At 62.8% G+C, this 55,434-nt stretch carries 55 protein-coding genes (2 of these 55 only partly in view); 28 read left to right on the top strand and 27 right to left on the bottom strand.

All coding sequences use genetic code 11. The features are described 5' to 3' along the window. A protein-coding gene (locus tag Q1A89_RS10645) for an alpha/beta hydrolase (RefSeq protein ID WP_299727398.1) crosses the window boundary here: on the top strand, nt 1-702 show its 3' portion. 216 nt of this gene lie to the left of the window's left edge; 702 of the gene's 918 nt are visible here — the last part of the coding sequence; its start codon lies beyond the left edge, outside the window; the stop codon is at nt 700-702. Here Q1A89_RS10645 and Q1A89_RS10640 read toward each other — a convergent pair. The 4 genes from Q1A89_RS10640 to cobU all read right to left on the bottom strand — a co-directional run bounded on the left by Q1A89_RS10640 (nt 672) and on the right by cobU (nt 4,114). Further along, the gene (locus Q1A89_RS10640; RefSeq protein ID WP_299727395.1) at nt 672-2,183 is read right to left on the bottom strand and encodes a YifB family Mg chelatase-like AAA ATPase; all 1,512 of its coding nucleotides are present in this window, start codon (nt 2,181-2,183) and stop codon (nt 672-674) included. The two genes, Q1A89_RS10645 and Q1A89_RS10640, sit on opposite strands and share 31 nt — an antisense overlap. Nucleotides 2,184-2,285: 102 nt before the next feature. After that, nucleotides 2,286-2,963, bottom strand: a complete 678-nt coding sequence (locus Q1A89_RS10635; RefSeq protein ID WP_299727392.1) for a glutathione S-transferase — start codon at nt 2,961-2,963, stop codon at nt 2,286-2,288. Nucleotides 2,964-3,023: 60 nt separating this feature from the next. Further along, the gene (locus Q1A89_RS10630; protein ID WP_299727390.1) at nt 3,024-3,596 is read right to left on the bottom strand and encodes a histidine phosphatase family protein; all 573 of its coding nucleotides are present in this window, start codon (nt 3,594-3,596) and stop codon (nt 3,024-3,026) included. Then, nucleotides 3,593-4,114 carry a bifunctional adenosylcobinamide kinase/adenosylcobinamide-phosphate guanylyltransferase gene (gene cobU / locus Q1A89_RS10625; protein WP_299727387.1) on the bottom strand — a complete coding sequence of 174 codons (522 nt, stop codon included), beginning with the start codon at nt 4,112-4,114 and terminating at the stop codon, nt 3,593-3,595. The genes Q1A89_RS10630 and cobU overlap by 4 nt, the downstream gene beginning before the upstream one ends. A 92-nt stretch (nt 4,115-4,206) precedes the next feature. Between cobU and Q1A89_RS10620 the strand changes: the two genes are divergently transcribed. The 6 genes from Q1A89_RS10620 to Q1A89_RS10595 all read left to right on the top strand — a co-directional run bounded on the left by Q1A89_RS10620 (nt 4,207) and on the right by Q1A89_RS10595 (nt 10,834). Further along, on the top strand, nt 4,207-5,085 hold the full coding sequence (locus Q1A89_RS10620; RefSeq protein ID WP_299727385.1) for an RNA polymerase factor sigma-32: 879 nt from the start codon (nt 4,207-4,209) through the stop codon (nt 5,083-5,085). Beyond that, on the top strand, nt 5,082-5,885 hold the full coding sequence (locus tag Q1A89_RS10615) for a ChaN family lipoprotein (protein WP_299727383.1): 804 nt from the start codon (nt 5,082-5,084) through the stop codon (nt 5,883-5,885). Before Q1A89_RS10620 ends, Q1A89_RS10615 begins: the two co-directional genes overlap by 4 nt. A 142-nt stretch (nt 5,886-6,027) precedes the next feature. Beyond that, nucleotides 6,028-7,221 (top strand): bifunctional phosphopantothenoylcysteine decarboxylase/phosphopantothenate--cysteine ligase CoaBC, encoded by a 1,194-nt coding sequence (coaBC, locus tag Q1A89_RS10610; protein WP_299727381.1) that lies wholly within the window; start codon nt 6,028-6,030, stop codon nt 7,219-7,221. A 46-nt stretch (nt 7,222-7,267) separates the two neighbouring features. Further along, nucleotides 7,268-7,729 (top strand): dUTP diphosphatase, encoded by a 462-nt coding sequence (gene dut / locus Q1A89_RS10605; RefSeq protein WP_299727379.1) that lies wholly within the window; start codon nt 7,268-7,270, stop codon nt 7,727-7,729. Beyond that, the gene (moeB, locus tag Q1A89_RS10600) at nt 7,729-8,784 is read left to right on the top strand and encodes a molybdopterin-synthase adenylyltransferase MoeB (protein WP_299727378.1); all 1,056 of its coding nucleotides are present in this window, start codon (nt 7,729-7,731) and stop codon (nt 8,782-8,784) included. The genes dut and moeB overlap by 1 nt, the downstream gene beginning before the upstream one ends. Nucleotides 8,785-8,821: 37 nt before the next feature. Continuing rightward, complete coding sequence (locus tag Q1A89_RS10595) at nt 8,822-10,834, top strand: M3 family metallopeptidase (RefSeq protein ID WP_299727377.1); 2,013 nt, start codon at nt 8,822-8,824, stop codon at nt 10,832-10,834. Between the two features lie 17 nt (nt 10,835-10,851). On the opposite strand, the gene Q1A89_RS10590 is transcribed toward Q1A89_RS10595, so the two are convergent. The 10 genes from Q1A89_RS10590 to Q1A89_RS10545 all read right to left on the bottom strand — a co-directional run bounded on the left by Q1A89_RS10590 (nt 10,852) and on the right by Q1A89_RS10545 (nt 22,424). Beyond that, nucleotides 10,852-11,196, bottom strand: a complete 345-nt coding sequence (locus Q1A89_RS10590; protein WP_299727375.1) for a hypothetical protein — start codon at nt 11,194-11,196, stop codon at nt 10,852-10,854. 134 nt (nt 11,197-11,330) lie between these two features. Next, nucleotides 11,331-12,263: a glyoxylate/hydroxypyruvate reductase A gene (locus Q1A89_RS10585; protein ID WP_299727373.1), complete on the bottom strand. Its 933-nt coding sequence runs from the start codon at nt 12,261-12,263 to the stop codon at nt 11,331-11,333. A 39-nt stretch (nt 12,264-12,302) separates the two neighbouring features. After that, on the bottom strand, nt 12,303-13,442 hold the full coding sequence (gene rodA, locus Q1A89_RS10580) for a rod shape-determining protein RodA (RefSeq protein ID WP_299727371.1): 1,140 nt from the start codon (nt 13,440-13,442) through the stop codon (nt 12,303-12,305). After that, nucleotides 13,439-15,382, bottom strand: a complete 1,944-nt coding sequence (mrdA, locus tag Q1A89_RS10575) for a penicillin-binding protein 2 (protein WP_299727369.1) — start codon at nt 15,380-15,382, stop codon at nt 13,439-13,441. Before mrdA ends, rodA begins: the two co-directional genes overlap by 4 nt. After that, nucleotides 15,382-15,918, bottom strand: coding sequence for a rod shape-determining protein MreD (locus Q1A89_RS10570; RefSeq protein WP_299727367.1), 537 nt, complete (start codon nt 15,916-15,918; stop codon nt 15,382-15,384). The genes mrdA and Q1A89_RS10570 overlap by 1 nt, the downstream gene beginning before the upstream one ends. Beyond that, entirely contained in the window at nt 15,915-16,814 is a 900-nt protein-coding gene (gene mreC, locus Q1A89_RS10565) for a rod shape-determining protein MreC (protein ID WP_299727365.1), read from the bottom strand. The genes Q1A89_RS10570 and mreC overlap by 4 nt, the downstream gene beginning before the upstream one ends. Before the next feature lie 144 nt (nt 16,815-16,958). Continuing rightward, complete coding sequence (locus Q1A89_RS10560) at nt 16,959-18,005, bottom strand: rod shape-determining protein (RefSeq protein WP_299727363.1); 1,047 nt, start codon at nt 18,003-18,005, stop codon at nt 16,959-16,961. A 257-nt stretch (nt 18,006-18,262) separates the two neighbouring features. Next, nucleotides 18,263-18,874 (bottom strand): VPLPA-CTERM sorting domain-containing protein, encoded by a 612-nt coding sequence (locus tag Q1A89_RS10555; RefSeq protein ID WP_299727361.1) that lies wholly within the window; start codon nt 18,872-18,874, stop codon nt 18,263-18,265. Nucleotides 18,875-18,964: 90 nt separating this feature from the next. Continuing rightward, nucleotides 18,965-20,764 (bottom strand): FAD-dependent monooxygenase, encoded by a 1,800-nt coding sequence (locus Q1A89_RS10550; protein ID WP_299727359.1) that lies wholly within the window; start codon nt 20,762-20,764, stop codon nt 18,965-18,967. Nucleotides 20,765-20,852: 88 nt separating this feature from the next. Then, nucleotides 20,853-22,424, bottom strand: a complete 1,572-nt coding sequence (locus tag Q1A89_RS10545) for a 2-isopropylmalate synthase (RefSeq protein ID WP_299727357.1) — start codon at nt 22,422-22,424, stop codon at nt 20,853-20,855. 306 nt (nt 22,425-22,730) lie between these two features. Between Q1A89_RS10545 and Q1A89_RS10540 the strand changes: the two genes are divergently transcribed. The 3 genes from Q1A89_RS10540 to Q1A89_RS10530 all read left to right on the top strand — a co-directional run bounded on the left by Q1A89_RS10540 (nt 22,731) and on the right by Q1A89_RS10530 (nt 25,706). Next, nucleotides 22,731-23,393 carry an SDR family NAD(P)-dependent oxidoreductase gene (locus Q1A89_RS10540; protein ID WP_299727355.1) on the top strand — a complete coding sequence of 221 codons (663 nt, stop codon included), beginning with the start codon at nt 22,731-22,733 and terminating at the stop codon, nt 23,391-23,393. Then, the gene (locus tag Q1A89_RS10535) at nt 23,387-24,916 is read left to right on the top strand and encodes a cryptochrome/photolyase family protein (RefSeq protein ID WP_299727353.1); all 1,530 of its coding nucleotides are present in this window, start codon (nt 23,387-23,389) and stop codon (nt 24,914-24,916) included. Before Q1A89_RS10540 ends, Q1A89_RS10535 begins: the two co-directional genes overlap by 7 nt. 127 nt (nt 24,917-25,043) lie before the next feature. Beyond that, entirely contained in the window at nt 25,044-25,706 is a 663-nt protein-coding gene (locus Q1A89_RS10530; protein WP_299727351.1) for a peptidoglycan-binding domain-containing protein, read from the top strand. 60 nt (nt 25,707-25,766) lie between these two features. Here Q1A89_RS10530 and Q1A89_RS10525 read toward each other — a convergent pair whose 3' ends face one another. Further along, nucleotides 25,767-26,963, bottom strand: coding sequence for a biotin/lipoyl-binding protein (locus Q1A89_RS10525; protein WP_299727349.1), 1,197 nt, complete (start codon nt 26,961-26,963; stop codon nt 25,767-25,769). After that, complete coding sequence (locus tag Q1A89_RS10520) at nt 26,956-27,318, bottom strand: hypothetical protein (RefSeq protein WP_299727347.1); 363 nt, start codon at nt 27,316-27,318, stop codon at nt 26,956-26,958. The genes Q1A89_RS10525 and Q1A89_RS10520 overlap by 8 nt, the downstream gene beginning before the upstream one ends. Nucleotides 27,319-27,668: 350 nt before the next feature. On the opposite strand from Q1A89_RS10520, the gene Q1A89_RS10515 reads away from it, so the two are divergent. Continuing rightward, entirely contained in the window at nt 27,669-28,640 is a 972-nt protein-coding gene (locus Q1A89_RS10515; RefSeq protein ID WP_299727345.1) for a hypothetical protein, read from the top strand. Between the two features lie 15 nt (nt 28,641-28,655). Here Q1A89_RS10515 and Q1A89_RS10510 read toward each other — a convergent pair whose 3' ends face one another. Further along, the gene (locus Q1A89_RS10510; protein ID WP_299727343.1) at nt 28,656-29,360 is read right to left on the bottom strand and encodes a hypothetical protein; all 705 of its coding nucleotides are present in this window, start codon (nt 29,358-29,360) and stop codon (nt 28,656-28,658) included. Continuing rightward, nucleotides 29,360-30,802 (bottom strand): 2-isopropylmalate synthase, encoded by a 1,443-nt coding sequence (locus tag Q1A89_RS10505; RefSeq protein WP_299727341.1) that lies wholly within the window; start codon nt 30,800-30,802, stop codon nt 29,360-29,362. The genes Q1A89_RS10510 and Q1A89_RS10505 overlap by 1 nt, the downstream gene beginning before the upstream one ends. 271 nt (nt 30,803-31,073) lie before the next feature. Between Q1A89_RS10505 and Q1A89_RS10500 the strand changes: the two genes are divergently transcribed. Both Q1A89_RS10500 and Q1A89_RS10495 read left to right on the top strand, forming a co-directional pair. Then, nucleotides 31,074-32,732, top strand: coding sequence for an NAD+ synthase (locus Q1A89_RS10500; RefSeq protein ID WP_299727339.1), 1,659 nt, complete (start codon nt 31,074-31,076; stop codon nt 32,730-32,732). Between the two features lie 90 nt (nt 32,733-32,822). Then, on the top strand, nt 32,823-33,617 hold the full coding sequence (locus Q1A89_RS10495; RefSeq protein WP_299727337.1) for a prolyl oligopeptidase family serine peptidase: 795 nt from the start codon (nt 32,823-32,825) through the stop codon (nt 33,615-33,617). A gap of 10 nt (nt 33,618-33,627) precedes the next feature. Here Q1A89_RS10495 and Q1A89_RS10490 read toward each other — a convergent pair whose 3' ends face one another. Both Q1A89_RS10490 and Q1A89_RS10485 read right to left on the bottom strand, forming a co-directional pair. Beyond that, nucleotides 33,628-34,014 (bottom strand): metallopeptidase family protein, encoded by a 387-nt coding sequence (locus tag Q1A89_RS10490; RefSeq protein WP_299727335.1) that lies wholly within the window; start codon nt 34,012-34,014, stop codon nt 33,628-33,630. Nucleotides 34,015-34,024: 10 nt separating this feature from the next. Then, nucleotides 34,025-34,954, bottom strand: coding sequence for an MBL fold metallo-hydrolase (locus Q1A89_RS10485; RefSeq protein WP_299727333.1), 930 nt, complete (start codon nt 34,952-34,954; stop codon nt 34,025-34,027). A 99-nt stretch (nt 34,955-35,053) separates the two neighbouring features. Here Q1A89_RS10485 and Q1A89_RS10480 point away from each other — a divergent pair, with 99 nt between their 5' ends. From Q1A89_RS10480 to Q1A89_RS10470, 3 genes are all read left to right on the top strand, one after another. Beyond that, on the top strand, nt 35,054-35,482 hold the full coding sequence (locus Q1A89_RS10480; RefSeq protein WP_299727331.1) for a DUF1801 domain-containing protein: 429 nt from the start codon (nt 35,054-35,056) through the stop codon (nt 35,480-35,482). Nucleotides 35,483-35,548: 66 nt separating this feature from the next. Further along, complete coding sequence (gene gltX, locus Q1A89_RS10475; protein WP_299727329.1) at nt 35,549-36,871, top strand: glutamate--tRNA ligase; 1,323 nt, start codon at nt 35,549-35,551, stop codon at nt 36,869-36,871. 75 nt (nt 36,872-36,946) lie between these two features. Further along, the gene (locus tag Q1A89_RS10470; RefSeq protein WP_299727327.1) at nt 36,947-38,341 is read left to right on the top strand and encodes an MATE family efflux transporter; all 1,395 of its coding nucleotides are present in this window, start codon (nt 36,947-36,949) and stop codon (nt 38,339-38,341) included. On the opposite strand, the gene Q1A89_RS10465 is transcribed toward Q1A89_RS10470, so the two are convergent. The 4 genes from Q1A89_RS10465 to Q1A89_RS10450 all read right to left on the bottom strand — a co-directional run bounded on the left by Q1A89_RS10465 (nt 38,312) and on the right by Q1A89_RS10450 (nt 43,014). Then, a complete protein-coding gene (locus Q1A89_RS10465; protein ID WP_299727325.1) occupies nt 38,312-38,860 on the bottom strand; it encodes a gamma-glutamylcyclotransferase family protein in 549 nt (182 codons plus the stop codon). The two genes, Q1A89_RS10470 and Q1A89_RS10465, sit on opposite strands and share 30 nt — an antisense overlap. Beyond that, complete coding sequence (locus Q1A89_RS10460; protein WP_299727323.1) at nt 38,857-39,726, bottom strand: inositol monophosphatase; 870 nt, start codon at nt 39,724-39,726, stop codon at nt 38,857-38,859. The genes Q1A89_RS10465 and Q1A89_RS10460 overlap by 4 nt, the downstream gene beginning before the upstream one ends. Before the next feature lie 70 nt (nt 39,727-39,796). Further along, the gene (locus Q1A89_RS10455; RefSeq protein WP_299727321.1) at nt 39,797-42,325 is read right to left on the bottom strand and encodes an FtsX-like permease family protein; all 2,529 of its coding nucleotides are present in this window, start codon (nt 42,323-42,325) and stop codon (nt 39,797-39,799) included. Further along, on the bottom strand, nt 42,322-43,014 hold the full coding sequence (locus tag Q1A89_RS10450; RefSeq protein ID WP_299727319.1) for an ABC transporter ATP-binding protein: 693 nt from the start codon (nt 43,012-43,014) through the stop codon (nt 42,322-42,324). Before Q1A89_RS10450 ends, Q1A89_RS10455 begins: the two co-directional genes overlap by 4 nt. Before the next feature lie 51 nt (nt 43,015-43,065). Between Q1A89_RS10450 and Q1A89_RS10445 the strand changes: the two genes are divergently transcribed. Together Q1A89_RS10445 and Q1A89_RS10440 are read left to right on the top strand one after the other, a co-directional pair. Beyond that, on the top strand, nt 43,066-43,701 hold the full coding sequence (locus Q1A89_RS10445) for an arylesterase (RefSeq protein WP_299727317.1): 636 nt from the start codon (nt 43,066-43,068) through the stop codon (nt 43,699-43,701). Nucleotide 43,702: 1 nt separating this feature from the next. After that, nucleotides 43,703-44,317: an SOS response-associated peptidase gene (locus tag Q1A89_RS10440; RefSeq protein WP_299727315.1), complete on the top strand. Its 615-nt coding sequence runs from the start codon at nt 43,703-43,705 to the stop codon at nt 44,315-44,317. 148 nt (nt 44,318-44,465) lie between these two features. Here the strand turns inward: Q1A89_RS10440 and Q1A89_RS10435 are convergent, their stop codons facing one another. Then, a complete protein-coding gene (locus Q1A89_RS10435) occupies nt 44,466-44,672 on the bottom strand; it encodes a cold-shock protein (RefSeq protein WP_299727313.1) in 207 nt (68 codons plus the stop codon). 288 nt (nt 44,673-44,960) lie between these two features. Here Q1A89_RS10435 and Q1A89_RS10430 point away from each other — a divergent pair, with 288 nt between their 5' ends. Together Q1A89_RS10430 and preA are read left to right on the top strand one after the other, a co-directional pair. Further along, nucleotides 44,961-46,292, top strand: a complete 1,332-nt coding sequence (locus Q1A89_RS10430; protein WP_299727311.1) for an NAD(P)-dependent oxidoreductase — start codon at nt 44,961-44,963, stop codon at nt 46,290-46,292. Nucleotides 46,293-46,316: 24 nt separating this feature from the next. Then, entirely contained in the window at nt 46,317-47,621 is a 1,305-nt protein-coding gene (gene preA / locus Q1A89_RS10425; protein WP_299727309.1) for an NAD-dependent dihydropyrimidine dehydrogenase subunit PreA, read from the top strand. A gap of 19 nt (nt 47,622-47,640) precedes the next feature. Here preA and Q1A89_RS10420 read toward each other — a convergent pair whose 3' ends face one another. Further along, entirely contained in the window at nt 47,641-48,525 is an 885-nt protein-coding gene (locus Q1A89_RS10420) for a sulfotransferase domain-containing protein (RefSeq protein ID WP_299727307.1), read from the bottom strand. A 67-nt stretch (nt 48,526-48,592) separates the two neighbouring features. Then, nucleotides 48,593-49,204, bottom strand: coding sequence for a TetR family transcriptional regulator C-terminal domain-containing protein (locus tag Q1A89_RS10415; RefSeq protein WP_299727305.1), 612 nt, complete (start codon nt 49,202-49,204; stop codon nt 48,593-48,595). A gap of 158 nt (nt 49,205-49,362) precedes the next feature. Here Q1A89_RS10415 and Q1A89_RS10410 point away from each other — a divergent pair, with 158 nt between their 5' ends. The 8 genes from Q1A89_RS10410 to Q1A89_RS10375 all read left to right on the top strand — a co-directional run. Then, nucleotides 49,363-50,613 (top strand): Zn-dependent hydrolase, encoded by a 1,251-nt coding sequence (locus tag Q1A89_RS10410; protein WP_299727304.1) that lies wholly within the window; start codon nt 49,363-49,365, stop codon nt 50,611-50,613. Nucleotides 50,614-50,677: 64 nt separating this feature from the next. Then, nucleotides 50,678-51,001: a hypothetical protein gene (locus Q1A89_RS10405; RefSeq protein WP_299727302.1), complete on the top strand. Its 324-nt coding sequence runs from the start codon at nt 50,678-50,680 to the stop codon at nt 50,999-51,001. A gap of 83 nt (nt 51,002-51,084) precedes the next feature. After that, nucleotides 51,085-52,545 carry a dihydropyrimidinase gene (hydA, locus tag Q1A89_RS10400; RefSeq protein WP_299727300.1) on the top strand — a complete coding sequence of 487 codons (1,461 nt, stop codon included), beginning with the start codon at nt 51,085-51,087 and terminating at the stop codon, nt 52,543-52,545. Between the two features lie 67 nt (nt 52,546-52,612). After that, nucleotides 52,613-53,389 carry an ABC transporter ATP-binding protein gene (locus tag Q1A89_RS10395; protein ID WP_299727297.1) on the top strand — a complete coding sequence of 259 codons (777 nt, stop codon included), beginning with the start codon at nt 52,613-52,615 and terminating at the stop codon, nt 53,387-53,389. Next, on the top strand, nt 53,376-53,636 hold the full coding sequence (locus tag Q1A89_RS10390) for a hypothetical protein (RefSeq protein ID WP_299727293.1): 261 nt from the start codon (nt 53,376-53,378) through the stop codon (nt 53,634-53,636). The genes Q1A89_RS10395 and Q1A89_RS10390 overlap by 14 nt, the downstream gene beginning before the upstream one ends. Further along, nucleotides 53,629-54,489, top strand: a complete 861-nt coding sequence (locus Q1A89_RS10385) for an ABC transporter permease (protein WP_299727290.1) — start codon at nt 53,629-53,631, stop codon at nt 54,487-54,489. The genes Q1A89_RS10390 and Q1A89_RS10385 overlap by 8 nt, the downstream gene beginning before the upstream one ends. Then, nucleotides 54,489-55,334 carry an ABC transporter permease gene (locus Q1A89_RS10380; RefSeq protein WP_299729113.1) on the top strand — a complete coding sequence of 282 codons (846 nt, stop codon included), beginning with the start codon at nt 54,489-54,491 and terminating at the stop codon, nt 55,332-55,334. The genes Q1A89_RS10385 and Q1A89_RS10380 overlap by 1 nt, the downstream gene beginning before the upstream one ends. A 40-nt stretch (nt 55,335-55,374) precedes the next feature. Further along, a protein-coding gene (locus tag Q1A89_RS10375; protein WP_299727287.1) for an ABC transporter substrate-binding protein crosses the window boundary here: on the top strand, nt 55,375-55,434 show its beginning. The gene runs 930 nt beyond the window's last position; only the first 60 of its 990 coding nucleotides appear in the window; its start codon is at nt 55,375-55,377; its stop codon lies beyond the right edge, outside the window.

Raw genomic sequence — 55,434 nt, 5'->3', positions numbered from 1 at the left:
ATCCTGTATCTGCACGGCGGCGGGCATGTGTTTGGCAGTCCGCGCACGCATGCCGCGATGCTGGCCACGCTGGCCAAGCGTGTGGGCGCCACCGCCGTTCTGCCCCGTTATCCTCTGTCGCCCGAGGCGGTGTTTCCGCAATCACTGGACCACAGTGTTGCCGCCTATCTTGCCCTGCTGGATGAGGGCGTGGCGCCCGGTGACGTGGTGATCGGTGGGGACAGCGCGGGGGGAAACCTTGCCTTGGCGGTGTTGGCCGACGTGCTGGAGCGGGGCCTGCCCAAGCCTGCAGGTGTGTTTTGTCTGTCGCCGTTGACCGATTTGACCGCATCGGGGGACAGCTTTGTCACCAATGCAGATGCGGACGTGGTGTTGCCCGCCTCGCGCATGAGCGAGATGAAAGAGATGTATTTGCGCGGCCATCCGGCGGACGATCCGCGTGCCAGCCCGCTGTTTGCGGCCTATGCGGGTGCGCCGCCCGTGTGGCTTGCGGTTGGTGACACGGAAATCCTGTTAGATGACACGCGCCGCCTTGCCGAGCGCTTGACGGCGCATGGTGTGGCTGTTGATCTGAGTGTCGAGCGTGACCTGCCCCATGTCTGGCCGCTGTTTCACAACCTGATCCCAGAGGCCAAGGCGACGCTGGATCAGCTTGCGGCCTGGATCGCGGCTCAGACCGCGGCCAATGTGCCGACGCGGTAGCTGACTGCCTCTGCCACGTGGGATTTGCGCACTCCGTCTGAACCGTCGAGATCGGCGATGGTGCGCGCCACCCGCAGGACCCGGTGATACCCGCGCGCGGAGAGGCCGAACCGGTCGGCCACGCGGGTGAGCAGGGTGCGTCCTTCCTCATCCGGTGCCGCCATTTCGTCCAGGGCACCGCCTGTGAGGTCGGCATTGCAGCGCAGGGCCGAGCCGTCAAACCTTGCGATCTGGACTTGGCGCGCCGTTGCGACGCGGGCGGCAACCTCGGCTGAGCTGTCGCCGGAACTGGGCAGATCGAGGTCGGTATAGCTGACGGGTGGGACATCTACGCGCAGATCGAAGCGGTCCATCAGCGGCCCAGAAATCCGTCCCATGTAGTCGTCTCCGCAAGCCGGGGCCCGTCCGCAGGCCCGAGCGGGTTCGGAGAGGTATCCGCATTTGCAGGGGTTGGCCGCCGCCACCAGCATGAAGCGGCAGGGGTATTTCACATGGTTGTTGGCGCGTGCGATCATCACTTCGCCTGTTTCGATGGGCTGGCGCAGGGTTTCGAGCACGGTGCGCGGGAATTCGGGGAACTCGTCCATGAACAGCACGCCGTTGTGAGCGAGGGAGACTTCGCCCGGTTTCGCGCCGCGCCCGCCGCCGATGATCGCGGCCATCGAGGCCGTGTGGTGGGGTTCGCGAAAGGGGCGGTCCATGGAAATTCCGCCCGCATCGAGCAGTCCGGCGAGTGAGTGGATCATCGAGGTTTCCAGCGCTTCCATCGCGGAAAGCGGCGGCAGGATGCCGGGCAGGCGTGCGGCCAGCATGGATTTGCCCGAGCCTGGCGTGCCGACCATCAGGAGGTGATGGCGCCCGGCGGCGGCCACTTCGAGCGCACGTTTGGCGCGTTCCTGTCCCTTGACGTCGCGCAGGTCAGGCAGGCCGGTGCCGTTGGCGATGTGCCCGGCCTTGGCTGGTTCGAGCGGGACCTGACCGGTGTAGTGGCGCACGACATCCGCCAGTGTGGCTGCCGCGATGACGCGGGTGGCATCGACCCAAGCGGCCTCTGATCCCGACCCGGCGGGGCAGAGCAAGCCGCGATCCTGTTCTGCGGCCGCCATGGCGGCGGGCAGTGCGCCGAGCACGGGCACAAGCGTGCCGTCCAGGGACAATTCGCCCAAGGCCACCGTCCCTTCGACCGCATCGGCGGGCAGGATGCCGAGGCTGGCGAGCAGAGACAGCGCGATGGGCAGGTCGAAATGGGAGCCTTCCTTGGGCAGGTCTGCCGGCGAGAGGTTGATCGTGATCCGCTTGGACGGCAGAGCAATGGACATGGCCGTGAGGGCTGCGCGCACCCGCTCGCGGGCTTCGGATACGGCCTTGTCCGGCAGGCCGACGATGGAAAAGGCAGGCAGGCCGGGCGTCATGGCGCATTGCACCTCGACCTCGCGGGCCTCGACCCCCTGAAATGCCACTGAATAGGCCCGCGTCACCATGGATTACCCCCGTTCGAACAGGGTTAATGGCTAGTCGGGCTTGGTTTATGATTGGTTAACGCGTGTGGAAAGGGCGCATGCATATTTGTGGAACAATGAAGGTCAAGTTGGCCAATCTGCTGTTGGCACGCCCATGTCGTAAGGAAAGGGGTCGTAGGTGATCTTTTGTCCTTCGGCCCGCCAAGCCTTGAAGGCGCGATCGTTGATCGTGGTTGCGCAATAGGCCCGCGCCGCGTCGCTGACCGGCAGGTCATAGCCGATGATCCGGGCGCAGACCGGGGCATAGAACGTGTCAGCGAGGGAGTGTGCTCCGAACAGCCACGGGCCGTCTGATTTGAATGCTGCTGCGTGGGTCCAGAGCGTTTCGATCCGTGCAAGATCCGCGCGGACGGCGTCGGAGGCTGGAAAGCCCACATTGATGTGCTGCAACTGCATCGGGCACTCGCCTCTGAGGGCTGAGAAACCGCTGGCCATTTCAGCGCAGATCCACCGCGCTGTGGCCCGCGCGCCTGCATCCGTTGGCCACATGCCGCGATCCGGGAACGCCTCTGCCAGTGTTTCGGCCATGGCCATGGATTCGCCCACCACGGTGCCCTCCGGGGTCCTCATCGCCGGGACCAGCCGTGCGGGTGCCAGCGGGGCGAGGTCATCGGCCATGGTGCCGGAATAGAGCCCGACCAGATGGGTGCGGTGGGGGATGTTGAATTTCTCCATCATCAGCCAGCCGCGCAGGGACCAGCTCGAGAAGGTGCGATCGCCGATATAGAGGTCATATGTCATGGGTCGGACGCTATGCGTTGCAGAGCCGTTTTGACCAACGCTGATTTGTGGCACGGGCCATCACGGACAGTGATTGATATGTGTTGCCTTGCCCTTGCCGGGCAGCAGAGTGGTCACGGACAGGTTGTCGATCTTTTGCGCCAGCACGTCCTTGGCTGATATGCCTAGCACCGCCTGCACCTGTGTCAGGATAACGCCGAAATGGGCAACGGCGATGATATGCGCCTTTGGATAGGCCGCCTCGACCCGGCGCACGGCCGTGGCCACGCGGGCGGCCGAGGCGTTCCAGCTTTCACCGCCGGGCGGGGTGTGATCGCCGGGGTCCTCCCAATAGGCGCGGCTGAGGTCGGGGTGCCAGTCGGAGACGGTGGCAAATCCGACCCCGTCCCAGGTGCCGAAGTGGAATTCGCGCAGGGCCGGATCATGGGGCAGGCGGGTGCGGTTGCCCTGGATGGCCGATGCAGTGTCGACCGATCGTGTGAGGTCCGATGAGATGACAAGTGCGGTATGCGGCAAGTGCGCGCTGAGACGCTCCAGCGCCGCGTTGTCGGACAGATCGGCAGGGGCGTCGCGCCAGCCGGTAAAGCTTTTTTGATGGGTGGGGCCGTGGCGTACCCAGTGCCAGGTTGTCATAGCGGGTCGCCCTTGAGCGTGCGCGAGAGCCCGGCGACCACGTGCAGGACACGGTCGGCCTGTGCTGCGAGCGCGATGTTGAGCCGCCCTTGCGCCTCCCGAAATTGACGGGTGAGTGCGTTGTCCGGCACGATGCCTTGCCCGACCTCGTTTGAGACGACGACCAAAGGGGCAGTGCAGGCGGCAAGCGCTGTGAGCAGCGTGTTTTGCGCGGCCCCGAGATCGCGCTCGTCCAGCATGGTGTTGGTCAGCCACATGGTTGCACAATCCAAGAGCACCGCCTGATCGGGTGTTGCCTGAGCCAGCGGCGTGGCAATGTCGGTTTCGGCATTGATCGTGATCCAGTCGGGCCCGCGCCGGGCGCGGTGCGCGTCGACCTTGGTTTGAATCTCATCATCCCAAATGCGCGCTGTTGCCAGATACACAGGTGTTAACCCGCTGTTAATTATTATATTTTCTGCTATTTGCGATTTTCCGGACGCGGCACCGCCTAGCACGAAGGTCAGGGAAGGCAACATTTTTGACCTCATGAGTGAACCAATAGGCGATCACGTGCGTAATCATATCAAGTGCGCAAAACAAGCATAACATCCACAGGGGGATGATTGAGATGCCATTGGACACTGCCAGAGACTTTTCGTTGTCGCGAACAGCGATGAAAGCCGAACTGCTGGATGCCGAAACCGAATTGCGCCTTGCCTATGCCTGGCGTGACGACCGGGACGAAGCCGCCCTGCACCGCCTGATCACTGCCTATATGCGTCTGGCCATTTCGATGGCATCGAAATTCAAACGCTATGGCGCGCCCATGAACGACCTGATTCAGGAAGCAGGTCTGGGGCTGATGAAGGCAGCAGACAAGTTCGACCCCGACCGGGGCGTGCGTTTTTCCACATATGCCGTCTGGTGGATCAAGGCGTCCATCCAGGACTATGTGATGCGCAACTGGTCGATGGTGCGGACCGGGTCGACCTCGTCCCAAAAGTCCCTGTTTTTCAACATGCGCCGGGTGCAGGCCCGCCTTGAGCGTGAAAGTGCCGCCGCTGGCGAGGTGCTGGACAAGCACCAGATGCGCCAGATGATCTCGACCGAGATTGGCGTGCCCCTGCACGATGTCGAGATGATGGAGGGGCGCCTTTCGGGCTCTGACTATTCGCTCAACGCAACCCAATCGGTCGAAGATGAGGGCCGCGAGTGGATCGATGCCCTGGTCGATGAAAGCGCGCAGGCCGAAGAGATGGTGGAGCACAGCCACGACACCGAACAGCTGCGTGCGTGGTTGTTGTCAGCGCTCAATTCCCTGAACGAGCGTGAACGCTTCATCGTGCGCGAGCGCAAGCTGCGTGATCAGCCCCGCACTCTGGAAAGCCTCGGCGAAGAGTTGAACCTGTCCAAGGAGCGCGTCCGCCAATTGGAGGCCGCCGCATTTGGCAAGATGCGCAAGTCGCTGGAAAACCAGAGCCGAGAGGTGCATCACTTCCTCGTATGAGCAGGTTGTTTCACAGCGGAATTTTGAGCGCGGGTGCCCTGATTGCATCCGCGTTTGTCGTTTATGCCTCTGTACTGTGGTCGGAGATTGACGGGGATGTGGTGATCATTGGGGAGTTTCACGACAACCCGCGCCATCATCACGTGCAGGCGGACGCTCTTGAGCAGATCGCGCCAAAGGCTGTCGTCTTTGAAATGCTGACGCCCGACGAGGCGACACAGCTTGCAAATGTGTCGCGCGATCCTGCCGCGATGGAGGCTGCGAGTGCGGGCTTTCACTGGACCAACATCGCCGACTATGCGGGTGTTCTGTCGCGCAGTACGATGATCATCGGCGCGGCCCTGCCCCGTGCGGACATGCGCGGCGCGTTTGGCGAGGGAGCGGCGGCGGTCTTTGGCCCTGATGCCGCGCGCTATGGCCTGACCGAACCTGTGCCGGAGGCGCAGCAGACGGCGCGCGAAGCGTTGCAATTCGAGGCTCATTGCGCCGCCATGCCGCTCGAGATGATGGGCGGGATGGTGGAGGCGCAACGCCTGCGCGACGCCGCCTTTGCCCGCACTGTGATCGTAGCCGTCGATACCTATGGCACCCCGGTTGTTCTCATCACCGGCAACGGTCATGCGCGCACCGATTGGGGTGTGCCGACCTATCTGGCCCGCGTGCGCCCCGACCTTGATGTGGTGGCGATCGGACAGGGCGAGGCAGGGGCCGCGCCTGCGGGTCAATTCGATATCCAGATCAATGACGCCCCGCGCCCCGACCGGGCAGACCCTTGCACGGCCTTGCAGACTGCAGACTGACCCGTCCCCTTCTCTGTTTTGAAAAAATCCCGGGGGAGCGCGCGTCAGCGCGTGGGGGCTGGCCCCGGATGCGGATGGGCTGGCCCTTGGCGGTGCATCGCCGTAAGGTCGCAGCGATAAAGCTTGGCGGGACATGAAAACCATGCTGCAAGACAAACGCATATTGCTGATCCTGACGGGGGGGATCGCGGCCTATAAGGGGCTCGACCTGATCCGGCGTTTGCGCGAACGCGGTGCGGCGGTGACCCCCGTTCTGACCCGCGCCGCCGAACAGTTTGTGACGCCCCTGTCGGTGTCGGCGCTTGCCGGGGAAAAGGTCTATCGCGACCTGTTTGATCTGACGGATGAGGCCGAGATGGGTCATATCCAGCTGTCCCGCTCAGCCGATCTGATCCTTGTGGCTCCGGCCACGGCGGACATCATGGCCAAGATGGCGCAAGGGCGCGCGGATGATCTGGCCTCGACCCTATTGCTGGCCACCGATACGCCGGTGATGGTGGCGCCAGCGATGAATGTCCGTATGTGGGATCATCCCGCGACCCAGCGCAATCTGGCGCAGATCGTGGCCGATGGCGTCAGCATCGTCGGCCCCAACAAGGGCGACATGGCCTGCGGAGAATATGGGCCCGGGCGCATGTCCGAACCACTTGAAATCATCGCCGCTGTCGAGGCGCATTTTGGCCCCCGCCCCTTGTCGGGCAAGCGGGTACTGGTGACCTCGGGACCCACGCATGAACCTATCGATCCGGTCCGCTATATCGCCAACCGCTCGTCCGGGGCGCAAGGCGCGGCACTGGGGCGGGCCTTGCTGGATCTGGGGGCCGAGGTGATCTTTGTCACGGGCCCTGCGGATGTGGCGCCGCCTGTGGGCGCGCAGGTCGTGGCCGTTGAGACCGCACAAGGGATGAAAGAGGCCGTGAGCGCGGCGCTGCCGGTGGATGCCGCTGTCTTTGCCGCCGCCGTGGCCGATTGGCGGGTCGAGGGCGCAAGCGATAAAAAGCTCAAGAAAGTGGCGGGCAACATGCCCGCCTTACAGTTCGCGGAAAACCCCGACATTCTGGCCGAGGTCGCGCAGATGGGCACGGGCCGCCCGGGCCTTGTGGTCGGATTTGCCGCTGAAACCAATGATGTCGTGGACAACGCAACGGCCAAGCGGGCGCGCAAGGGCTGTGACTGGATCGTGGCCAATGATGTGTCCCCCGAAACGGGCATCATGGGCGGGTCGGAAAACGCGGTGATCCTGATTTCGGATGCGGGGGCCGAGACTTGGCCGCGCATGTCCAAACAGGACGTCGCCACGAAACTGGCGCAGCGCATCGCGGACGCGCTGGCCTGATCATCTCTCGTCGCGGCGGGATTTGAGGGTATTTGGCAGGGTGAAAATGGATTCGGTTGCTTTGAAACTGATGCGGGTTGCGGGGTCGGATGCGTCGATCCCCCTGCCTGCCTATGAAACCCCCGGTGCTGCGGGGGCGGATATGCGTGCGAATTTCCCCGATGGCCGGGCCGTTGTGATTGCGCCGGGCGCGCGAGCGCTGATCCCGACGGGGCTCGCCATGGCCATTCCGCATGGGTTCGAGGTGCAGGTGCGCCCGCGTTCTGGCCTTGCGCTGAAACACGGGATCGCGCTGGTCAACAGCCCCGGCACCATTGACAGCGACTATCGCGGCGAGGTGGGGGTGATCGTGCTGAACACTTCTGACGCAGCCTTCGAAGTCACCCATGGCATGCGCATCGCGCAGATGGTGCTGGCCCCGGTCGTGCAGGCCTCCTTTGTCGAGGTGGACGGCCTTGAAGACACCGACCGCGGCACGGGCGGGTTCGGCTCGACGGGGCGCGGCTGATGGTTCTGGTTCTTGGTCTGGCGGCTGTACTTTGGGGCGCGGGGGCGATAATGAAGGTGCCCACCCGCGCGCGCTGGAACATGATCGGCCTTTTGTATGTGGTTGTCCTTGCCCTGCAGGTGGCTTTGCCGGATGCGCATCCGGTGCGTCTGGCCACCGGGGAAAGCCCGGATTTCTGGCTGATTTTGGGAGGCTTTGCCGTTCTGGTCTACGCATATCGCCTGGTCCTGCGCCGCTTGCGCGCGCGCGTCGAGGCCGCAGAGGCCAAGGCTGAACCCAAACAGACAGGCGCGTTCACCGATACCGAATTGAACCGCTATGCCCGCCATATCGTGCTGCGTGAAGTGGGCGGAACGGGCCAGAAGGCACTCAAGGCCGCGCGCGTGCTTGTGGTCGGTGCCGGGGGGCTTGGCGCACCGGTGCTGCAATATCTGGCGGCAGCAGGTGTCGGGACCATTGGCGTGATCGACGATGATCTGGTTGAAAACGCAAACCTGCAGCGGCAGGTCATTCACACGGATGTGCAAATCGGCACGCCCAAGGTGTTTTCCGCGCATGCCGCCATGCAGGCCCAAAACCCCTTTGTCAAAGTGCGCCCCTATCACCGCTGCCTGACCCCGGACATCGTGGACGAGCTGTTTGCTGATTTCGATCTGGTGATCGACGGGACAGATAATTTCGACACCCGCTATCTGGTGAACGCGGCGGCGGTAAGGGCCGGGTTGCCGCTGATCTCCGGGGCACTCACGCAATGGGAAGGGCAAGTGAGCGTCTTTGATCCCGCCCGCGATGCGCCCTGTTATGCTTGCGTGTTCCCTGAGGCCCCGGCCCCCGAATTGGCCCCGTCCTGCGCCGAGGCGGGAGTGATTGGCCCGCTGCCCGGCGTGGTCGGGTCGATGATGGCGGTCGAGGCGATCAAATTAATCACCGGGGCGGGTGCACCTTTGCGCGGCGAGATGGTGATTTACGATGCACTTTACGGCGAAAGCCGCAAAATTGCGCTGAAGCGCCGACCCGATTGCACAACCTGTGGATCGGCGGTAGCGGCGGGCTGAACAGCGCCCTACATTGGGGTCAAAGGAGTTCGCCCACATGACAAACGTGCTTTTGCAGGACTGGGACACGCCGTTCCAGATCGCCCCCTTCGATGCCATTTCAGATGAGGATTTCGCCCCCGCGCTCGATATCGCACTGGAGCGGCACCGCGCAGAAATCGACGCGATAGCCGGGGCTGAAGAACCTGCCACTTTCGCCAACACGATCGAAGCTCTGGAGGCTGTGGGCCGTGATCTCGATAAGGTGCTGGGCACATTTTACACAGTCGCGGGCGCGGACAGCAATCCAGAGCGCGAGGCGCTGCAGCGCGACTTTTCGCCCAAGCTGGCGGCGCATTTTGCCGAGATTTCGGGTAACAAGGCGCTCTTTGCCCGCGTGGCTGCGGTCAATGCCGCCCGCGACCAGCTTGACCTGACGGATGAACAGGCGCGCGTGTTGATGCTGACCCATCGCGGCTTTGTCCGCTCTGGCGCGGCGCTGGAAGGGGCGGACGAGGCACGGATGAAGGAGATCAAGGGGCGCTTGGCCGAATTGGGCACCTCCTTTACCCAGAATCTGCTGGCGGACGAGCGGGACTGGTTCATGGAACTGGGCGAGGGCGATCTGGCCGGGCTGCCTGATTTTGTCGTGAGTACCGCCCGCGCAGCCGGTGAGGAAAAAGGCGTCGATGGCCCCGTCGTGACCCTGTCGCGGTCCCTGATCGTGCCGTTCCTGCAATTCTCGACCCGGCGCGATCTGCGCGAAAAAGCCTACAAGGCGTGGACTGCGCGCGGGGCCAATGGCGGGGCGACGGACAACCGCGCGATTGCCGCCGAAATCCTCACCTTGCGCGAAGAGCGAGCCAAGCTGCTCGGCTATGAGAACTTTGCCGCTTACAAGCTGGAAACCGAGATGGCCAAGACGCCCGAAGCCGTGCGCGCGCTGCTGATGCAGGTGTGGGAACCGGCCAAGGCACAGGCCGAGGCGGATGCCTGGGCGCTGGAACAGATGATGGTGCAGGACGGGGTCAACGGCCCGCTGGCACCCTGGGACTGGCGGTTTTATTCGGAACGTCGCCGCAAGGATTTGCACGATCTGGATGAGGCAGAGGTCAAGCCGTATTTCCAGCTCGAAAAGATGATCGAGGCGTCGTTTTCCTGTGCAAGCCGCCTGTTCGGGTTGGAGTTTAAGCCGCTGGATATCCCGCTTTACCACCCAGATTGCCGGGCGTGGGAGGTGACGCGGCGCGGCGCGCATGTGGCAGTGTTTATTGGCGACTATTTCGCCCGCGGCTCAAAACGGTCCGGCGCGTGGTGCTCGGCGATGCGTGCGCAGGCGAAATTCCCTGAGGCGCAGGCCCCGGTTGTCATCAACGTCTGCAACTTTGCCAAGGGTGATCCGGCGCTGCTCTCTTATGACGATGCGCGCACGCTGTTTCACGAATTTGGCCATGCACTGCACCAGATGCTGTCGGATGTGACCTATGAATCCGTCAGCGGCACTTCGGTGGCGCGTGATTTCGTGGAGCTGCCCAGCCAGCTTTATGAACACTGGCTGGAGGTGCCCGAGGTGCTGCGTGATTTTGCGGTACATGCGGACACGGGCGAGGCGATGCCAGCCGAATTGCTCGAGAATGTGCTGGCCGCAGCGACTTATGACATGGGGTTCCAGACCGTGGAATATGTCGCCTCGGCCCTCGTCGATCTGGCGTTTCATGATGGGGCGGCCCCTGCCGATCCGATGGCGAAACAGGCCGAGGTTCTGGAGGCACTGGGCATGCCTGCCGCGATCACGATGCGCCACGCGACGCCGCATTTTGCCCATGTGTTTGCGGGCGACGGCTATTCCTCGGGCTATTACAGCTACATGTGGTCCGAGGTGATGGATGCGGATGCGTTTGCCGCCTTTGAAGAGGCGGGCGGTCCATTTGATCCCGAACAGGCGCAGGCCCTTGAGGCGCATATTCTGAGCACGGGGGGATCAGTGGATGCAGGCGAACTTTACACCGCGTTTCGCGGGCGCCTGCCGGGGGTCGAGGCCCTTTTGAAAGGGCGCGGACTGGCGGCATAAGCCGCCAGCCATGTGCGTTACTCGGCGGCGACGGCGGCCTCGTCGGCCTTGTGTGCGCCGACCACGACCAGAACGGTTGCGCCCAGAACCCAGTAGTAGGCGGCGTCAAATCCGGTGAAGCCGAACAGGAATGGTGCGGCAACAAATGTTGCACCAACAAGACCGTCAACGATTAGGTGCAGTTTGTAGGGCAGCACACGGATAATCCCGGTTTCGTGATCCGTCAGCGCGGTCAGCGCCAGCGCGGCAAACCCTGTCACGATCGACAGAGCAAAGGCCACCTGGTTTGTCGCCCCGATATTCAGCAGGAACGGCATTGCGATCAGTCCAAGGGCCACGGGATAGTCGATATAGGCGTGCATTTTTTGAGTGAAAAAGCGGTGCATGGTGGTCTCCAAAATGGTGTGTCAGGTCGACCACTCTGCTGGTCGACACCCATAAGGTAGAGTTCGGAACCGATTGGTACAATACACCTGTGCGTGAGGTGGTTGTGATGTCAGTAACCCGCTGTGCGGTCCACCGCATGCACGAACGGCAAACCGGCTTCGCCCCGCCGAATGTTCTCCGCGATGGTCTTGGCCGAATAGGCCGCACGGGTCTCAGAGGCGACATGCGGGGTCACGGTGACTTTGGGATGCGTCCAGAATGGATGATCCGCAGGCAGCGGTTCGATCCGGAACACATCCAGCGTGGCATGGTCGATCTGGTCCGTGTCCAGAGCGGCCAAAAGGGCATCGTCATCGATCAGCGGTCCGCGCCCCGGGTTCAGGATGCGCGCACCTTTCGGCATCAGCGCCAGCGTGCGGGCATCCAGCGTGTTTTCCGTCGCCGCTGTGCTGGGCAGCAGCAACACGCAATATTCCGCTCGTCCGAGACTGTCGTCGAGCCCATCAGGGCCGGAAAAACAGGTGACACCGTCGATCTGCTTTGGCGATCGGCTCCAACCGGCCATGTCAAACCCAAGGGCGCTGAGTGCCGTGGCACAGGCCGCTCCAAGCTCGCCCATACCCAGAACGGTGACGCGGGTGTCAAAGGCCAGCGGTGGCGCCTTGGGCTTCCACGTGCCGGGCGCGGCGTTGATATGTGCGTCCATTCCCAGATGCAGGCGCAGTATGTGGCCCGTAACCCATTCGATCATCCCTTGGGTCAGGGCCGGGTCCACCATCCGGCACAGGGGCAGGTGCAGCGTCGGGTTGCCGACGATGGCCTCGACCCCCGCCCAAAGGTTCAGCACCGCCTTGGCGCGGGTGTAAGGCGTGAAATCCTGCAATTCGGAGTTGGGCGCGTAGACGATGTAGTCGACGTCTGCGGGCGCCATGCCGGTGGCGATCTGAGCGTCCACACCCACGGCGGCGATGGCCGCGCGCAGGGGGGCTTCGTATTCATCCCAGCGGGCTTGGGTGGCGGCGAACAGGACGTTGACGCTCATGGCGCGAACGCGAGGTGGAACAGGGCCATGGGCATTTCCTTAGCGGGGGCGGTGGACATGCGCGCTTTGGGCCAGACCAAAGGCGAGCATCAGAACCAGCATGGCCGACCCGCCATAGCTGACCAGCGGCAGGGGCACACCGACAACAGGGGCCAACCCCATGACCATCGACATGTTCACCGCAAAGAACAGGAAGAAGTTGAGCGCGATCCCCAGCGTCAGAAGGGATGAAAACCGATCCTTGTTCGCCAGCGCAGAGACCACACAGAAAAGGATGATCAGCGCATATAGCGTGAGCAAAGAGAACGCCCCGATGAACCCGAATTCCTCGGCCAGCGTGGTAAAGATGAAGTCGGTGTGCTTTTCCGGCAGAAAGTTCAAACGGCTTTGCGTGCCTTGCATAAAGCCTCGCCCCGTCCAGCCGCCAGACCCCAGCGCGATCTTGGATTGGGTGATGTGATAGCCCGCGCCCAGCGGATCAGAGCTGGGGTCGAGAAAGGTGTCGATCCGGCGAAACTGATAGTCCTGCAGCAACTGCCAGGTGGTGCCCCGCGATTGCAGAACGGCAGTGATCAGCCCAACCCCGGCGGCAATGACGGCAGCGAAATAGGCCCAGTGCACACCGGCCAGAAACATCAGCCCGCCACCGGCAGCCATCAGCAGGATCGAGGTGCCAAGGTCGGGCTGGCGCAGCACCAGAGCCGTCGGAATCAGGATCAGGATCACCGGCAAGATCACCCAGAGGGGGCGCGATTTGCGCGCCGCGGGCAGCCAGTCGTAATAGGCGGCCAGCACCAGCACCAGCGTCACTTTCATCAACTCGGACGGTTGCAGGCGAATGAATCCAAGGTCGATCCAGCGCTGCGCGCCCATGCCGATCGAGCCAAAAAACTCGACACCCAGCAGCAACAAAAGCGTGCCCAGATAGGCTACCGACGCCATATTGCGCCAGAACCAAGCGGGCACCATGGCCACCATCACCATCAGCACAAACCCAACGGCAAAGCGTTTCATCTGCGGTTCGGCCCAGGGGGTAAACGACCCACCCGCCACGGAATAAAGCATCAGAATACCGACCCCGGCCACCGCCGCCAGCAACAGGGCCAGCGGCCAGTTCAGGTACAGGATCTTGCGCGGCCCGGTAGGGACGTATTTGGCATTGTACTCAAGATAACTCATGCCTGATCCTTGCCGTTGATATTGGCCAGCGGCTGGATCGCGCGCAGATCGCTTTGCTGTTTGCGGATGCGGTCACGGTCCTTGGTCGGATAGGCCTCAAGCGGGGGATCGCCGCCATAAAGCGCCTGCAGGGTCACATCGCGCGCGATGGGGGCGGCAGCGCGCGACCCACCACCACCATGCTCAACCACCACCGCCACGGCGTATTTGGGATTGTCGTATGGCGCGTAATTCACGAACAGCGCGTGATCGCGCCGCTCCCACGGCAGGTCCTCGTTGCGGGTGACGCCGCGCGCGCGTTCGGCGGCGGTGATGTTGCGGACCTGGCTGGTGCCGGTCTTGCCCGCCATGCGCATTCCGTCCTCGATGATCCGGCTGCCATAACCTGTGCCGCGCCGATCATTGACCACGTCAAACATCGCGCGACGCATTTTGCGCAAGTTGTTTTCATTCAGCCCAAGGCTGCCGCCACCAAGGACGGGCTGTTCGATGCCGTCGACGGATTTGATCAGGCGTGGCTTGACCTCATTCCCGCTTGCCAGCCGCGAGGCCATCACGGCTAGCTGCAGCGGCGAGGCCAGCATGTAACCCTGCCCGATCGAGGCGTTGACCGTATCACCCACGCGCCAGTCCTGCCCGTGGGTGCGTGTCTTCCACGCCTTTGTCGGGGTCAGCCCCTGTGCCACGGCCGACATCGGCACATCGTGCCGAATGCCAAGGCCAAAGCGGTTGGCCATTGCCGAAATCTTTTCTATCCCGACCTTTACGGCGAGATCGTAGTAGTAGACGTCGCAGGATTGCTTGAGTGAGTTCTGCAGGTTGACCCAGCCGTGGCCCGCCCGTTTCCAGCAGTGGAAACGACGGCCTGAAACCTCAAGATGACCCGGGCAATAGACGGTGTCGTCGGGGCCAATCAGCCCTTCTTCGAGGGCGGCCATGGCGGTGATCATCTTGAAGGTCGATCCTGGCGGATAGATGCCCTGCACGGTTTTGGAGGCCAGCGGGCGGTATTTGTTTTCCGTCAGCGCCGAATAGTCCCGCGAGGAAATGCCGCGCACAAACAGGTTGGGATCGTAAGTGGGCGCCGAGGAAATGGCGAGCAGGTCGCCCGTCGTCGCATCCATCACCACGGTGCTTGCGCTTTCGCCGTTGAGGCGGGCCTGCACGTAGCTTTGCAGCTTGGAATCGATGGTCAGTTGCAGATCAGAGCCGGGGGTTCCCTCGCGCCGGTCCAGTTCGCGCATCACACGGCCTGCGGCGTTCACTTCGACGCGGCGCGCACCGGCCTTGCCACGCAAGGTGTCTTCGACCTTGGCCTCGACCCCGACCTTGCCGATCTGAAAGCGCGGAATGCGCAGCAACTGGTCCGGATCGTCGAGCCGTTCAAGATCATAGTCACTGACCGGGCCCACGTAGCCCAGTACGTGGGCATAGTCTGACCCGAACGGATAGACGCGGCTCAGGCCCACCTCGGGCGTGACACCGGGCAGGGCGGGGGCGTTGACCGACACGCGGCTCAGATCCTCCCACGCGACCTCGTCCGCCACGGTGATGGGTAGGAACGGGGCCGAGCGTTTCATCTCGGCCATGGCACGTTCGACCTCTTCTGGGTCGAGGTCGATGACCTTGCCCAGACGGTTCAGCACATCGGCGACGTCGCCTGCATCTTCGCGCACCACGACGATGCGATAGCTCGGCACATTGCGCGCCAACGCGACGCCATTGCGGTCAAAGACTTCGCCGCGCGCGGGGGGAATGATGCGGATGTTGATCCGGTTTTCTTCGGCCAGCAGGCGGAACTGGTCGGCCTGATCGACCTGCAGGAACTGCATCCGTGCGCCAAGGGCACCGACGAAGGCGAGTTGCACACCGCCCAGAATGGCCGCGCGGCGGGTGATCAGGCGATGGTTCGCCTCTGCATCTATGCGGGGACGTTTCATTACCCGATCCCCCTGCCGCCCAGCTCGTTCGGGGCAGCCTTGCGCACGCCCAACGGCCCATGTGTGATGGCCACCACCAGCGGATAGGCCAGCACAGTCACTGCGATCTGGATGAGCGCCGGGCCAAGCGGCGTCCCTTCGACCAGCAGCACGGCGAGGATGAGTTGATAGGCAATGCCCACGCCGACGATCCATATCGCCACCGACACGAACTCACTTGCGATCGAGGCGTCCCGCAGCGCGCGTGATTGTGCCTTCATCTGCTCGCAGGCGATCAGCGCCAGCACAGCCCAAAGGCCTGGCGGGCGCTGCAGCAGCAAATCGGACAACAGGAACATACCCGCCAACAGCGTGGCGGGGACAAATTCGGGGCGTCGCACCGACCATGCCAGCGCGAAACAGAGGACAAAGTTGGGCCAGATCAGACCACCTGCACCGGTTTGGAGCGGCAACAGGTGCAGAAACACGATACCCAGGACCAACAGACCAAAGGCCAGCCGCATGGTCCAGAGCCGGGAAGAGACCTGTTCGTTCATTCCGTCACCTCGGTCAGCTCGGGCGGTTGTTCCGCGCCGTCCTGACCGCCCAGCACGTCGGTGGTGTCCGAAACGGGCTCGTTCCCGTAATGGCGCAGTACGCGCAGGAATTCGAGCCGTTCGTAGTCCGCCGCGAGGCGCACGCGCAGCCGTCCGCCCGGGTCGGCGGCGACTTGTCCAAGCAGCAGACCGGCGGGAAAGACGCCGCCATCGCCGCTGGTCACAACCCGGTCGCCGGGGCGCACGAGGTCGGGGTTTTCCAGGAAGTCGATGGGCGGCGCGGCGGAGTTGTCGCCTGCCACGATGGCGCGCTGGCCTGAGGGCTGGATGACGGCCGGTATCCGACTGGAGGCGTCAGTGACCATGATGACGCGGGACGTGTTCTGCGCCACGCCCGAAATCCGACCGACAAGACCGATGCCGTCCATGGTGGCCCAGCCTTCGACGATGCCGTCGCGCGCGCCCACATTCAGCAGCACGGACTGGCGGAAGGGGGAGCCTGAATCAGCCAGCACCACGCCGGTGATGTAGGTCAGGCGCGGGTCGAGGCGGACGTTGTTGAGGTCGAGCAGGCGCGCGTTTTCCTGTTCGAGCTGCAGAGCAGCTTCTTTCCAGCTTTGCATCTGGCGGAGCTCGCGGCGGAGTTCCGAGTTCTGCTCGACGATGCGGCGGTAGCTTTGGAAATCGCGCGCGAGATTGATGGTGCCGGTGATCGGGGCCATCGCCCAGTCGAGGTTCGGCACGATCTGATCGGTGACCTGCGCGCGGAATCTCTCGACCCTCGGGCTGTCGATCCGCCAGAGCAGGAAGGTGCCCGTCAGGAGCAGGACCAGCACAGCCAGAACCAGCCGCCGCAGCGGGCCGGTATAGTCGACATTTGTGCTGTCCTTGGCCAAGATTGCTCACCTCAGTTGGGGCAGGTTGACGCGATGGTCTGATATTTGCCGATCCATGGCAAGTGACCTGGTGTCCCACGCTGGGACATTTCGCAATCACAATAATTTCAAATACTTACGTAGTTAGCAGAGTCTTAACGCGCCCTAGCTGTCATAATCGATGGCGTGGCGCAGCTGGGTTTCGTATTCCAGTGCCTTGCCGGTGCCGAGGGCCACGCAGTTCAGGCTTTCATCCGCGATGGACACGGCCAGACCGGTTTGTTCGCGCAGCGCAAGGTCGAGATCACCCAAGAGCGCGCCGCCACCTGTCAGCATCACACCGCGATCCACGATGTCTGCCGCAAGGTCGGGGGGCGTCGTTTCAAGGGCCGTCATCACCGCCTCGCAGATTTGCTGCACGGGTTCGGCCAGCGCCTCGGCAATCTGGGCCTGCGTGACTTCGATTTCCTTAGGCACACCATTGAGCAGGTCGCGCCCGCGGATCTGCATCGAAGTGCCGCGCCCGTCATCGGGCATGCGCGCGGTGCCGATGGAGGTCTTGATCCGTTCAGCCGTTGTTTCGCCGACCAAAAGGTTCTGCTGGCGGCGCAGATAAGAGATGATCGCCTCGTCCATGCGGTCGCCGCCGACCCTTACGGACCGGGCGTAGACAATGTCACCAAGGGACAGAACGGCCACTTCGGTCGTCCCGCCGCCGATATCCACAACCATATTGCCGGTGGGGTCGGTGATGGGCATGCCCGCGCCGATGGCCGCCGCGATGGGTTCGGCAATCAGACCCGCGCGGCGTGCGCCTGCGGACAGAACCGACTGGCGGATGGCGCGTTTTTCGACCGGTGTCGCACCGTGGGGCACGCAGACGATGATCTTGGGTTTCGAGAACGTCGAGCGTTTGTGGACCTTGCGGATGAAGTGCTTGATCATCTCTTCGGCGGTGTCGAAGTCGGCGATGACGCCTTCGCGCATGGGCCGGATCGCCTCGATCGAGCCGGGCGTGCGGCCCAGCATCAACTTGGCATCTTCGCCCACGGCCAGCACTTTTTTCACGCCGTCCTTGATGTGATAGGCGACCACTGAGGGTTCGGACAGCACGACGCCCTTGCCCTTGACGTAGACCAGCGTGTTCGCAGTGCCGAGGTCGATCGCCATATCCGACGAAAACAATCCACCAAGATTTCCGAATATCGACATCTGCTGCGCACCTCGAATGCATTATTGGCGCCCCGACTCGGGAACGCATGTAACTGCTGTCTTATAGGGATGCGGATCGGCAGGTGAAAGGCCGGAATCGCCCGTAAACAAGCGCCATCGCGCCGATCCTCGGGGGGCGGAGGCGTGGTGGGCAGATTGCCCACCCTACGGGGTTTGGTTGGGGGCGCGATCCACGGTGAAGATGGTGTAGGGTGGGCAATCTGCCCACCTTGGCTGTGCTTTTATCTGCGCCGGGATCAGGCCCGTTTGCGCCGCATCAGGCCAAAAGCACCGAGACCGGCCAGAAGCAGCGGCAGCCCGGCGGGCAGGGGGACGGGGCTGGTTTCGACAATGGTCGAGCTGATCGTGTAGGCATAGCTGAAGTCATTCACGGTCTGCAGGTCGCCGAAAAAGCCCAGACCGACATTGTAGGTGCCCGGCCCGATGGGTGTGCCAGCGGTCGACAGAATCTGCAGCGCGCCTGATGGCGCAATTGTGCCGGTGAACAGGTTGCTCACCGTGGACGTTGTCACATCGTTGATGATGAATTGCAGCGCTTGCGTGCCTGTCAGAATGCCGGAAATCGACAGTTCAGTGATCTGCTGATTGGCGCTCACCTCGAAATAGAACGCATCAATCGGGTCGGCCCGTCCGCCGACGCAAAAGCTGGCGGCGCGGCAGGAGAGTGTGCCGATCACGTTGGACGCGGTGGTGCCGGACGGCGCTGCGCCAAGGTTGTTGCCGGTTGCGCCCAAGGCGTTGGCGTAGTTGCCGCCTGGTGCATTGGATTCCAGAACGGTGATTGTGTTGGCGGTGGCCGCAGAGGCGCCGAGCACTGCGATGAGTGCGGAAATTGCAATATATTTCATATACCTAACCTGTGGTGATAAAATTACGTGGCGGGACGTTAGCAGCCTCGAATAATCCGTCAAGCCGTTGGTTTTTGTCTGTGCGCGCGCCTAGCCAAGCGCCGTTTCGAGGAAACCGGTCAGGGTATCCCGGGCCGTCAGTGGCAGCACATGTGCCACATATTGGTCGGGTCGCACCAGCACGAGCGCGCCTGCGTCCCGGTCGATCCCCCGCAGATCGAAGATGTCTGTGGTGGGGTCCGGGCAGAACAGCTTTTCCTTGTCGCGCAGGCCAAGGCGCCCGGTTGCGGGGAAGAGGGCGGTGTGTGTCGGATCAAAGGTCGTGTCGCGATGTGCGCTTTGCACGATCAGGCGCAGGTCGAGTTGTGCGCGCTGTGCGGCGGGGTCATCGGCCAGGTGTTCTGCCAGCGCTATTGCCAGCGCCGGGTCCCGTCCGGCAAAAGTCATCACCCGCCATCGCCCGTCGGCGGTGATCGTGTGGCCAAGCTCGATCCGATATGCGTCCGCCCAGCGGATCACCGGGGCGGAGTGAAAGCGCGTGCCGATCTCGAACCCGGTGGCGCGGTGTTGGTCGCCGGTGGGGCCGCAGATGAGCGAGGGGGCATAGCGGGTTTCGACCCCGGCGGTGTAGCGCCCGTGTTTCTGGAAATAGCGTTGGAAGTCGGCCCCGTCGCGGCCCGCGCCAGAGGCGAACATCGCGGCAAAGGCCTTGTCAAAATCGATGAGTTCCTGCGCGATGGCGCGCCGTTCGGCGCTATAGCTGTGCAGCAGGGCCGGGCCCGCCCGCCCTTCGATCACGGATTGCAGTTTCCAGCCCAGATTGAACGCATCGGCCATCGACACGTTCATGCCTTGCCCCGCCTTGGGGCTGTGGGTGTGGCACGCATCCCCGGCGATAAAGACGCGCGGGGCTTGGGGGCTGTTCATGGGCACGTCGCTGAAGCTGTCGCTGATCCGCTGGCAGATTTCGTAGACGGACCACCATGCGACCTCTTTCACATCGAGGTGGTAGGGATGAAGGATGCGCTGTGCGGCGCTGATCACGCGGTCGGGGGTGATGTCGCGGTCGGCGACGCGCTCGTCCGGGTTGAGCTTGTCCAGTTCGATGTAGAGCCGGACCATGTGCCCGCCTTCGCGCGGGATGATCAGTAGGCTGCCCTCGGTGCTGGACTGGATTGCGCATTTGAAGCGGATGTCGGGGAAGTCGGTGACCGCAAGCACGTCCATCACCCCCCATGCCGCATTGGCCGCCTCGCCGCGCAGTTGCACCCCGAGTGCGCGGCGCACTTGGCTGCGGGCGCCGTCGCAGCCGACCACGAAGCGGGCGCTGATGGTCTCGCGCGTGCCGTTTGTTTCGAGCGTGACCGACACGGGTGCGTCCGGTCCCTCTGGCACCGTCAGGTCGATCATGCGGGTGTCGTAGTCCGGTTCCAGCCGTGTCGCCGATTTGCGCATGAGATCGAGGTAGAAATCCTGCACCCGCGCCTGGCTGAGGATCACGTGGGGCATGTCCGAGAGCCCATCCTCGACGTCCTTGATCCGGTCTGCGCGGGCGATGTGGTCGGGGTGCTGCGGGGCGGGCCGCCAGAAGGTCGTTTCGTTGACGTGGTAGGCCTCGTGAAGAACCTGATGGGCAAAGCCGAAGGCGGCGAACATCTCCATCGTGCGGCATGCGATGCCGTCGGCCTGACCCACGATCAGCGGTCCGTCGCGCTGTTCGACGATCCGCGTGCGGATGTGGGGGAATTGCGCGAGGTAGGCGGCGAGGGTCAGGCCAGCGGGCCCGGTGCCGACGATCAGGATATCGCAACTGTCCGGCGGGATGTCGCGATCTGCGGCGGGTTTGAGGGCAGGGTCGCCGGGGCGGAAACCGTCTTGGTGGTATTGCATGGCGTTCGTATACACCGAACACGGGCGGACGACACGTCCGCCTTACGGGGATCGGTTGGTGTAAGGCGGGCGTGTCGCCCGCCCGTGCTCAGCTGACGTCCTTGTAGCTGACCTCGCGCTTGTCGCTGCCGGTCTTTTCGCGCCGCACCAGCAGGCGGTTGAGGGCGTGGACATATGCGCGCGTGCTGGCCACGACCGTGTCCGTGTCTGCGGACTGGCCTGTGACGATGCGCCCGTCTTCCTCCATCCGCACGGAGACTGTGGCCTGCGCATCCGTCCCTTCGGTCACCGCATGCACCTGATAAAGCTGCAAGCGGGCGGTGTGTTCGACCAGTGCCTTGATGCAGTTGAAGGACGCATCCACGGGGCCGTCACCGGTCTGTTCGGTGCTGTGGCTTTGCCCGTCGATATCCAGCGTCATGCGCGCGCGGTTGGGTTCTTCGGTGCCGCAGATGACGTGCATGGAGGTGAGCTTGATCCGGTCTTCCTCGGCGTCCGTGGCGGTGCGCATCAGCGCGATCAGGTCATCCTCGTAGATTTCCTTTTTGCGGTCGGCCAGCGCCTTGAAACGGACAAACACGTCCTTGAGCTGGTTATCGCCCAGCTCATATCCCAGATCCTCGAGCTTGGAGCGCAGGGCGGCCCGGCCCGAGTGCTTGCCCATGACGATGTTGGTCTCGGTCAGGCCGACATCTTCGGGGCGCATGATCTCGAAGGTTTCGGCGTTTTTCAGCATGCCGTCCTGGTGGATGCCGGATTCATGGGCAAAGGCGTTCTTGCCCACGATGGCCTTGTTGAATTGCACCGGGAAACCCGAAACCGTCGCCACGCGGCGCGAGATGTTCATGATCTTGGTGCTATCGATGCCGGTGCGGAACGGCATGATGTCGTTGCGCACCTTGAGGGCCATCACGACCTCTTCGAGCGCGGTGTTGCCTGCGCGTTCGCCCAGACCGTTGATTGTGCATTCGATCTGGCGTGCGCCTGCCTCGACCGCCGCGAGGCTGTTCGCCGTCGCCATGCCAAGGTCGTTGTGGCAATGGGTGGCAAAGATGACCTCATCCGCGCCGGGCACGTTTTCGATCAGCTTGGCGATCAGATCCGCGCTTTCGCGTGGGGCGGTGTAGCCCACCGTGTCGGGGATGTTGATGGTGGTTGCGCCCGATTTGATGGCGATTTCAACCACGCGGTAGAGGTAGTCGAGTTCCGTGCGCGTCGCATCCATCGGCGACCATTGCACGTTGTCGCAGAGGTTGCGCGCATGGGTCACCGTCTGTTCGATCCGTTCGGCCATTTCGTCCTTGGTCAAGTTCGGGATGGCGCGGTGCAGTGGCGAGGTGCCGATGAAGGTGTGGATGCGGGGCCGTTCTGCGTGTTTCACCGCCTCCCAGCAGCGGTCGATATCGCCCAGTTGCGCGCGCGCCAGTCCGCAGATGACGGAGGTTTTGGCGTTCTTTGCGATTTCGCTGACGGCGTTGAAGTCCCCTTCGGAGGCGATGGGAAATCCGGCCTCGATGATGTCGACGCCCATGTCGTCGAGCAGGGCTGCGATTTCGAGCTTTTCAGCATGGGTCATCGTCGCGCCCGGGGATTGTTCGCCGTCGCGCAGCGTGGTGTCGAAGATGACAACACGGTCCTGGGTTTTGTCAGTATCGGTCATTTTGGGTTCTCTTTTGAATTCTGTTCCTGAAGCCTTTTGGCGCGCGGGCTATCCTCTGAGCGGGCGCGCCAACCGGCTGCGCTCAGAGGCGGATTAGGAGCAGGAGGCCACGGCCAAGCGCGCCGGTGGGGCGTGCGGTTGGGATATGTGTGGCGCATGTCATGGCCGTAGTTATACCGCGCCTTTGGCAAATGGGAAGTCTGGATTTGCGGACCACGGGCGGGTGGCACGTGCGGGTGCCTCCGGCGGGAGTTTATTTTGCCAAGTGAAGTTGATGGATCGGATTTGCCGTCTACCTCGCAGGGGATGGAACGGGTTTTGATTATTGGCGCCTCGGGCGGGATCGGGTCGGCTCTGGCGGCCGGGTTTGAGGCGCGTGGGGCAGCGGTGGAGCGCCTGTCGCGTTCGGTTGATGGGTTTGATGTGACTGATGCAGGGTCGGTGGCGACCCATCTGTTGGGGCGGGGCCCTTATGACCGGGTAGTGGTGGCCACTGGTGCGCTGGAGATTGCCGGGGCGGTGCCGGAGAAGACGATCAGGGGCCTGGACCCTGAGGCGATGGCGGATCAGTTTGCGCTCAATGCCATTGGGCCTGCGCTGGTGTTGTCCTATGCCCATGATCTGTTGCCCCGTGATCGTACTGCGGTGATGGCGGTGTTGTCGGCGCGGGTCGGGTCGATTGGCGACAATCGCATCGGCGGGTGGATCAGCTACCGCAGTGCCAAGGCGGCGGTGAACCAGATCGTTCATACATCCGCGATTGAGCTGGCGCGCAGCCATGCACAGGCCGCGGTGGTGGCGTTGCATCCGGGCACTGTGGCCACACCCTTTACCGAGAAGTATCTGGGCCGTCATCCTGCGGTGGCGCCGGAGGACGCGGCGCGCAATTTGATCGGTGTGATGGATGGTTTGACCCCTGCGCAGACGGGTGGGTTTTTCGACTATTCGGGGGCCGAAGTGCCATGGTAGGCCGCCTGATCCTGATCCTTGGCGATCAGTTGAGCGAGGACATCGCCGCCTTGCGCGAGGCCGACAAGGACGCGGATGTCATCGTCATGGCCGAGGTGGGTGAGGAGGGGTCTTATGTGCCCCACCACCCCAAGAAAATCGCGCTGGTGCTGGCCGCAATGCGCAAGTTTGCCGCGCGCCTGCGAGAGGCGGGGTGGCAGGTGGCCTATTCGGAACTGGATGACACGGAAAACACGCAGTCCATTGCCGGGGAGTTGCTGCGCCGCGCGGATCAGTTTGAAACGGCACAGATGGTCGCGACGCGCCCCGGCGAGTTCCGTCTGATCGCGGCGCTGGAGGACTGTCCGCTGGACGTCGAGATGCGCGAGGATGACCGGTTTATCGCCTCGCACGCCGAATTCGAGGCATGGGCGGAGGGGCGCAAGGCGTTGCGGATGGAGTATTTCTATCGCGAGATGCGCCGCAAGACGGGGTTGCTGATGGAGGGGGATCAGCCTGCGGGCGGCAAGTGGAATTATGACCATGACAACCGCAAACCGGCCCCGGATGAGGTCGATTTTTCCGGACCGATGCAGTTCACGCCGGACGCGGTGGTCGAAGAGGTGCTGGAACTGGTTGAGGCCCGGTTTGGCACCCATTTTGGCGACTTGCGCCCGTTCTGGTTTGCCACGGATCAGGGGCAGGCGCGGCGGGCGCTGGCGCATTTTGTGCGCCATGGTTTGGCGCGGTTCGGCGATTATCAGGATGCGATGCTGGCGGACAATCAGTTCCTCTATCACGCGCTGGTCTCGCCCTATCTGAACATCGGGTTGCTTGATCCGATGGAGGTGTGTCGCGCGGTCGAGGATGCATGGAAGGCGGGCGATGTGCCGATCAATGCAGCCGAGGGATTCATCCGGCAGGTCATCGGCTGGCGTGAATATGTGCGGGGCATCTATTTCCACGAAGGGCCGGACTATGCGACGCGTAACGGGTTGAACCATCAGCGGAAACTGCCGGATTTCTTTTGGGGGGCGGAGACGCGGATGCGTTGTGTGTCCAAGGCTGTGGCGCAGACGGGGGAGCTGGCCTACGCCCACCATATCCAGCGGCTGATGGTGACGGGGAACTTTGCCCTGCTGGCGGGGCTGAACCCGGCCGAAGTGTCGGAGTGGTATCTGGCCGTCTATGCCGATGCGTTTGAGTGGGTTGAGGCGCCCAATGTCGTGGGCATGTCGCAATTTGCCGACGGGGGCGTGATTGCGTCGAAACCTTACGTCTCTTCAGGGGCTTACATCAACCGGATGTCGGATTACTGCAAGGGGTGCCATTACAGGGTCAGCGTCAAGACGGGGGAGGGGGCGTGCCCGTTCAACCTGCTTTATTGGCACTTTCTGGACCGGCATCGGGATCGGTTTTCGAACAATGCGCGCATGGGCAATATGTATCGCACTTGGGACCGGATGGATGACGAAAAACGGGCAACCGTGCTGGCGGAGGCCGAGGCGTTTCTGGAGCGGATGGGGCGGGGTGAGACGGTCTAGCGACGGTCCCCTTTTGTCTGGCGCGACCAGTGATTTCCGTTTCGCGTCAAAGTGGTACGCGGGGGCCGCCCGCGACGAAATCCAACTATCATGTTAGGATCGGCCCTTTATGGGAAGGATTGATTCGATGGCTATTTTGAAGAAGGGCGCCAAGGGGAACGACACCAAGGAAGCCCAGAAACTGCTCAATAAGAACGGAGCAAAGATCAAGGAAGACGGGATTTTCGGACCCATCACCGAAGCTGCCGCCCGGAAAATACAGAAAAAACTGAAGCTGAAACCAGATGGTCAGATCGGGCCGATTACGATGGCGGGGCTGAAATATGGCAAGCCGTTGCCGGAAATGACCACGAAGGATTACGACAAGTTTATTGCCAAGATGAAGGTCGACTGGAAGGACAATTACGACATCCTGTCCATCGTCCACAAAACCGAAAAAGCACTGTCTGCGGCGGCCGCGGATGCCAGCAAGGAAATCAAGGCAGCCATCGCGTTCATCAAGGCCAATGAGACTGCGATGGCCGAGATCGCCAAAATGGGCGATAGCGTGATTGCCAAGCAAAAAGAGTTCAAAGCCAAGCTGCTGAAAGACCCGGCAGCGGCGGAAAAACTGGCCAAGGAGTGCGCTGATCTGGACACCAAGCTGATGGCGCTTGGGAAGAAGAAAGTGTCGCCCAATCGTACCAAGGCCGCTGATGCGTTGGGCCGGGCGAACACGGCCATGGACACCGTTGTGACGACCGTGAAGGACTGCCGCAAGGCGGTCGCCGCTGAAAAAGCCACCTGGTAGGTCGGCCCTGCCCCTGACGGTTTGATGGCATCCCCCTTGCCGGTGGCAGGGGGGGGTTAATCAGTGCCCGCCACCCCCGGCCAGACCGACACCCGAGACCAGCGAGCCCCAGACCTTGAGCCTGAGCCCTGCGGCCTTGACGATACCCGTGGCGGCGATGACGTGCCCGAAAAAGCCCGACAGGTTGTTGGTGTAGGTCTGCACAAGGCAGCCGCTGCCGTTGAGCACGATGGCCTCGTGTTCGGGGTGCAGCAATTCGAGATAGACAAGGATCGAGCCGCGCACGAGCCCGTTATTGGGTTCGCGCAAGGTGCCGCCGGGTACAACCTGTCCGGTGGCGATGGCCGGTTGGATCACGGCGATGCGCGCGGGCAGGATCGCGTTGCGGAAGGACAGGTTGACGTTGGTGTCACAGGCGACCTCGGCGGGCATGCCATCGTAAAGCGTGGCGCGCGCCACTTGGGAAAAGCCTGCGGTGATCCGCACGGGATGGTCGGCGTCGCGGTCGGGAATGATGACCATGGCCGGGCTGAGGATCAGTTGCGAGGCGGGGCTGCCAACGCCCATCGCCAGTTGGGTCACGGTGCCGTCTGTAAAGGCGCGCACCTTGGTCTTGGCCAGATTGGCCTCGGCCCCTTCGAGGGCGGCCGTGGCGGCGCTGCGCTGGGCGGGGATCGATTCTTCTAGCGTCAGGCGGGCCAGATCGACCTGGGCTTGCGCTGCGGTGAGGTTCGCATTGGCCGAAGTCAGCGCCGCCTCGGTTGCGCGCACGTCGTCTGCGCGCCCCACATTGCGCTCCAGCAGGGTCTGGGCGTTTTCGAGATCAACCGTCAGCTTGTCCACTTCGGCCTGCGCCTGCGCGACGCCTGCCTCGGCCACTACAAGCTGGTCGCGGGCCATGTTTTGCGAGGCATCGACACTGGTCAGCTGTGCCTGCGCTTGCGACAGGGCGGCTTGCTGCGAGCTGTCCTCGATCTCGAACAGCAGATCGCCCGCGGCCACGCGCTGGCCGTTCAGCACGTTGACGGATGTCACAGGGCCGCTGGTCTGGGCCACAACCGACACGGTCCGGAACGGGATCAGGCCCGAATAGCTTTTGGGGTGGAAGTAGAAGATGGTCAGGAACAGGGCAAAGGCCAGACCAGCCCACATGAACACGGCGCTGCGCATGTTCCAGACGGTCATCGCCTCACCCCGGCGTTTCAGTTGGAAATAGCGGATGACGACCGGGAAAGAGGTCAGGAGCAGCTCAAACATCGCGGGCCTCGCCATCTTTGGGTGCAGCGTCGGGCGTGGACCGGTTGAGATGGAAGCGCGACCAGTCGGCCATAAGCGCGATCAGGATCGCAGCAATCGGCAGCAGAATGTTGAAGTGCCCAAGCGGGAAGATTTCATAGAGCAGCGCGATGGTCAGCAGGGTCGGGATGGTCTTGGCCAATGGCGTGCCCGCAGACTGGTGTTCGGCCCAGCGGTCGAAGGCGGCATAAAGCGTGACCAGCCCGTAAAGCGCGAGCGCCAGCAGGATCAGGGCCACCCATGCGAGGCTGTCGCCTTCTCCGGGTGGGACAAACCAGCTTGGGACGCTGTGTGCGGCATTGCCTTCTGTGGCCATGTCGGGCTCCATCGTTTTGGACTGTGGTCTGGCACCGGCGTATCCGACGCGGGGTCGGTTTGTCTATCGCCAGACGCGCATTGGCGTCGACCTTTGTGTCAAAGCCAATTTCTGCAGTTGGTCCGTTGACCCGGGTTTGGTGCTAAATCCATGAATTTGCGTCGGAACTTTCGGCTGAATTCTGCGCATGGTTTTGGGCGGCCCACAGGGTCCTTGCGTCATAGTCCGCGGTTTGCCTAGGCTGAACCACTATGTTTTCTTGGCTCGGGCACGATTTTGCGCCCCTATGGTTTGTTCTGTGGTTGTCCGGGTCGTGATTTGAGAAGCCTATTAAAAGTTGAGATTTGACCATGGACCTTGCCACCGCCGAAGCCTTTATCGCGAACCGGACGGTTCAGAGATATCTTGCCGCGATCGACGAAGACACCAACATCGCTTTGGAGGAAAAGAACGGTGTGATCAGTGCCTTGTCGATGCTGCCCCGCCGCTATGTGAACGAATATCACAACGATGCGCAGGCGCTGGAGCGGGCGCAGGATGCGTTCAACGCCGAATGGAACCGGATCGAGACGGCGCAGGCCCGTGATGGCCGCGCCGCCATGACCGCCTATAGCCGCTATGTGCTGACCCTTGGTGTGCTGGAGCGTGACAATATCCGCTTTGGCGCCTTTGCGCGGGCGCGGGCCTTTACCCTGTGGGCGGGGTTGGGGCGCGTTTATCTGCGCCGCATGAAGCGGGTGCACAAGCTGCTGCGCCGCAACATCGCGTTCCTCAACAACCTGCATAACGAATTGCGTCGCGCCCGGCGCGAAGAGACCGAGGCGCAGGCGCAGAGGGTGCTGAACGTCGCGATCACCGCAGTGAGCCTGACCATCACCGTGACCTCTTTTGGCCTTGGGCTGGGGATTGCGGCGGGCATCTTTGCCATTCAGATGGGGGCGGATGCGGCCCTTGGGCCGTCGGGGCCGGTGATGTCGGGCACAGCGGTCAATGCCGTGACCGGGGTCGGCAGCCTGCCCGGAATGATGTCGACGCCGAATGCCCGAATGCTGGGTGCGGCCGGGGGCATCATCACCCTCGCCTCGGATACCGATGAGGTCGCTTTGGCGCAGTCCAACATCCGCGTTATCGCGGACATGATGCGCCGCTATCAGCGCGAGGCACCCCGGTTGATGCGCGAATTGAACGCCGCCGCGCGCGAGGTCAACACCGCCCGTCAGCTGTATGAGGGGGCGGTGCGGCAGGCCCGTGCCGAGGCCCGGTCGTTCCGGGCCAATGATGCGGCACGGCGTGGATTGCTGCGCGAGTTGTCGCGGCTGTAGTTCGAGCGCTGCGGCTCAGTCTTTTGCCGCGACGCAGCGGTCGAATGCGTCGATGTCCCGCGCGTCGCTGATCTGTGGGCTGCAGGTCGACACCCGTTGAACACAGGTCACGTCGAGCTTGGGGAACTGGCAGGCGGTCATCGCGGCGAGCATCGCCTGCGATGCCGCCTCTTCCCACTCTTCGCCAGCCGGGATGCCGCGCATGGAGATGCCGAGCGCCTGCGCGATGGGTTTGGCCGCGCTGTCCATGTTCCATGTGGTCGTGGCGGCGGCACCACCGTCGAGGTTCAGCGTCACGCTGAGGCTGGGGGCCTCGAGCAGGTCGTGGAAGGTGCCGAAGGCGGGGGCCTGCCCCTCGCCATGCCAAAGCCGGTCGCGCAAGGCCCGTCCGGTGCTGATGGCGTATTCGACCACGCGTCCGCGTTCGTCCTGTGCCTCGATCTCTTTGGATGCGAAGCCTTCGGGGGTCAGGGTGGCCACGGGGCCGGTCAGGACCAGATCGGGGCTGCCCTCGGGCAGTGTGATCAGCGCATACACCCGCCCCACGGGGTTGCGGTAGAGGTGGAGTTGATAACCCTCGGCATTGGTGATCATCGCCGCACGGGTTTCGAAATTCTGGATCGGGTCGGCCCAACTGTCGAGGAATTGCCAGTCGGCCCATGCGGGCGTGGCGGCGAGTGCGAAGAGAGTGCAGGCCAGCGCGCGCGCGGGTGCGCGCATCAGCCGTCGTTGCCTTGCGTTTCGCCTTCTGTGCCTTCTTCGGCCTCGGCCTCGGCGGCGGCCTCGTTCAGCGCGCCGCTGTCCCAGTCGCCGGTTGCCTCTTCGCCCGAGGCATAGCGCATCGTGCCGCTGCCCTGACGTTTGCCGTTCTTGAACGTGCCTTCGTAGATGTCGCCATTGGCGTAGGTGGCCACGCCCTGGCCGTCGATTTCGCCGCGCACCCAGTCGCCTTCGTAGACAAAGCCCGAGGCCATCACGATCTTGCCCGTGCCGTGGCGCTGCCCATCCAGAAATGCGCCGGTATAGACCGTGCCGTCGGGATAGGTTGCGGTGCCGGTGCCGTCGCGCTGGCCGTCGCTCCAGGTGCCTTCATAGCGATAGCCATCGGCATAGGTCATGACACCCTGTCCGTGGTTGCGCGCGTTGCGAAAGCCGCCCTCGTAGACGACGCCGTTGGGATAGGTCGCCTTGCCGGTGCCTTCGATCACGCCAGCGACCCAGTCGCCTTCGTAGGTGGAGCCGTCGGTATAGGTGATCTTGCCCACGCCATCGGCGAGGTCGTCCTTGAACGCGCCCTCATAGACGGCGCCGTCGGGGTAGGTGACACGGCCCTGGCCCTCGATCTGGCCCTCGACCCATTGGCCGATATAGGTGTAGCCATCGTTGCCGATGAATGTGCCCTGCCCGTGGCGGCGGTCATCGGCAAAGTCACCCTCGTAGACGTCGCCGTTGGAATAGGTGACCCGGCCCTTGCCTTCGCGGCGGCCCGAGACCAGATCGCCCTCGTAGACGTCGCCATTGGGTTGGGTCAGGGTGCCTTTGCCGTCGATCTGGCCTGCATTCCAGAGGCCGACATAGACCAGCCCGTCAGGCATGGTCAGCGTGCCGGTGCCTTGGCGCACGCCATTTTCGATCTGGCCGTCATAGACCGCGCCATCAGGATAGGTGATCACGCCCATCCCCTGTTTGACGCCATCGACCCAGTCGCCCTTGTATTCGTAGCCACCGGGGGATTGCATGACGCCTTTGCCGTGGTGCTTGGCATTGCGGAACGCGCCCTCATAGCGCACGCCGTTGGCATAGAGTGCGACGCCGTTGCCCACAATCGCGCCGGTGTCCCAGTCGCCCTCATAAGTGCCGCCATCGGCAAAGGTGATCTTGCCAAAGCCGTGCGGTTTGCCTTTGGAGAAGTTGCCTTCGTAGATTGATCCGTTGGGGAAACGGGCAACCCCTTCGCCCTTGATTTCGCCGTCGACCCACGCGCCGGTATATTCATAGCCGTTGGGCAGGCGGTAGGTGCCTTCCCCGTGCTGCAACCCGCCGCGGAACGTGCCCTCGTAGATGCCGCCATCGTCATATTGCTTGGTCAGCACTGCATCGGACTGTGCCAGAGCAACCCCCGGCAACAGGGCAAGGCAGAAGATCAAACTGCGCAAGGACATGAACAACCTCATAGATTCGTGGCCAGCCCATACACGGCTGGCGCGCGAAGGGTAGGACAGGGGGCGGCGGGGAGCAATGGCCTTAACCAAGAGTTGAGGATTGCGCCCGGCCCCGTGCGTGGGCGGGGGGCCAGCCCCCCGTCGCGCGGGCGCGACTCCCCCCGGGATTTTTTGAAATCAGAGAAGGGGACCAAGGCAGAGGTGTCGCCCGGTGGGTTTCCTCGGCCCTGCTTTCTGCTACATCGCGTATGAGATTTGAAGGAGCGCCGAGATGGCCGATACATTCCGCATCACGCTGGGACAGATGAACCCGACCGTGGGAGACATCCCCGGCAATGCCGCCAAGGCGCGTGTTGCATGGCAAGTGGGCAAGGACGCGGGCGCTGATCTGGTGGCGCTGCCCGAGATGTTCATCGCCGGGTACAACGCGCAGGATCTGGTGATGAAAGCGGCGTTTCACGCCACGGCCATGCGCGCGGTCGAGGCGCTGGCGGAAGAGTGTGCCGATGGCCCGGCGCTTGCCATTGGCTGTCCCTGGGCCGAAGGGACCGAGCTGTTCAACGCCTATCTGATCTGCAAGGGCGGCAAGATCGCCTCGCGCATTCTGAAGCATCATTTGCCCAACGAGACCGTGTTTGACGAGGTGCGCATTTTTGATGCAGGTCCGCTGGGTGGGCCTTATTCCGTTGGCAACACCCGCGTGGGCAGCCCGATCTGCGAGGATGCCTGGCATCCGGATGTGGCCGAGACGCTCGAAGAGACCGGGGCCGAGTTCCTGCTTGTCCCCAACGGATCACCCTATTACCGGGGCAAGTTCGACACCCGCATCAACCATATGGTTGCCCGCGTGGTCGAAACCGGCCTGCCGCTGATCTACCTCAACATGGTGGGTGGACAGGATGATCAGGTGTTTGACGGGGGCAGCTTTGCGCTGAACCCCGGCGGCAAGCTGGCCGTGCAATTGCCGATCTTTGACGAGGTGGTCGCCCATGTCGATCTGGAGCGCACGTCCGATGGCTGGCGCGTGGTCGAGGGCGAAAAGGCCGCCCATCCCGATGCCTGGGAGCAGGATTACCGTGTGATGGTCACCGCCCTGCGCGATTATTGCGCCAAGACCGGGTTCAAACAGGTGCTTTTGGGCATGTCGGGGGGCGTGGATTCGGCCCTTGTGGCGACCATTGCGGCGGACGCTTTGGGCCCGGACAATGTGCGCTGTGTGATGTTGCCGTCGGAATATACCTCGCCCCATTCTTTGGAAGATGCCGAGACCTGTGCCAAGGCGCTGGGCTGTCGTTATGACTATGTCCCGATTTCAGAGACCCGCGCGGCGGTCACCGCCACTCTTGCGCCCCTGTTCGACGGGTTGGCGGCGGACCTGACGGAGGAAAACATCCAGAGCCGTATTCGCGGCCTTTTGCTGATGGCCCTGTCCAACAAGTTTGGCGAGATGCTGTTGACCACTGGCAACAAATCCGAAGTGGCTGTGGGCTATGCCACGATCTATGGCGATATGGCGGGGGGCTATAACCCGATCAAGGACCTCTACAAGACCCGCGTGTTCAAGACCTGCCGCTGGCGCAATGCCAATCATCGCGATTGGATGATGGGCAATGCCGGTGAGGTGATCCCCGAGCGGATCATCACCAAGCCCCCGAGTGCTGAGCTGCGCGAGGATCAGAAAGACAGTGACAGCCTGCCCGATTATCCCGATCTGGATGCGATGCTGGAAATCCTTGTGGATCGCAACGGCGCCATCGCCGATTGCGTCGCCGCCGGGTTCGAGGAAGAGGTTGCGCGCAAGATCGAGCGGCTGATTTATCTCAGTGAATACAAACGCTTTCAGTCGGCGCCCGGTGCGCGATTGACCAAGGGGGCGTTCTGGCTGGATCGGCGTTACCCCATCGTGAACCGCTGGCGCGAACCCAGCTGAGACGCGCTTACACGGGGATGTGACTTGTGCCCGCGCCGCGCTGTGCGGTCCATGGGCGTGCTGGTTCTTTTGCTGATAGAGGGTGCGTTCATGCGGTTTGCCTTGGCTTTTGCCTTGCTGGTTTTTGGATTGCCTGTTCTGGCCTGCGGGCCCGATACGAATTGCGAGATCGGCGCACGCCACTACCGCATCGCGATGCCCGAGGGGGTCAGTGGCTCCGTGGGTGCCATCGTCTTTGCCCATGGTTATCGCGGCTCGGCCCGGGGCGTGATGCGCAACATGGGTCTGCGGCGGATGGTGGCGGATATGGGGCTGGCCCTGATCGCACCCAAATCGGCGCGGGACGATTGGGACATTCCGGGCGCGCCCAGCGATATGGCATCAACCGGGGCGCTCGAGATGGCCTATTTCGAGGCGGTTATTGCGGATGCAGCGGCGCGATTTGCAATTGATCCTGAGCGGATCATGATGTCGGGCTTTTCCGCCGGGGGCATGGTGACATGGGAACTGGCCTGCCAGCGCCCGGATCTGTTTGCGGGATTTGCGCCGGTGTCAGGCACGTTCTGGCAAGGCCCGCCTGCGGCTTGCGCGGCACCGGCCTCGGTCATCCATATCCATGGTACGACCGATCGGACCGTGCCGATAGGCGGGCGCGCCATTGGCCCCACTAAACAGGGCGATGTGATGGAGGTGCTGGCGATGTATCGCAGCGCCGGTAACTTTGGTCCGGCCACAGACGTGACCGTGGAAAATATGGACTGCGCGCGGCAGGACAACGCAAGTGGTGATGTGCTGGAATTCTGCACCTTTGAGGGCGGGCACTCGTTCAGCCGCACCTATCTCGCCTATGCGTGGGACCGGCTGGAGGCTGCGGGCAGGCTTTAGCCCGCGCCCCTCACTCCCACCACGGATCGATGGCGGCGATGTCCGCATCGGACCAGCCGAAATGATGCGCGAATTCGTGTACGACCACGTGGGTGACAAGCTGCGGCAGGGAAATGCCGGGCCGCGTTTCCCATTCATCAAGGATGGGTTTGCGAAACAGCCAGACGATGTCGGGATAGGGGGACGGATCGGTCGGGGATTTGAGCGGCAATGGCGTGCCATCGTAAAGCCCGGTGAGGTCCAGCGGATCCTCGACGCCCAGTTCTGCCAGCATGTCGGGGTGTGGCAACTCCTCGACCTGGATTGTCACCTCAAGGGCGTGGACGCGGAAGGGGGCGGGAAACTCTGCAACCGCGTCAGCGGCCATGGCGGCAAAGGCATCAAGGTCCGGCGCCATGGCCAAAGGGTCAGAGCATCAGCTGATAACTGTGCGCGGCGTAGCGATAGCCGCCCTCGCCATTGCGTTCGACATAGCCGATGCCGGGCCATGGCATGTGATAGCCGATGAACGCCGTGCGGTCGGTCGCCATCATGTCCAGCATGCGCTTGCGCGTGGCGGCCGCGGCGGGTTTGTCCATGTCAAAGCGGACCTCCCAATCGGGGTGGGCGAGCGACCAGACGTAGTGGTTGGCGAAATCCGCGCCGATCACCAGCTGCGTGCCGCCATCCTCGACCATATAGGCCATGTGGCCGGGCGTATGGCCAAAGGCGGCCATTGCGGTGATGCCGGAGGCGGGCGATCCGCCATCGTCAAGCATGGTGAACTGATCGGCCAGCGGCACGATCTTGCCCTCGAAGTTCTCGTTGCCGCTGCCCGTCCAGCCATCGAATTCGGCGGCCCCGGTGACGTAGGCTGCATTTGCGAAGGTCGGCGTGCCATCTGTCGAGATGCCGCCGATGTGGTCGCCATGCATGTGGGTGATCACCACCTTGTCGACCTGATCTGCGGTGTAACCCGCGGATTCGATGGCCGCGACCGTGCCCGCCCCGGACAGACCGGTGTCAAACAGCACAAGTTCAGAGCCGTTGTTGACCAGCGTGGGGGTGAAAAAGAACTGCGCAGCGGCGGTGGACAGGCCCGCTGCGGCCGAGACGGAGTTGAACGTTTCTTCGTCCACGTTGAGGCCAAAGATCTTGTGTGGATCTTCGACGGGACGCGTTCCGGCCAGCAGCGTTGTGACCTCGAAGCTGCCAACCTTGACGCGGCGAAAGTTTTCCTGCGCGACGCCCAGCATCGGGGCTGCGGCGCGGGTCGAGGTGGCGGTGGCCGCGGCCAAAGGCAGGGCTGCGGCCCCCATCAGGGCAGTGCGGCGGGAGAATTTGGGAGATGTCGACATGGGTGCTATCCTTGTTGCCAGATGCCTTTAACATAGCGTTGATTTGTCGCGGTCACGGCTCATCACGCAAAAATTATCGATTTTTTTGGGGATAGGGAGATGAGCCAGAAGACCAAGGTCGAAAATGTGCCGTTCCCGGAGTGGGTTGAGGGTGTCATGCCAGAGCATCGCCGCAGCGAGGCCATCGCACTGGATGCCCTGTTTCGCAAGGCCACGGGCTTTACGCCGGTGGTCTGGACCGGTGGGATCGTCGGATACGGGGCTTATGACTACACCTATGCTTCGGGCCGCAGCGGCACGTGGATGGCGACAGGATTCGCGCCGCGCAAGGCCAAGTTATCGGTCTATATCATGCCGGGTTACACCGATTTCGGACCGATCCTTGAGCGGCTGGGGCCGCACAGCAAGGGCAAATCCTGTCTCTATATCACCCAACTTGCGCGTGTGGACACCGAGGTTCTGGCCGAGTTGGTGGTGGCCGGCCTGAAGGATCTTGGCACCTATTGGCCGGTGCGCGCCACCCCCTGAGGTGGGCAAAACTGGACAAGGCGGTGCCCCTATGACAAGGCAGGGCCAAGAGCCCGGAGAGCATTCATGACAACCACCCGTTTCGCCCCATCCCCAACTGGCTACATCCATGTCGGCAACCTGCGCACGGCGCTGATGAATTACATGATCGCGCGCAAGGCGGGCGGGACGTTCATTCTGCGTATCGACGACACGGACCCGGAGCGGTCGAAAGAGGCTTATGTCGACGCGCTCAAGGCTGATCTGGAGTGGTTGGGTCTGCACTGGGACCGGGTCGAGCGTCAGTCCGAGCGGCTGGACCGCTACCACGACGCCGCCGATCAACTGCGCGCGAACGGTCGGTTCTATGAGGCGTTCGAGACGCCGACCGAGCTGGACCTCAAGCGCAAGAAACAGCTGAACATGGGCAAGCCGCCGGTCTATGATCGCGCCGCGCTGGAGTTGAGCGAGGCCGAAAAGGATGCCTTGCGCGCCGAGCGTGGCACGGGCGTGTGGCGCTTCAAGCTGGATCAACAGCGTATCGAGTGGGCGGACGGTATTCTGGGGGATATCAGCATTGATGCGGCCTCGGTCTCTGACCCGGTGCTGATCCGTCAGGACGGTCAGGTGCTGTATACCATCGCGTCGGTGGTGGATGACGTTGAGATGGGTGTGACGGATGTGGTGCGCGGCTCGGATCACGTGACCAACACCGCGACCCAAATCCAGATCATTGAGGCGTTGGGAGGCAAGGCCCCACGCTTTGCGCACCATTCGCTGCTGACCGGCCCGCAGGGCGAGGCGCTGTCCAAACGTCTGGGCACGCTGGCCTTGCGCGATCTGCGCGAGCAGGGGGTGGAGCCGATGGCGCTGCTGTCGCTGATGGCGCGTCTTGGCTCGTCCGATCCAATCGAGTTGCGCACTGACATGGCCGCCCTGATCGAGGGGTTTGATATCTCGCGCTTTGGCTCGGCCCCGACCAAGTTCGATGTGGCCGACCTGTTCCCGCTGACGGGCCGATATCTGCAATCCCAGCCGCTGGAGGCCGTGGCCGACCGCATTGCCGCCATCGGCGTGCCCGGTGACACCGCCGATGCGTTCTGGACCGTGATGCGCGACAATATCGAGACGCTGAAGGATCTGGATGCGTGGTGGGCATTGTGCCGTGATGGTGCCGAGCCGGTGATCGAGGATGAGGACCGGGAATTTGTGACCGAGGCCATGGCGATGCTGCCCGAGGCGCCCTTTGGGGCTGACACCTGGTCGACCTGGACTGGCGCGGTCAAAGAGGCGAGTGGGCGCAAGGGGCGGGGCCTGTTCATGCCACTGCGCAAGGCGCTGACGGGGCAGGCGCACGGGCCGGATATGGCTGCCCTCATGCCGCTTTTGCAAGTGGTCAAGGCGCGGTGACCTGCTGCCCCCGGAGCGTTGGCTTTGATCGGCCCTCCGGGGGGGATTTTTTGAAATCAGAGAAGAGACGGACCCATGGCTGACGCACAGGCCAAGTTCGTTTCCGGATCGCTGTTTCGTCATGTGACGGTGATGTCGCTGACCTCGGCACTGGGCATCACGGCGGTGTTTCTGGTCGATTTCATCGACATGATTTTCATCTCGATGCTGGGCAAGGCCGAACTGGCCGCCGCCGTCGGCTATGCCGGGTCGATCCTGTTTTTCACCACCTCCTTTTCCATCGGGATGGCGATTGCGGTGGGCGCGCTTGTCGCCCGTTCGCTTGGGGCGGGCAATGAGGACGAGGCCCGCGCGCGCAGCACCCATGGGCTGATCTACGGCGTCGGGTTTGGTGTGGTTTTCGCGGCCTTTGTGTGGATCAACGTGCCGCTGTTCGTGGCGTGGATCGGGGCGGAGGGCGAGACGGCAACGATGGCCGAGAGTTATTTGCGCATCATTGTTCCGTCTCTGCCATTTCTGGTGGTGGGCATGATGGGCGGCGGCATCCTGCGCGCCCACGGCGATGCGCGCCGGGCGATGATGGCGACGATCTACGGTGGCGGGGTCAATGCGGTGCTAGACCCGATCCTGATCTTTGGTCTGGGCCTTGATCTGACCGGTGCGGCGCTGGCCTCGGTCGCGGCGCGCGTTGTGATCGGGCTGACGGCGGTGCTGCCGATCCTGCGCCATCACGGCGGCTTTCCCCGCCCTGATCTGCGCGGGATGTTGCGCGACTTTGGCCCGCTTGTGGGCATTGGGTTTCCGGCCATTCTGACCCAACTTGCCACCCCCGTGGGGCAGGCCATCGTCACGCGATCCATGGCGCAATACGGGCTTGAGGCGGTGGCGGGCATGGCCATTGTGGGCCGTCTGATGCCCGTGTCTTTTGCGGTGATCTTTGGACTGTCAGGGGCGGTGGGGCCGATCCTTGGCCAGAACTTTGGCGCGCACAAATACGACCGGGTCCGGGCCGGGTTCAATGCGGCACTGATCTTTGCGGCTGTGGTGATCGTGGTGATTTCGGTGGTGCTGTTTGCCCTGCGTGGGCCGATTGCGGATCTGTTTTCGGCCACGGGCATCACCCGTGATCTGGTGTATCTGTTCTGTGGTCCGCTGGCGCTGTTGTTCTTTTTCAACGGGGTACTGTTCATCAGCAACGCGGCGTTCAACAACCTCGGCCATCCGTTCTATTCGACCGGCATGAACTGGGGGCGCAATACGGTGGCCATGGTGCCGATGGTCTGGCTGGGTGCTGTCTTGTTCGGGGCGCCTGGCGTGCTGGTGGGTCAGGCGCTGGCGGGGGTGCTGTTTGGCGTCATCGCCTGGGTTCTGGCGCTGCGGGTGATTGCGGCGGGCGGGACTGCGGATGCCCCGCGCGACCAGTTTGCCCGCGAAGGGCGGCTATTGTCGTTGCTGAACCTGCGCAAGTAGCACATCCGTCAGCGCCCGTTCCTCAGCTGTCAGGTCCTGCGCGCGCGGATAAAGCGGGGCGGCCCGGTCATCAAAGACGGGCGTGTCCCAGCCGTCGGTTGTCTCAAAGAAGCTGGCGGCCCCCGCCTCGCCGAATTCGCGCACAAAGCCTTGGACCACCACGTCGAGATAGCTGAGCAGGATGCGGTGATCGCCACCCTTGCGCTGGTGGTCGGGCGGCACCTGATAGGCCGCGATGCTGCTGGCCGGGGCGCCGTGGGCGACTTGGTCCGTGGCGTCGATGCGCGCATAGCCGCTTTCGCGTTGATCGAGCGCGGCCCAGTCGGCGTTGGGCACGCTAGCGATCAGCCCGTCGATGCTGTGTCCAGCCACAGGGTGGATCGACAGGAACACCACATCGCGCAGGGCGGTGCGCACCCAGATGCGCCGCCAGCCGTGCAGGGTCGCGATCTGGGCCTGCGGGTAGTCGTGCGTGGCCCGGTTGACGAGGCTGCCATAGCCAAAGAACCACGGCGTCATGAATCTGATGCGAGGTCTGCAAAGTGGCTGGCGACGCTGTCCCAGACGGCCTCGGACGAGGCGCTGAGCAGGTAACCCGAGGTCAGGGACGCATCATAGGGCGACCCGTCGATCATCGCCGCCTTTCCACCCGCCTGCTGGCAGAGCAGCACGCCCGCCGCGTGATCCCAGCAATTGAGGTGCCCGGACAGCATGAAGTCCATCGCGCCCGTGGCCAGCAGGCGATATTCATGGGCCGAGCAGCGCAGGGTGCCCACATAGGCCAGCACGCCGACTTTGGACCACATCAGCGCACGGTCTGCGGGGGGCATCATCCGGATGTGCAAATAGCCCTGCAGTTGATCCAACGGCTTGGGGTCGGCTGTGCGGATCGGGCGTTGCCGGCCCGTCCGGGTCTGCCAGACGCTGGGCGAGGTGTTGTCGGTGACAATCAGGTCGTCCCCGACCGGGTCATAAATCAACCCCAGAACAGGCTGGCCAAAACGGCAGACCGCGATGATCGTCCCGAACAGCGGCATGCCCTTGGCGAAGTTCCAGGTGCCGTCCACGGGATCGATGATGAAGCACAGCTCGGCTTCGGCGATGCCTTTGAGCAGGTCAGGGTTCTTGGATACCGCCTCTTCCCCCACCACAAGGGCATGGGGAAAGGCCATTTGCAGCCCGCGTGTGATCATCGCCTCAGCCGCAGTGTCGGCGGCGGTGACCAGATCGTTTTCGTCCTTTTTGGTGCCGATCTCGCCTGCATCCAGGGTGCGGAAACGCGGCATGATCTCGGCCCTGGCGGCGCGGCGGATCAGGTTGATCAGCTGGGTTTTCTGGGCCTGGGTCAAAGGCGCTGTGACGGGCATGGGCAACTGGTCGGTCATCGGTCGGGCCTTTTCGTGATTCCGTGGGTCGGCGCAAACTCGCATGCAGGGCTGGCCCCCGCAACGCGGCTTATTCGCGCCCGCGCAGCACCTGTGCGGGGCGTGCCGCCAGCGGGCCCCAGGCAAAGGTAAGCCCTGCGATCAGGGTTGCCGTGACGCCGCCGATGATGATGGCGAGCGCGGAGGGCCAGATGACGGTGTAATCGGTGTCCATGATGTAGTTGCTGACGGCCCAGCCCCCGGCGATGCCCGCCGCCAGCGCCACCGCCCCGGCGGCGAGACCCAAGAGGGCGGCGCGGGTGGCAAAGCTGATCAGGATGCGCCGCCGCGTGGCCCCAAGTGTTTTCAGCACAGCCGCCTCGTAAGTGCGCGCCTGCGTGCCTGCGGCCGCGGCACCGATCAGCACGAGGAACCCCGTCACCAGCGTCGCCGCCGCCCCGTAGGAGGTCGCCGCCGCCAGCCCCGCCAGCACGTCGGCCACTCGGTCGATGGCGTCGCGCACCCGAATGGCGGTCACGTTGGGATAGGCGTTTGCGATGTCGCGCAGGATCTGCGCCTCGGCGTCTTCTTCGGCGTAAACGGTCGAGATGAAGGTGTGTGGCGCACCCTGCAGCGCACTTGGGTTCATCGACAGGATAAAGCCGATGCCTGCGGTCGAAAAATCGACTTCGCGCAGGGACGTGATGGTGCCGGTGATGTCGCGGCCCAGGATGTTGATTGTCAGCGTATCGCCGATGCCGATCCCCATCTCTTCGGCCTCTTCGGCGGCAAAGCTGATCTGCGGCGGGCCGGTATAGTCCTCGGGCCACCATTCCCCTGCCAGGATACGGGTGTTTTCGGATGGTTTTGCGGAATAGGTCAGCCCGCGATCGCCGGAAATCACCCAGTGATCGCCTGCGACCTCCTTGGCGGGCTTGCCGTTGATTTGGGTCACAATGCCGCGCAGCATGGGCGCGCTGTCGATGCGGCTGACGGCGGCGTCACTTTCCAACCGCTCGGTATAGCCCGCCATCTGGTCGCGTTGGATGTCGACAAAGAAATAGCTGGGGGCGACGTCCGGCAGGTTGCCCGAGATCGCGTTGCGCAGGTTGCCGTCGATCTGCCCGACGGCGGCCAGCACCGACAGGCCAAGGCCCAGCGACAGGACAACCGAAGCCGCCCCTTCGCGGGTGCCCGAAATCGCGCCCAGGGCCCAGCGCAGCGCGGGTCGCCCCTTGGCCCGAGGGGCGGCGCGGCGCGACAGCCATCGGATGCCGGTGGCCGCGATGGCCAACAACGCGAGTGCAAAGGCGATGCCGCCAGCCGTCCAGAGTGTCAGCCACCATGTGCCAGAGAAAAGGCCAGCCAGCCCGATCAGCGCCGCAAGGCCCGCGCCAATCCAGAACAGGTAGCGCGGGGCGGGCAGCAGGCGCGCGGTACCCAGCGCGTCGCGAAACAGGGTGGCGGCGCGCACGTCTTCGGCCCGGGCCAGCGGCCAGAGGGTGAAGACAAAGGCCGTGAGCAACCCGTAGATTGCGGATTCGATCAACGGACCGGGATAGATTGCGAAGCTGGCCGGGATCGGCAGCCGCGCCTCGATGATCGGGGCGAGTACAACCGGCAGCAACGCGCCAAGCGCGAGGCCGATGGCGATGCCAAGCAGGGACAGGGTGCCGATCTGGATGAAATAGGTCTGGAATATGGTACTGCGCTCGGCCCCCAATGTGCGCAAGGTGGCAATCACGCTGGTCTTTTCGGCAAGGTAGGCGCGCACCGCAGCCGACACGCCAACCCCGCCCACGGCAAGGCCGGAGAGGCCCACAAGCACCAGAAACGCACCCAACCGGTCAACAAATTCCGACACACCCGGCGCGCCGTTGCGCGCATCGGTCCAGCGCAGGCCGCTGTTTTCGAACCGTGCACGCGCGTCGCTTTCGAGGGCGGCCAGATCAGTGCCGGGGGGCAGGGTCAGGCGGTATTTGGAGGAAAAGAGTGTGCCTGCCGCCAGCAATTGCGCGTTCTCAAGGCTGGTGCGCAGCACTATGGTACGGGGACCCAGCGCAAAGCCCCCTGCAGCGCTGTCGGGTTCGTGGGTCAGTTCGGCGTTGAGGGTGAAGGTCTGCGTGCCGAGGCGGAAGGTGTCGCCGACGCTCAGTCCCAGCCGGTCGATCAACGCCCGCTCCATCACCGCCCCGGGCAGGCCGTTTTGGATGCTGAGCGCGCGGTCGAGCGGGATATCAGGCGTCAGTTTGACGGTGCCGATCAGAGGGTAGACCCCATCGACGGCCTTGATCTGTGTGAGGCCGCGTTCGGCGCCGTCTGGCCCATCAACCACGGCCATGGAGCGGAAATCAGCGATTTCGGAGACGTCGGTGGCAACCTCGGTCATCCACGCACGCTCCTCCGGTGTGGCAAAGCGGTAGGTGAAATCAAGCTCGGCGTCGCCGCCAAGCAAGGCGGCCCCTTCGCGTTCGAGGCCAGCCTCGATGGCGGAACGGACCGAGCCGACCGCAGCAATGGCCGCCACGCCAAGGGCCAGACAGGCGAGGAAGATGCGAAAACCGCGCAAGCCACCGCGCAATTCGCGCGCCGCAAATCGGGCCGAATTTTTGAGGCTCATTCGGCGGCGGCCTTGATGTCGGTTTCGAGCGCGCCATCGGCGAGCCGGATCACCCGGTCACAGCGGGCCGCCAATTCGGGCGCGTGGGTGACCAGCACCAGTGTGGCCCCGTGCCGGTCGCGCAGATCAAAGAGCAGGTCCATGATGGCGCTGCCATTTGCCCCGTCGAGGTTGCCGGTCGGTTCGTCCGCCAGCAGGATTTCGGGCCGGGTGACAGAGGCGCGGGCGAGGGCCACGCGCTGTTGCTCGCCCCCGGACATCTGGCTGGGGTAGTGGCCGGCGCGGTGGCCAAGACCCACGGCCTCCAGTTCCGCTTCGGCCCGCTCGAACGCATCCCGTGCGCCTGCCAGTTCCAGCGGGGTTGCCACGTTTTCAAGCGCCGTCATCGTTGGGATCAGGTGAAAGGACTGGAACACCACGCCCATATGGCCGCGCCGAAAGCGGGCCAGCGCGTCCTCGTTCATGCCGGTGAGGTCCTGACCGAGGGCGTGGATGGACCCGCCCGTGGCGCGCTCAAGCCCGCCCATGATCATCAGCAGCGAGGACTTTCCGGACCCCGAGGGGCCGACAAGGCCGACCGTCTCACCGCGCGCGATGTCGAGGGTGATCCCGTGCAGGATATCGACCCGCCCGGCATTGCCATCGAGACTAAGCGCCGCATTTTTTAGAGACAGGACTGGATCGGACATCAACAAGCGCCTTTATTGTCTGGTATGAGGTCATATGGAGGTCAGATCGACATGAGCAAGGCAATGGGTGTGATTGTTCTGATTTTGTGGCCAGGTATTGCGTGGGCGCAAGGGGTGACCATTGCGGCCTTGGGCGACAGTCTGACCCAGGGTTACGGCCTGCCTGCCGAGCAGGGATTTGTGCCGCAACTTGAACGCTGGCTGCAGGATCAGGGTCAGGATGTGACCGTGATCAATGCAGGTGTGTCTGGTGATACGACCGCTGGCGGGTTGTCCCGGGTGGATTGGACCCTGACGCCGGATGTGGACGGGCTGATCGTGACGCTGGGTGGAAATGACCTGCTGCGTGGGCTCGCGCCAGAGGTGAGCCGTGCCAATCTGGATGGTATTCTGGCGGCGGCCGATCGGGCCGGGGTCGATGTGTTGTTGGTGGGGATGCAGGCCCCGGGCAATTACGGACCCGAGTACAAGTTGGCCTTTGACGGGATGTATCCTGACCTCGCCGAGGCCTATGGCATCCTTTATGCCGAGAGCTTTTTCGAGGGCCTTGGGGGCGCGGGCGTCGATCCGGCGTCACTTGGGGAGTTCATGCAGGCGGATGGCATTCATCCCAATGCGACAGGTGTCGTGCGCATTGTCGAAGGGTTGGGCCCTGCGGTGCTGGACCTTGTAACCCGGGTGAAATGACGTGCCGGGCCGTTTCTTTCTGAGCGATACGATGGGCGCCTTGTCGGATGCGTTGGGCGTCCCGGCGGGTGCGGTGGAAAACGAACCGGCGCGCCACAACATCGCACCGGGTCAGGAGATCGTGGTGTTTGACGGGGGTCTGAGCCGCATGCGCTGGGGCATCGTGCCCGTGGGCCGCGTAAATGCGCGTGGCCGCCCGGTGATGGAGCAGATTATCAACGCACGCAGCGAATCGGTTTTTGACAAGTCCGCCTTTGATGGCGTGGGCCGGGCGGTGATCCCGGTCAATGGCTGGTACGAATGGACCGGTGAAAAACGCCGCAAGACGGCCTGGCGGATTGCGCCCAAAGGCGGCGGGTTTTTGTACTTTGCCGCGATCACGGATGTCTGGACGGCGCCCGGTGGGTTGCTTGTGCCGCAGGTGGCTGCGGTGACCTGCGCGCCCAATGCCGATGTCGCGCCGATCCATCACCGAATGGGTGTGCTTTTGGAGCGGGATGATCTGCCCGTCTGGATGGGCGACGATCTGGAGGCGGCAAAGGCATTGATGCTGCCCTGGCCCGAGGGGCGGTTGGTGATTGGTGAGGCGGGCGATGTCGACTGGGACGCACCTTGATCCCAAGGCCGCTGCGCGACGCCATTTTGTGAGGGGCTCTGCCCTGTCGCTGGCGCGACTCCCCGGGATGTTTTTAAACAGGGAATCAACAAGGGCGGCGCATGTTTGATGCACCGCCCCCTGGATGTGATGTGACTGGTGCGGGTTCTCAGACCAGCGCGATGTTCACGGCACTTTCGCGCCCGTCGCGGCCCGCTTCGAGTTCGTAAGTGACCTTTTGATTGTCGGCCAGACCGGTCAGGCCGGAGCGTTCCACAGCGGAAATATGGACAAAAATATCCTTGCCGCCGCTCTCGGGCGCAATAAAACCATAGCCTTTGGTTGTGTTGAACCATTTGACGGTGCCGTTGGCCATCGTCGTAACTCCTCGTTTCGTCCTGCCCGCACTATGCGGCAGCTTGGCGTCGTCATGTGATCGAATGACTGAGCCGATAGGAGCAGTTCGATAGATGATGTAGCACTTTCAAGATGGCTGGATTCTGACACAAATCAAGTTTTTTGAGACGAATTCGGGGGAGTGGCAACTTGCCGCTTCTTTAAGCAGCGCACAAAATTGGCTGTGTTTGAATAATTTTACCAGTTGATAAAAATATGTGTCTGTGAGAGCGTTTTACCAAGAAACAGTTGTTGCTTTGGAGCACATATGACGCACTCTCCTTTAACGCCGGGTCTGGCGGCGGGCCGTTTGGACGACGTGGAATACGCGGAGAACTTTTCCGATCTGCATCCCGCATTGGACGCTCATGAGGCCCTTGTGGCGGCGGATCGCTGCTATTTTTGCCATGATGCGCCCTGCATTACTGCCTGTCCGACGGACATCGATATCCCCTTGTTCATTCGCCAGATCGCGACCGGCACCCCGGATGCGGCGGCCAAGACCATCCTGTCCCAGAACATCATGGGGGGCATGTGTGCCCGGGTCTGTCCGACCGAAACCCTGTGCGAAGAGGCCTGTGTGCGCGAGAAGGCCGAGGGTAAGCCGGTGCTGATCGGGCAGTTGCAGCGCTATGCCACTGATCATCTGCAGGACAAGGGTGTCCATCCGTTCACCCGCGCGGCGGCAACGGGCAAGAGAGTGGCTGTTGTCGGTGCGGGCCCTGCGGGTCTGGCCTGCGCCCATCGGCTGGCGATGCTGGGTCATGAAGTAGTGGTCATGGATGCGCGCCCCAAACCCGGTGGGCTGAACGAATACGGCATTGCTGCCTACAAGACCCCCGAAGGCTTTGCCCAGGCCGAAGTGGATTGGTTGCTGGGCATCGGCGGGATCAGCTTGCAGCATGACACGGCGCTGGGGCGCGATGTGACGCTGGAGGGGCTGAAGGGCGATTATGATGCCGTGTTTCTTGGCATGGGTCTGGGCGGAGTGAACGCGTTGGCCATTGATGGTGGCGACAAGGACGGAGTGCGCGATGCGGTGGATTTCATCGCTGACCTGCGCCAGACCTCGGACCTGACCACGCTGCCGGTGGGGCGTGATGTGGTTGTGATTGGCGGTGGCATGACGGCAGTGGATGCGGCGGTGCAGGCCAAACTGCTGGGCGCACTCAACGTCACGCTGGCCTATCGCCGCGGTCGGGACCGCATGAACGCAAGTGTGTTCGAACAGGATCTGGCCGCCTCGAAAGGGGTGCGGATCATGACCCACGTGGTCCCGCGCGCGATGCACGGCAATGGCGCGGTGCGCGAGATTGAATTCGAATATGTGAACCCGGATATGAGCGGCACCGGGCAGACCGTGCGCGTAGCCGCCGATCAGGTGTTGCGGGCCATTGGCCAGTTGCTGGTAGGTGAGGGCCTGCCTGACCTCGCCCAAGGCAAGATCGCGGTGACCGGTGCCGGGCGCACATCTGTTGATGGAATCTGGGCCGGGGGGGATTGTGCCTCGGGCGGCGATGATCTGACGGTGACAGCCGTGGCCGAAGGGCGCGATGCGGCGATGGATATTCATGAGAGTTTGACAGGGGCGGCGGTATGAACGCCACGTCAAGGGAGCAATCAAATGGCTGATCTTACAAGTGACTTCGTGGGCATCAAAAGCCCGAACCCTTTCTGGCTGGCCTCGGCGCCGCCGACGGACAAGGAATACAATGTCCGCCGCGCCTTCGAGGCGGGCTGGGGCGGGGTTGTTTGGAAAACCCTGGGCTCCGAAGGGCCGCCGGTCGTCAACGTGAACGGGCCACGCTATGGCGCGATCTACGGCGCAGATCGCCGTCTTTTGGGACTGAACAATATCGAGCTGATCACGGATCGTGACCTTTACACCAACCTTGAAGAGATCAAGCGCGTGAAGGCTGACTACCCGGACCGCGCGATTGTCGTCTCGATCATGGTGCCTTGTGAGGAAGCGGCGTGGAAGGCCATTTTGCCGCTGGTCGAAGACACCGGCGCGGACGGGATCGAGCTGAACTTTGGCTGCCCGCACGGCATGTCCGAACGCGGCATGGGCGCCGCTGTCGGCCAAGTGCCCGAATATATCGAAATGGTGACGCGCTGGTGCAAGCAGTACTATTCCAAGCCGGTCATCGTAAAGCTGACACCCAACATCACCGATATCCGCAAACCAGCCGCAGCAGCCAAGGCCGGCGGGGCGGATGCGGTCAGCCTGATCAATACGATCAACTCGATCACATCTGTCAATCTCGACACGATGTCGCCCGAGCCGTCGATTGACGGGCAGGGATCGCACGGGGGCTATTGCGGCCCTGCGGTCAAGCCCATCGCGATGTCGATGGTGTCTGAAATCGCGCGCGGTGAGGAGACACGGGGTATCCCCATTTCGGGAATCGGCGGCATCACCACGTGGCGCGATGCGGCGGAATTCATCACCCTTGGCTGCGGCAATGTGCAGGTGTGCACGGCGGCGATGACCTATGGCTTCAAGATCGTGCAGGAGATGATCAGCGGCCTGTCGGACTGGATGGATGAAAAGGGCCACACCAGCGTCGCAGATTTTCAGGGTGCCGCGGTGCCCAATGTGACGGACTGGCAGTACCTGAACCTGAACTACGTGGCCAAGGCCAAGATCAATCAGGACCTTTGCATTTCGTGTGGGCGCTGTTTTGCGGCCTGCGAAGACACCTCGCATCAGGCGATTTCGATGTCCGAGGGCCGTGTGTTCGAGGTGATTGATGGCGAATGCGTGGCGTGCAACCTGTGCGTCAATGTCTGCCCGGTCGAGGATTGCATCACGATGGAAGCGATGGCGCCCGGCACAGTTGATCCGCGCACGGGCAACGTGGTGGAGCCGGACTATGCCAACTGGACAACCCATCCCAACAACCCGAGTGCGACGGCGGCGGAGTAATCCGCGCCGTGGCGTTGCCTCAGGTCGCGTGTCCGGCTGAGCCGTATTCCAGCCACGCGCGGTCCTGTGGTGTCAGGTGGTCGTCCATCATGGCGTCATAGGCGGCCAGTTCCGCCTCACTCAGTTTGCCCGCCCATTTGCCGCTGGTGCCGCTGTGAAAGAAATCGGAATCCGATTTCATGAACCCTTTGCCCCCTGATGGGGCATAGCGTTCCGCGTTGGCCTTCATATGATCAAAGGTCGCAGCCTGCACCAGTTGATCCATGATGTGGGCCGGGTGGGAGATATCAAGCAGCTCGGCCAACCGCGCGAACGTTCCTGCCAGATCGCGGCTCATGTCGGCGTAGTGGAAAAGTGACACGTTGGGCCGGTCGGCCAGCGCGGTGGCGGCCTCGTAGTGCCGGATGATATGCGCGAGCGGCATGGCGTCCGTATCAAACCCTTCGGCCCCGCCGTCAAGGAACCGGCGAAAGGCGATGCCGTCGGGATCGTCCTCGGGATACCAGTGGTCAAACCACGACATGGGCAGGTTGCGCACGTGTTTGCGGAACGAAAAATGCGCATCCAGCGGGTGGCGGAAGACGCAGACATAGTGGGCCTGATCATGCAGCGGAAACCCGTCCATCGGCGTGTGGCTTTTCATGCTGCGCCGATGGGTCATGGCGGCAAGGCGGGCGGCGATTTCGGGCAGTTCGCGGATACGGATGTCGACCCAAGGCATCCTGACGGACAGCTCGGTTTCAACCTCCGGATCTCCTGCGAACAGCAGCGCCACGATGGTCTGCATCCACGTGGTGCCGCATTTCGGTGGGGTGACGACAAACACGTCGTCCGGGCGGACATCCACCATGTCCCAGCGTCGGTTGTCGGTCAGGGGGCCGAGGTAGAGTTTGCGGTCGGGCATGATGCGGCCTCCTGAAATGGATATATGGACAGCGCGGTTGGCGCCGTAAATCAGAGCGGTTTGGCCCTCACGGGCTCAGGACCTGTCGGAACAGCCGATCCAGATAGCGGCGCGCGCCCTCCATCGGGTCGTTGTCCGACAAAACCTGCACCTGCACGTCAAAATCGGCATAGTGCTGAGTGGTGGACCAGATCGAAAAGATGAGGTGGCGCGGATCAACGGGGGCGAGCTTGCCCGCGTCCACCCAGCCCTGAATGACCGCGCATTTCTGGTCAAAGAGCGGTTTGAGGTCGGCCACCAGATGCGGGTGCATGCGCGGCGCGCCTTGCAGGATTTCGCCAGCAAACAGGCGGCTTTCGCGCGGCAGGTCGCGGGCCATATCGAGCTTGCGGTGCACATAGCCCATGAGTTCGGTCATCGGATCGCCGGTTTCGTCCATCTCGACCAGCGGGTCGAGCCAGGTTTCCATCAGCCGGTTCAGCAGTGTGACGTGGATCTCTTCCTTGCCAGAGAAGTAGTAGAGGATGTTGGGCTTGGACAGGCCCGCCGCTTCGGCGATTTGATCGAGCGTGGCGCCGCGATAGCCATGTGCCGAAAACACATCGAGTGCGGCATCCAGGATCAGATGGCGGTTGCGCTGTTGTATGCGGCTCGTTTTCTTGTTGGCGCCGTCGGGCACGTCGGCTCCTTTGCTTGTTCGTGCTGCAAGTCTAGGCAGATGCGGGGCGATTGGGCAATTCTGTTCAAAGCAGTTCTTGACAGAAAAGCGCACCTTGGCAATCGTGTCTTTACCAATTGGTCAAAAAGTGTCCGTATGCGGACAACACGGGGGATGACATGGCAGCACCGGGCGAAAACCTGCGCATCAATGGCGATCGGCTGTGGGACAGCCTGATGGAAATGGCCAAGATCGGCCCCGGCGTGGCGGGTGGCAACAACCGCCAGACCCTGACGGATGAAGACGGCGAGGGTCGCGCGTTGTTCCAGTCGTGGTGCGAGGCGGCGGGTTGTTCCATGGGGCTCGATCAGATGGGCAATATGTTTGCGCATCGTCCGGGCACGGACCCGGATGCGCTGCCGGTCTATGTGGGGTCTCACCTCGACACCCAACCGACGGGCGGCAAATATGATGGCGTACTGGGTGTGCTCGGCGGGCTCGAGATCATCCGCACCCTCAATGATCTGGATGTGAAGACCAAGCACCCGATCGTGGTCACCAATTTCACCAATGAGGAAGGCACACGCTATGCCCCGGCGATGCTGTCCTCGGGTGTGTTTGCGGGCATCCACACGCAGGACTGGGCCTATGACCGCGTGGATGCTGACGGCAAAAAATTCGGCGAAGAGCTGACCCGCATTGGCTGGCGTGGGGACGAAGAGGTGGGCACGCGCAAGATGCACGCGTTCTTTGAACTGCACATCGAACAGGGCCCCATTCTGGAGGCAGAAGGCAAGGATATCGGCGTGGTCACGCATGGGCAGGGCCTGTCGTGGACGCAGGTGACGATTGTCGGCAAGGACAGCCACACCGGGTCGACCCCGATGCCGATGCGCAAAAATGCAGGGCTGGGCATGGCGCGCGTGCTTGAGAAAGTGGACGAAATTGCTTGGTCCCATGCCCCCCATGCGGTTGGCGCGGCTGGGCATATCGACGTCTATCCCAACTCGCGCAACGTGATCCCGGGCAAGGTGGTGTTCACTGTCGATTTCCGCTCGCCCGAGTTGAGCGTGATCGAGGATATGGAGGCGCGCCTGCGCGCGGAGGGTCAGAAGATCGCAGACGATATGGGTCTTGAGATTTCCTTTGAGAAGGTCGGTGGCTTTGATCCCGTGGCCTTTGACGAGGGCTGTGTTTCGGCGGTGCGGTCTGCGGCAGAGCGTCTGGGGTATAGCCACATGAACCTGATTTCCGGTGCGGGGCATGATGCGTGCTGGATCAACCGGGTGGCGCCAACGGCGATGGTGATGTGCCCTTGTGTCGATGGCCTCAGCCACAACGAAGCCGAGGAGATATCAAAGGACTGGGCGATGGCTGGGACGGATGTGTTGATGCACGCGGTGGTTCAAACAGCGGAGATCGTCGGGTGAGCGGCGCGTTTTCCGATGCGGAAAACGGGACGGACTGCGTGTCGCAGTCCGGGGCGCGGAGGCCATGATGCTGGACCCCGATCTGAGCGTGGCGGAGCGCATCGAGGCGATGATCGGCGAGGAAATTGTCGAGGCCCCGATTGGCACGCAGACCGAGTGCAACACTCTGGTCGCGTTCCAGACCTCGCTTGTCCCGCCCTTCGAGACGACGGTGAATTTTTCCGGCGGCATCACGCAGCGCTGTTGGAGCGTCACGCGCACGGACGGGTCCTATCGGGTGGTCTATCTGCCGCTGGCAGGGTACTTTTCACTATGTGTCGAGAGTGACTTTGGTCCGCTGGACATCGGGGTGCATGGATCGGCGTTGGGGTGTTTTGCAAGTGTGTGACGGGGGCTCTGCCCCCGGCGCTGCGCGCCTCCCCCGGGATTTTTTGAAAACAGAGAATGTAGGACGCAGTTGGGAGAGATGACATGACCAAGGTGATCAAGGGCGGGATGGTCTGCACGGCGGACCGGACCTGGAAGGCCGATGTGCTGATCGAGGGCGAAGTGATCAAGGCCATCGGCGAGGACCTGTCGGGCGACGAATATATCGATGCCGAGGGCGCTTATGTCATCCCCGGCGGGATTGATCCGCACACGCACCTTGAGATGCCGTTCATGGGCACCACTGCGGCCGAGACGTTCGAATCCGGAACTTGGGCGGCCGCCGTGGGCGGCACCACGATGGTGGTCGATTTCTGTCTGCCCGGCGAGGATGGATCGATCAAGAATGCGATCAATGAATGGCATCGCAAGTCAGCGCCGCAGATCTGTTCCGATGTCGGCTATCACATGGCGATCACCGGCTGGAACGAGAACGTCTTTGACGAGATGAAGGACGCCGTCGAGATGGGCGTCAATTCGTTCAAGCATTTCATGGCCTACAAAGGCGCGCTGATGGTCGAGGATGACGAGATGTTCGCCTCGTTCCAGCGCTGCGCCGAGCTGGGCGCGCTGCCGATGGTCCATGCCGAGAATGGCGATCTGGTCGCCGCCCTGCAGGAGAAGTTTTTCAACGAGGGCATCACCGGCCCCGAGGGTCATGCCTATTCCCGGCCCCCCGAGGTTGAGGGCGAGGCGGCCAACCGCGCCATCACCATTGCGGACGCCGCCGGTGTGCCCCTGTATATCGTGCACGTGTCCTGCGAGCAGGCCCATGAGGCGATCCGTCGGGCCCGCCAGAAGGGGATGCGCGTCTACGGCGAGCCGTTGATCCAGTTCCTGACGCTGGATGAGCGCGAGTATTTCAACACCGATTGGGACCATGCCGCGCGGCGGGTGATGTCGCCGCCGTTCCGTTCTAAGGACCATCAGGATTCGCTTTGGGCCGGCCTTCAGGCGGGCTCGCTTCAGGTGGTGGCGACGGACCATGCCGCCTTTAACACCGAGCAGAAGCGGGCGGGTCGTGATGATTTCCGCATCATCCCGAACGGGTCGAACGGGCTCGAAGAGCGTCTGGCCGTTCTTTGGACCGAAGGGGTCGAGACGGGCCGCCTGACGCCGAACGAATTTGTCGCCTGCACCTCGTCCAACGTCGCCAAGATCCTGAACATTTATCCCAAGAAGGGTGCCATCGTTGAAGGGGCAGATGCGGATATCGTGGTGTGGGATCCCAAGATCACCAAGACAATCTCACCCGCAAACCACCATTCGGTGCTGGACTACAACGTGTTCGAAGGGTTCGAAGTAAAAGCACAAAGCCGCTATACGCTGAGCCGCGGTGAGGTGATCTGGGCCTGGGGGCAAAACTCGCAGCCTTCACCCGGTCGGGGCAAGTTCGTGCCACGCCCGGCCTTTGCCAGTGCGTCGCAGGCGTTGAGCAAATGGAAGGCGCTGACCGCACCGAAAATGATCCAGCGCGATCCGCTGAACATTCCGGCGGGGATTTGATGCTGCTTGCATGTTTCGTATTGCCTTTGTTGACCATTCGACAAAATAGAATGTGGCAGTTGGCAGCATGACAACAGTAATTTCGGCCCAAAACCTCGACCTGACATTTCAGACCAATGACGGGCCAGTGCATGCGCTCAAAGGTGTGTCGCTGGACATCGAAAAGGGGGATTTCGTTTCCTTTATCGGCCCGTCAGGTTGTGGCAAGACCACCTTTTTGCGGGTGATGGCGGACCTTGAACAGCCGACGGGTGGATCGATCACGGTAAACGGCGTCAGTCCCGAGGAAGCGCGCCGCGCGCGGGCCTATGGCTATGTGTTTCAAGCGGCAGGGCTTTATCCGTGGCGTACGATCGGGCGCAATATCTCGCTGCCGCTTGAAATCATGGGTTATTCGAAGGCTGACCAAGAGGCTCGGGTCGCGCGGGTGTTGGAACTGGTTGAATTGGCGGGCTTTGAGAAGAAGTTTCCCTGGCAGTTGTCCGGCGGCATGCAGCAGCGCGCCTCGATTGCGCGGGCATTGGCCTTTGATGCGGATATTCTGCTGATGGATGAACCTTTTGGTGCGCTGGACGAGATCGTGCGGGATCATTTGAACGAGCAATTGCTCAAACTGTGGGCGCGCACGGAAAAGACCATTGCTTTTGTCACCCACTCGATCCCCGAGGCGGTGTATCTGAGCACCAAGATCGTGGTGATGTCGCCGCGTCCGGGGCGGATAACGGATGTGATCGACAGCCCGCTGCCGAAAGAACGGCCACTGGATATCCGTGAGAGTCCGGAGTTTCTGGAGGTGGCGCACCGGGTGCGCGACGGGTTGCGCGCGGGGCATGCTGATGTGTGATCGCGTGTTACCGGCACAACGCATGGCCATTGGCCACACGCTGATGCCGAGCCGCCTTTTGTTTGAAGGCGCGGCCACCCCCTTCATCGTTCACGGTCATCGGCATGCCTGCCTGTACCGTGGCTCCAAATCATCACCTATTCCTTTCATTGTTCTTAAAATATGCAAAAAACTGTGTGTGCCGATCGCGCAGGCTTTTGCATATTTGCGGAACAATGAAGCGCAGAGTGGTGCCTTCCATGCGTAGCTTTGTGCCAGTTTTGACCGTTGTCGCTGCGATCTTTGCGATCTGGTACGTGGCGGCCATATGGCTGAATGCGCCCTGGGCCTATGACAAGGCCACGCGCTCTGGTGTCGAGTTGAGCGCATCAGAGCTGGTTGCGGACACATGGGCGCAGGACAAGCCCAAGTTACCCGCCCCACATCAGGTTGCGGTCGAAATCTGGGAAACCACGGTCGAGAAAAAGATCACCTCAAAGCGGTCGCTGATTTGGCATTCCTGGGTCACGCTGAGTGCGACGCTGCTGGGGTTTGTACTGGGCACGGGGCTGGGCATCCTGCTGGCGGTCGGGATTGTCTACAATACAGTTATGGATCGCTCGGTCATGCCGTGGGTTATCACCAGCCAGACCATTCCCATCCTCGCCCTTGCGCCGATGATCATCGTGGTGCTGAACGCGGTCGGCATTTCTGGGCTGCTGCCCAAGGCGATGATTTCGATGTACCTGTCGTTCTTTCCCGTGGTCGTGGGCATGGTGAAAGGGTTGCGCAGCCCCGAGGTCATGCAGCTGGATCAGATGCGCACCTGGAATGCGAGCGCGTCCCAGACGTTTTGGCGACTGCGTCTGCCTGCGTCGATGCCGTATCTGTTTGCCTCGCTCAAGGTCGGGGTGGCGGCAAGCCTTGTGGGCGCCATCGTGGGTGAGTTGCCGACAGGGGCGGTGGCCGGTCTGGGCGCGCGCCTGCTGGCGGGCAGTTACTATGGACAAACCATTCAAATCTGGTCGGCGCTGATCATGGCGGCCGCTCTTGCCGCGTTACTTGTTGCCATCATCGCCCTTATCGAGCGCGTGATGCTCGCCCGAATGGGGATGGCATGATGGGCTGGCTTGTCTTTGCTCTTGCTGCATGGGCCGCTGGCTGGGCGGTGAACGTCTGGCTGTCGCGTCGCCCGGTCACGGGCCTTGTCCGGCTTTTGATGCCCATCGTGTTTGGCGTCACGCTGATCGCGATCTGGGAAGGGGTTGTGCGGGGCCTTGATATCTCTGCCGTTCTGCTGCCTGCGCCCTCGGCCATCGCGGCCCGGTTCGCTGCCTCGACAGGGATATTGTGGGAAGATTTCGTCCAGACCGTGATCAAGGGCGCGCTCAGCGGCTATGTCATGGGCTGTGGTGCGGCGTTCCTCACGGCGATCCTGATCGACCGCTTTGCATTCCTGCGCCGGGGCCTGCTGCCCGTTGGCAATTTCGTCGCGGCCCTGCCAATTGTTGGCATGGCGCCGATCCTTGTGATGTGGTTCGGCTTTGACTGGCACTCCAAGGCGGCCGTCGTGGTCGTCATGGTGTTCTTTCCGATGCTCGTGAACACGGTGCAGGGCCTGCAAGCGAGCGATCAGATGCAGCGCGACCTGATGCAGACCTATGCGGCCAGCCCGATGACGACGTTGCTCAAGCTGCGCTTGCCCATGGCAATGCCGTTTATCTTCAACGGGCTCAAGATCGCGACGACGCTGGCGCTGATTGGCGCAATTGTTGCCGAGTTTTTCGGCTCCCCCATCCGCGGGATGGGGTTTCGCATCTCGACCTCGGTAGGGCAGCTTGCGCTTGACCTCGTATGGGCCGAGATTGTGGTTGCAGCCATTGTCGGCTCGACCGCTTATGGGGCCGTTGCGCTTGTCGAGCGGCTCGTGACATTCTGGCATCCATCCCAACGGACCCGGTCATGAAGGTCCGGACTATCACCCAAATCAACAAGGAGAGTACAAAATGAAAATGATCACCAGTTTTGCCGCCAGCGCGGCCCTCGGTCTGAGCGCCTTTGCAGCG

Origin of the sequence: uncultured Tateyamaria sp., assembly GCF_947503045.1 — a bacterium.
Classification (GTDB): Bacteria; Pseudomonadota; Alphaproteobacteria; order Rhodobacterales; family Rhodobacteraceae; genus Tateyamaria.
The sequence above is the reverse complement of the archived record's forward strand: the minus strand, read 5'-3'. Positions and strand labels throughout refer to the sequence as shown.

Coding starts and splice junctions, on each gene's coding strand:
- Q1A89_RS10640 (WP_299727395.1), bottom strand. CDS start 2,183: ATGGTGACGCGGGCCTATTCAGTGGCATTTCAGGGGGTCGAGGCCCGC.
- Q1A89_RS10635 (WP_299727392.1), bottom strand. CDS start 2,963: ATGACATATGACCTCTATATCGGCGATCGCACCTTCTCGAGCTGGTCC.
- Q1A89_RS10630 (WP_299727390.1), bottom strand. CDS start 3,596: ATGACAACCTGGCACTGGGTACGCCACGGCCCCACCCATCAAAAAAGC.
- cobU (WP_299727387.1), bottom strand. CDS start 4,114: ATGTTGCCTTCCCTGACCTTCGTGCTAGGCGGTGCCGCGTCCGGAAAA.
- Q1A89_RS10620 (WP_299727385.1), top strand. CDS start 4,207: ATGCCATTGGACACTGCCAGAGACTTTTCGTTGTCGCGAACAGCGATG.
- Q1A89_RS10615 (WP_299727383.1), top strand. CDS start 5,082: ATGAGCAGGTTGTTTCACAGCGGAATTTTGAGCGCGGGTGCCCTGATT.
- coaBC (WP_299727381.1), top strand. CDS start 6,028: ATGCTGCAAGACAAACGCATATTGCTGATCCTGACGGGGGGGATCGCG.
- dut (WP_299727379.1), top strand. CDS start 7,268: ATGGATTCGGTTGCTTTGAAACTGATGCGGGTTGCGGGGTCGGATGCG.
- moeB (WP_299727378.1), top strand. CDS start 7,729: ATGGTTCTGGTTCTTGGTCTGGCGGCTGTACTTTGGGGCGCGGGGGCG.
- Q1A89_RS10595 (WP_299727377.1), top strand. CDS start 8,822: ATGACAAACGTGCTTTTGCAGGACTGGGACACGCCGTTCCAGATCGCC.
- Q1A89_RS10590 (WP_299727375.1), bottom strand. CDS start 11,196: ATGCACGCCTATATCGACTATCCCGTGGCCCTTGGACTGATCGCAATG.
- Q1A89_RS10585 (WP_299727373.1), bottom strand. CDS start 12,263: ATGAGCGTCAACGTCCTGTTCGCCGCCACCCAAGCCCGCTGGGATGAA.
- rodA (WP_299727371.1), bottom strand. CDS start 13,442: ATGAGTTATCTTGAGTACAATGCCAAATACGTCCCTACCGGGCCGCGC.
- mrdA (WP_299727369.1), bottom strand. CDS start 15,382: ATGAAACGTCCCCGCATAGATGCAGAGGCGAACCATCGCCTGATCACC.
- Q1A89_RS10570 (WP_299727367.1), bottom strand. CDS start 15,918: ATGAACGAACAGGTCTCTTCCCGGCTCTGGACCATGCGGCTGGCCTTT.
- Q1A89_RS10560 (WP_299727363.1), bottom strand. CDS start 18,005: ATGTCGATATTCGGAAATCTTGGTGGATTGTTTTCGTCGGATATGGCG.
- Q1A89_RS10555 (WP_299727361.1), bottom strand. CDS start 18,874: ATGAAATATATTGCAATTTCCGCACTCATCGCAGTGCTCGGCGCCTCT.
- Q1A89_RS10550 (WP_299727359.1), bottom strand. CDS start 20,764: ATGCAATACCACCAAGACGGTTTCCGCCCCGGCGACCCTGCCCTCAAA.
- Q1A89_RS10545 (WP_299727357.1), bottom strand. CDS start 22,424: ATGACCGATACTGACAAAACCCAGGACCGTGTTGTCATCTTCGACACC.
- Q1A89_RS10540 (WP_299727355.1), top strand. CDS start 22,731: ATGGAACGGGTTTTGATTATTGGCGCCTCGGGCGGGATCGGGTCGGCT.
- Q1A89_RS10535 (WP_299727353.1), top strand. CDS start 23,387: ATGGTAGGCCGCCTGATCCTGATCCTTGGCGATCAGTTGAGCGAGGAC.
- Q1A89_RS10530 (WP_299727351.1), top strand. CDS start 25,044: ATGGCTATTTTGAAGAAGGGCGCCAAGGGGAACGACACCAAGGAAGCC.
- Q1A89_RS10525 (WP_299727349.1), bottom strand. CDS start 26,963: ATGTTTGAGCTGCTCCTGACCTCTTTCCCGGTCGTCATCCGCTATTTC.
- Q1A89_RS10520 (WP_299727347.1), bottom strand. CDS start 27,318: ATGGCCACAGAAGGCAATGCCGCACACAGCGTCCCAAGCTGGTTTGTC.
- Q1A89_RS10515 (WP_299727345.1), top strand. CDS start 27,669: ATGGACCTTGCCACCGCCGAAGCCTTTATCGCGAACCGGACGGTTCAG.
- Q1A89_RS10510 (WP_299727343.1), bottom strand. CDS start 29,360: ATGCGCGCACCCGCGCGCGCGCTGGCCTGCACTCTCTTCGCACTCGCC.
- Q1A89_RS10505 (WP_299727341.1), bottom strand. CDS start 30,802: ATGTCCTTGCGCAGTTTGATCTTCTGCCTTGCCCTGTTGCCGGGGGTT.
- Q1A89_RS10500 (WP_299727339.1), top strand. CDS start 31,074: ATGGCCGATACATTCCGCATCACGCTGGGACAGATGAACCCGACCGTG.
- Q1A89_RS10495 (WP_299727337.1), top strand. CDS start 32,823: ATGCGGTTTGCCTTGGCTTTTGCCTTGCTGGTTTTTGGATTGCCTGTT.
- Q1A89_RS10490 (WP_299727335.1), bottom strand. CDS start 34,014: ATGGCGCCGGACCTTGATGCCTTTGCCGCCATGGCCGCTGACGCGGTT.
- Q1A89_RS10485 (WP_299727333.1), bottom strand. CDS start 34,954: ATGTCGACATCTCCCAAATTCTCCCGCCGCACTGCCCTGATGGGGGCC.
- Q1A89_RS10480 (WP_299727331.1), top strand. CDS start 35,054: ATGAGCCAGAAGACCAAGGTCGAAAATGTGCCGTTCCCGGAGTGGGTT.
- gltX (WP_299727329.1), top strand. CDS start 35,549: ATGACAACCACCCGTTTCGCCCCATCCCCAACTGGCTACATCCATGTC.
- Q1A89_RS10470 (WP_299727327.1), top strand. CDS start 36,947: ATGGCTGACGCACAGGCCAAGTTCGTTTCCGGATCGCTGTTTCGTCAT.
- Q1A89_RS10465 (WP_299727325.1), bottom strand. CDS start 38,860: ATGACGCCGTGGTTCTTTGGCTATGGCAGCCTCGTCAACCGGGCCACG.
- Q1A89_RS10460 (WP_299727323.1), bottom strand. CDS start 39,726: ATGACCGACCAGTTGCCCATGCCCGTCACAGCGCCTTTGACCCAGGCC.
- Q1A89_RS10455 (WP_299727321.1), bottom strand. CDS start 42,325: ATGAGCCTCAAAAATTCGGCCCGATTTGCGGCGCGCGAATTGCGCGGT.
- Q1A89_RS10450 (WP_299727319.1), bottom strand. CDS start 43,014: ATGTCCGATCCAGTCCTGTCTCTAAAAAATGCGGCGCTTAGTCTCGAT.
- Q1A89_RS10445 (WP_299727317.1), top strand. CDS start 43,066: ATGAGCAAGGCAATGGGTGTGATTGTTCTGATTTTGTGGCCAGGTATT.
- Q1A89_RS10435 (WP_299727313.1), bottom strand. CDS start 44,672: ATGGCCAACGGCACCGTCAAATGGTTCAACACAACCAAAGGCTATGGT.
- Q1A89_RS10430 (WP_299727311.1), top strand. CDS start 44,961: ATGACGCACTCTCCTTTAACGCCGGGTCTGGCGGCGGGCCGTTTGGAC.
- preA (WP_299727309.1), top strand. CDS start 46,317: ATGGCTGATCTTACAAGTGACTTCGTGGGCATCAAAAGCCCGAACCCT.
- Q1A89_RS10420 (WP_299727307.1), bottom strand. CDS start 48,525: ATGCCCGACCGCAAACTCTACCTCGGCCCCCTGACCGACAACCGACGC.
- Q1A89_RS10410 (WP_299727304.1), top strand. CDS start 49,363: ATGGCAGCACCGGGCGAAAACCTGCGCATCAATGGCGATCGGCTGTGG.
- Q1A89_RS10405 (WP_299727302.1), top strand. CDS start 50,678: ATGATGCTGGACCCCGATCTGAGCGTGGCGGAGCGCATCGAGGCGATG.
- hydA (WP_299727300.1), top strand. CDS start 51,085: ATGACCAAGGTGATCAAGGGCGGGATGGTCTGCACGGCGGACCGGACC.
- Q1A89_RS10395 (WP_299727297.1), top strand. CDS start 52,613: ATGACAACAGTAATTTCGGCCCAAAACCTCGACCTGACATTTCAGACC.
- Q1A89_RS10390 (WP_299727293.1), top strand. CDS start 53,376: ATGCTGATGTGTGATCGCGTGTTACCGGCACAACGCATGGCCATTGGC.
- Q1A89_RS10385 (WP_299727290.1), top strand. CDS start 53,629: ATGCGTAGCTTTGTGCCAGTTTTGACCGTTGTCGCTGCGATCTTTGCG.
- Q1A89_RS10380 (WP_299729113.1), top strand. CDS start 54,489: ATGGGCTGGCTTGTCTTTGCTCTTGCTGCATGGGCCGCTGGCTGGGCG.